The sequence below is a fragment of the Chitinophaga pinensis genome (assembly GCF_007896845.1).
GTDB classification, from domain to species: Bacteria; Bacteroidota; Bacteroidia; order Chitinophagales; family Chitinophagaceae; genus Chitinophaga; species Chitinophaga pinensis_C.
In genome coordinates this window covers 1-57671 of the sequence record NZ_VOHS01000018.1, presented here as the reverse complement: position 1 = coordinate 57671, position 57671 = coordinate 1, and the positions used below count along the sequence as shown (strand labels likewise).

Here is a 57671-nt window from a genome sequence, read left to right as displayed (position 1 = left end):
TTTACAAATGAGATCAAGGCTGGCATTGGTTAGTCCTAATATTCTGGCGAAGGGACAGATCCTGGCTGATTAAACAGCCCCGTCAGCGACAGGGCTGTGCTGTTACATTCAAATATACAAAGTATCGTTAAATATCCTCTGCATCATATACAATCACTTTCTTCCAGACAGAAGAACATTCCTCTATGAATTTCAGATGTGCCGGGTCTGTCTGGTAAATGTCCTGTTCTGCTTTGTTCTTAAAGAACAGCAGCCACGACACCTGATAGGAACGGTCAATCACGTCCCTGTTGGTACTGGAAGGCGTACCAATATGATGTTGCAGGATGGTTTTCGCGCCTTTTGCCAGTTTTTGCAAGCCGGCAATCAGTTTTGCCTTGTCCTCCTGACTATCCGGATTGTTCAGCCAGAAATAAACATGATGGACGAATACCTTCTGTGCGGGCGCCTCAGCTGCCATAGCAGCCCCGCCTGTCATGGTCGCGATACCGGTTACCGCGGCAGTCTTACCGGCAGCAGAGAGGAATTGTCTTCTGGTTTGTTTTGACATAGGGTCAGTTTTTATATAGGAAAATAATAAAAATATTAGAATCTGTGCCAATTCTGACTGGTTCGCTTTTTGCAATTCTATATTCTGATTCCACTTATCAGACACAATTCAGACCCCGGACGACCTGTTTATTCCCTCCGCCCTTGTTAGTTCGAATCTATTTACTGCGTTAAAACCTTAGGTATGGATACATTTGACATGAAGCCGGAGATACTCTATGTGAGTACTTATTCCCCCCGTAAATGTGGAATCGCCACTTTTACAGCGGATCTTACCAATGAACTCATGTACTTGCTCAAACATGAGTTTGAAATCAGCGTATGCGCTTTGGATAAACGGGCCAACACAGATAATTATGCCTCTCCGGTTACCATGGTTATGGACGGTTGCAGACTAAACTCCTGTATTGCAGGCGCGGAAGCTATTAATCAGAATCCCGCTATAAAAATGGTATGTATAGAGCATGAATTCGGTCTTTTTGGCGGGAATATGGGCGAGTATGTACTGGCCTTTCTCTCTCTGCTGACCAAACCTTTCATTATACGTTTCCATACTGTATTGCCCGATCCGGATGTAGAGCGGCTGAAGCTGGTCAGAAGTATCTGTCTGCTGGCAGATAAGGTGCTGGTGATGACGCATCATTCCCATCGCTTACTGGTGGAAGATTACAATATTCAGGCAGACAAGCTGGCGATTATACCCCATGGCACACACTTCATTCCGGCGGCCAACAGAGGCGAACTCAGAAGTAAATTACATCTGAATGATAAGAAGATCCTCACCACTTTTGGCCTGCTGAGTCCGAACAAGGGGATTGAGACCGGTATCAAAGCGATGGTGAAAATTGCTGCGGAATTTCCGGAGGCAGTCTACATCATACTGGGGAATACCCACCCCAACCTCGTCGCATCAGAAGGCGAAGCCTACCGTGAAAGTCTTGAACAATTAATCAGGGAAAATAACCTTACTAATAATGTCAAACTGGTAAATGAATTCATCCCCACGCATATTTTGCTGAGTTACCTGTCTCTGACAGATATTTACCTCTTCACCTCCCGTGATCGCAATCAGGCCATGAGCGGTACATTTATGTATGCGATGAGTGCCGGTTGCCCGATCATCTCCAATGCCTTTGTATTAGCAGATGAAATGCTGGACAAAGACACAGGTATCATCATTGAATCAGGCGATGAAGATGCACTCGCCGACAATGCCATCTATCTCCTCCGTAATGAAAACATACGTCAGGAAATGGGTAAGAAAGCATTCATGAAAACAAGAAACACCATGTGGGGAACCGTCGCACGTAAACACGCCATGCTGTTTTATGAGCTGATGAAAAAACAACTCCCTACATACGATAATAACCTCGCAGCACTGTAAACACCGTCGCGTATTATTTCACCAAAAAAAACTACATGCGTTCGCATTTACAGACAGCAGTACCCTTCCCGGAAAAAGCCTTTGTGCCGGATGAACTGGTATTACCACCCTTTAATCCGGCACATCTGCTGAATATGACAGACAGCACAGGCATGATACAACATGCCCTGCGCATTACGCCCAACAGGAAAGAAGGCTATTGCACAGACGACAATGCCCGGGCATTACTCCTGACAGTACTTGCCTGGAAACATGGCCGGTATCCGGAGGCACTCAGACTCCTGTCTATCTACCTCAGTTTTATTCATTATATGCAGATGGATGATGGTTACTTCCACAACTTCCTGCGTTATGATAAACAGATCATCTACGATGGCAGTTCGGAAGATGCCTACGGCCGTACTTTAATGGCACTCGGCTATCTCACGGAATACGGTCCTTCTCCCCTGCTTATCAAAACAGCGGAAGACCTTTTCCTGAAGGCTGCCCCTCATATGGATCATCTCCAATCCCTGCGTGGTATGGCGAATAGTCTTGCGGGCCTCTGCCTGTTCGTCCGCTCACATACCGGCGATCAGGAACAGCTGTCCAGAATAAGTCTGCTGGCAGACCAGCTCGTACATGCATATCATATATACAGTGACGATAAATGGTGCTGGTTTGAAGAAGTACTGACCTACGATAATGCCATCCTTCCATTAGGACTACTGCATGCGTATGAGATCACCCGTCAGGAGAACTATCTGCACACCGCCCTTGAGGCGATGAGTTTTCTTGAATCAAAGGTATTTCATGAGGAGGTCCTTTATCCTGTCGGTAATAATGGCTGGGCAAGTAAAGGTGGCACTACGGCCTTATTCGATCAGCAGCCTCTGGATGCGATGGCCATGGTCTTATGTTATCAACAGGCTTTTCTTGTTACAGGCGATAACATACATCTTCAAAGACTGACACAATCCTGGCAATGGTTCATGGGCGCCAATGCCCTGCAACAACCCTTATATGATGAAATCACCGGTGGTTGTGCAGACGGATTACAGCCCGACCGTGTCAATGAAAATCAGGGCGCAGAAAGTACTATTGCTTTCTGGATCGCTTACTTCACCGTTGCAGAAACACTGAATAAATAGATGAAAATAGCCATTCTTGCGCCCATCAGCTGGCGTACTCCCCCAAAGCAATATGGCCCATGGGAACAGGTAGCGTCTGTACTCACCGAAGGACTCGTACGTCAGGGATTAAATGTGACACTCTTCGCCACCGGCGACTCCATTACCAATGCGAAATTATCTTCCGTCAGAGAACATTCCATGGGTGATGAACCGGGTGATTTTAAAGTCTGGGAATGTCTACATATCTCCTCATTAATGGAACGGGCCGGGGAATTTGATCTCATACACAATCATTTTGATTTTCTGCCACTGACATGGTCACGGGTGATCCGTACTCCCATGGTGACCACTATCCACGGATTTTCTTCTCCTGCAATACTGCCTGTGTACCAGCAATATAACAGTACAACACATTACGTTTCTATCAGCAATAGTGACCGGGATCCGTCACTGACGTATATTGATACGGTATACAACGGACTGAATGAATCATTGTTTTCTTTTACGGCTACGCCGGATGATTACCTGCTGAGTTTTGGAAGGATCCATCCGGAAAAAGGAACACATCTGGCTATTGAGATTGCAAAAGAAGCAGGCATGCGGCTGCTTATCTGCGGACTGATACAGGACGAAAACTACTTCCGCGAAAAGGTATCCCCGCACATCGATAACAAACAGGTGATCTATAAAGGGAATGTAGGTCCGGAAGACCGGAATAACATCCTCGGTAAAGCAAAAGCATTACTACATCCCGTGCTGTTCAACGAACCATTCGGATTAAGCATTGCGGAGGCCATGATGTGCGGTACACCCGTCATTGCCTTCAACAGAGGAGCCATGAAAGAGCTGATTACAGACGCCCGGACGGGCTTTCTGGTAAATAATACAGAAGAGGCGATAAGTGCCGTAGAAAAGGTGGATAATATCCGCAGAAACGATTGCCGCGAACATTCCCTGGCCAGATTCAGCCAGGGAACGATGGTTGCGGGTTATATAGATGTTTACAAGCGTATTCTCGGTACTCACTGAGCCGGTTTCAATAACGCTTTCAGTAATTTATCCAGCGGAATGCTGGCAAAGGAAGAGGCATAATCAGACACTGCATAAGGAATAAATACCTGTCCCTCATGTATCATCGCGCCACAGGAATACACCACATTCGGTACATATCCGTCACGCTCATCTTCTTTCGGCATCAGCAGAGGATATTGTAAACGACCGAGTTCTTTGGTAGGATCTTCCAGATCAAACAAAGCGGCCCCCAGACAATACTTTCTCATCGGTCCGACACCATGTGAAATGATCAGCCATCCCTTTTCTGTTTCAAGCGGAGAACCGGCATTCCCGATCTGTACAAACTCCCATGGAAATTTAGGCTTTTGTAATAACTGTGGTTCTTCCCAGTCATACAGATCATCAGAAAACATGATGTAGTTATTGACGCCATCGATCCGCGACAACATCGCATATTTGCCATTGATCTTTTTGGGGAACAGGGCCAGGTTCTTATTCACCGCTCCCTTACCATACAGCGGGTGTATTTCGAAGTGCTGAAAATCGCAGGTTTTGATCAACTTGGGCAATATAAATGAACCGTCATAAGCGGTGTAGGTAGCGTAATAGGTACAGGATCCTTCTTCCTCTGTAAACTTCACAAAACGGGCATCTTCTATACCATTCTTTTCGGTATAAGTGACCGGGAAAATAACACGTTCTCCCAATGTTGTATGATCAGGGAAATGCAGTTCATAGCTGGCATCTACCAGTTCCAGCACATGTTGCTTCATAGACTGCTGATCGCCCGGATCCTGTACAATACCCCGCAGCGAATTCCGCAGAATGATATCTATTTCCGAATAGGTAAATTCATCTGTCAGCTGATGCAGGATGCCTACATGCAGATCCTCCGGCAGTCGCAGCTGATTGAGCTGACGTGCGAAATGTTCTTTATCATTCCGCTTTTCTCCGGTCAGCTTCCCTTCCGTCAGGAAATGCGCCGGATCATCGAGTGTAATGTTACAGTCTTTGTCAATGATGCCTTCTCTGAACACGATCGACGAGATATGACTTTCACCGGTCGCCCTGAAACTGACAATAACCCGTTTATGTCCCGGTGGAATACCCGACTGGTCAGGTGCTTCCACTACCGACGGATTGAACAATGCAGCGGCTTCCAGTGAATACTCCATCGTAAAATAAGCCCCCAGCAGATGTTGTCTGTCTTTGGTGACAATCACCCCCGGCGGTACAAGGTGAGAGATCCGCGAATAATGATTTTCAAATACTTTATGGATGTCCTTATACCTGCAGGAAAATTCTTTCAGCACACCATTCAGTACGTCACATACCACATTCTCCGGCATATCCACAACCTTATTGATGATCTGCACCGATCTTTCATTTCCGGAGTTAAAGAAGCGGGGAATGACTCTTTTGAAATCAGGGTTAATCCTGATGTTTTTTCTCGTCATGCTTAACATACGCAACAATCTACAGGGTTAATAAAAGATATGTATTTATAAAGATAACTCTTTTAATTGTAAGGCCTTGCAGGCGCTTCACGTGGCAGCGTCACCGTTCGGACCTGTCCATAACAGGAATAAAAATTAACTGTTATGGGCTTTTCAACAAACAATATCTGCGCCAGTAAGTTGCCGGACGATGCTTTTTATACTCCCTTGTCACAAAAGCTGCTTAACACGGTTAATCCAATGTTATTAATGGTTTCCGGCAGACACATCTGCATAAAATTTTGCTACCTTTAACACTGTCAGGGGACATTTATGAAAATTACGAGGTTCTTACTACGCGACTTCATTACAAAAGGTGAGCTTTTTCATCTGTCCAGGGTTAAAATATTCTCTACAGATGATATTTCCCTTCATAATCATGATTATGCCGAAATCTTCTGGATAGAGCACGGCAATGGCATTCATCTCATCAATGGACAAAACACCCCGCTGCATACAGGGGATATTGTCATGATGCGCCCGGATGACCTGCATACCTTCTCTTCCAACCGTCAGGGCATCACCATGATGAACCTTGCTTTTCCGTTTAAAACTGTCCAGTATTTCCGGAAGCGCTATTTTCCTGACTCGGAAGATTTCTTCTGGAAAAAAGGAGACCTGCCTTATCAGGCCACGCTGGACGAAACAGTTTTAAGAAGCATTTCTCATCTGGCAGAAAAAATGTGGAAACATCAGGACTCAGCAATCTACCTCGATAGCTTTCTCCTCTCCCTTTTTAAACTCTTACTCCCAACTGAAAATCAACCTGATAATCAGGATATTCCCGCATGGCTGAACAATGCGATTCAGCAGTTCCCGGCACAGCCTGACCTCTTCCGGCTGGGCGCCAGAGGCTTTGCGTCCATCTGCGGCCGTAACATTGACTATGTCAACCGCACCGTGCGCAAATGTTATGACAAAACGCTCTCTACCCTTGTCACGGAATTACGTATGCAATTTGCAGCCAGACAGTTAGCTATTACCAATGCCCCTATTAAGAGTATCTGCCACGATTGTGGCTTTAATAATCTCGGACATTTCTATAAACAGTTTCAGACCATCTATCAGCAAACACCTTCTCAATACCGGGAACAGCACCAGCGTATGTCGTAGATCGTTATACCGTAAAAAATATATTTGTTAGCGCAATAGTATGAACGGTTTATTACTTTCGCAGATCATAATTTAGCACCCGATGAAAAAATGTATTGTGGCTGCCGCAGCCATGATCGCCTACCTACCTATGAAAGCCCAGCAAGCGGAGTTATCGCTAAGCGTCAAACAGGAATTTGTCAGATCCTGGGATGCTTATAAACGATACGCCTGGGGACATGATGTATTATTGCCGCAAACGAAAACCTACACGGACTGGTACGAACAGCCCATACGTATTTCGCAGATCGATGCATATAGTACCATGAAAGTGATGGGCCTGCAGAAACAGGCCAGAGATATTGAGAAGTTTGTAACGGATAGCTGCAGCTTTGATATAGACGTATACGTAAAGACCTTTGATGTCAATAGTCGCGTACTGGGAGGACTGCTATACATGTACTCCTGTACACACCAGCCTAAAATACTGGAACGCGCAAAAGACTTTGGAGATCGCCTCTTAAAAGCTTTCAAATCACCGACAGGCATTCCCTATTACTGGGTCAATCTGAAAACCGGTAAAGTGAAAGGCGAAAAGGTCAATACCGCAGAAGCAGCCGCTTATACACTTGAAATGGGCATCCTGAGTTACTATACAAAGGATCCTAAATATTATCAGGCAGCGAGGAAGGCAACAGAAGCCGTATATGGCCGACGATCCGCACTCAACCTCACCGGTAACATTATCAATAATGAAACCGGCGACTGGCTCGAAACGATCAGTTGTATCGGCGCAGGAGGCAGTGCTTATTACGAAAGCATGCTGAAAACATGGCTCCTGTTCAAAGATGCGGAACTGAAAGACATGTGGGAGAAAACGATTACAGCTGTTCACCAGTACAATGCAGAAGAAAGTGACACTGCTATATGGTACCGCAGGACAGACATGTATTCAGGAGAAATAAAGAATACCACAGCGACCGGATACGACGCATTTCTGCCGGCACTTTTGTGCATCGATAATGATGCAGAGCAGGCAGCCAGAGTACACCGGACATGGAATAATCTCTGGAAGCAATATGGTATGATACCGATGATCTATGACTTCCGCCGGCAACATATTACGGCGGCAGCATATGACCTGAATCCGGAGATCATCGAATCAGCATGGTATCTGTATGATTATACAAAAGATACCGTGTATCAGCAGATGGGAAGGCAATACTACAATGATATATTACAGTATTGCAGATCGGGCGTCGCTTTTACAGGGGTAATGGATATCAGAAGTAAACAACAGCAGAATAAAATGCCGGTCTATTTCTTTGCCACCACCATGAAGTATCTGTATCTGCTATTTACACCAGACAGTGGCCTGAATACACTTGATTACGTATTCACAGCAGAAGGTAACCCGTTTAGAACAGACGAGTTTAAAGCGGCAGAAACAGCCAGACGTCTGGGCATTAATCAGTAAGTTAACCAGTCTATATACAGGAAGAGGCTATCTCATTTTTGAGATAGCCTCATTATTTATCTGGCAAGTACAACAGTGCCTTTACGTAATACATCTCCACAGACCGTCTTCGCTTTGATCATATAAATATAAGTGCCCGCAGGCTGCGCCATTCCTTTGAAAGTGCCATCCCAGCAATGCCCGGGATAACGCGTATTGAATACCATAAAACCGGTACGGTTAAATACACTGAATTCAAATGTATTCGTCTCACCCCAGAACTTCATTCCAAAACAATCATTCCTGCCATCTCCGTTAGGCGTAAACGCTGTCGGCAACGGATAACGGGTAAAAGCCAGCGCAACATCCACATTCACCGTAATCGCCTCTACCTGCGTACACCCATGTACGTCCATCACAGTTACCTCATAAGTGGCCGATTTAAGCGGCGATACGACCGGATTAGCCACAAGGTTATTAGAGATAGCCACCGCAGGCTGCCAGTTGTAATAAACGCCTCCTTTTGCCTCCAGACTCACTTCAGGATGTGCGCAGTCTATATCACCTGATTTTGACACAGAAGTAACCGGCAGTGCATATACCTTGATCGGCACCATAAACGTATCAGATACTGCACACGTATGATGCTCCATGTAGATCTTAAAAGTAGAATCACAGACAGGCGCAACCGTGATAGACGCATTGGTCGTCAGCAAAGAATCTCTGTCAGAATACCACCTGAACACATCTCCTCCTTTCGCCAGAATATCTACTGTCTGCCCCAGACACACCACCGGCGTATCCGGTATCACTCTGAACTCAGGTGAAGGATTCACGCGCACATTGATGAGCGCCTTGCTGGTACAACCGTACACAGTTGTTGCCGTAGCCGTATAACTGGTGCTGACAGCAGGTGTGGCAACAGGATTGGGAATAATACTATTGCTAAGCGAACTATCAGGCCACCATGAATAAGTCGCCGGTATATCAGAGATAGCGTACAACTGCAGGGAGTTACCGGAACAGATCGCCGTATCACTTCTCTTGTTAAATACAGGAGAAGGATTGACGTGGATGGTGAGACTCGCCTTTCCCGGACAACCATGTGCATCCACACTGTTCACAGTATAAGTAGTCGTCACCATAGGTGTTGCCACCGGATTGGGAATCGTATCTGAAGAAAGACCTGTAGCCGGTGACCACTGATATTTAATACCACCACTTGCATTCAGCTGTGCAGGTTTACCCGCACAGAGCACCATGTTGGAAAGTGTATTGACATTAGCAGCACAAGGCGCTTTGATAGGTACGAGATAATCTTCCACTTCCCCGTCAGGTGCAAAGCCTGTGGGTGTTCTCACCGCCTGTTGATCAGTAGATAAACGAAAACGGAAACCATATTGCGAAACACTGCCTGTAATAAAACCATCAGGTAATCCCGTCCAGTTCAACGTAGCAAATGTAGCTCCGGGAGACACGACGGTAGTCACCAGTTCTGATAATTCAAATACACCATTACGGTTATAATCAAACCATCCGGAGAGATATGCATTTTTACCGCTTGCATTGCTCAGGGGTACATTCACGGTGTAAGCACCACTACCGGTATAATCATGAAATGCACTGATCGCTTCTTCATCCACTCCATGCAGATTATCATCTGTCATCCCTACCGAATCAGCATCTCCCGGCACACTACCCAACTGCAAAGCAGATTGGCGTGTAGTAACCGGATATGGCGCCTGATAATTACAGGCATTTTGTGTACTGTATACCAGCTGGTGAAAAGCACGACCATAACTGCCCGGCAGATCACCTTCATCTACTTTGGCAATGATACCGAAAGCAACTGCACTGCTGCCATGACCAGTTCGTAACAAGCCAACATCTAATCTAAGTGTTGCACCAGCAGCTACATCTGTCGCAAGTATCGGGAGCTGCCCTATGCCGGGCGTACCACCATATGTTTCTGATACACTTACAGTAGCTGTACCACAGCCCACGGCAGGATTATTCACCTGCGTTGAATTACGGAAGAAAGCAATTGATCGCCAATGTCCTGCAGAACTCTTTAACTGCAGTGTTTCCAACGAACTCGAAGATTCCGCATCTGTTGCAACCAGCGTAAAAGCAGCCGGACGACCATAACGTGTAGCACTTGTTGTTATAGTGAAGCTGCTGTTATTGAAGTTGTTAGGTACTGCCAGTGCTGGTCTTACAGCAGTATCAGAAAAATTGTATAGGTTCTTCAGTAAAGCCTGATTCGACATGTTCATCACCACAGGCGATATGGGCGTGCCGGTAACATCGGAGATAGTGAGCGTGATAGAGAGTCCATCTGCTGTTATAATCGTTTTGGTTGCGCCATTTTCAATCTTCATACCTGACCAGTCCATCCACCACACCACTTCCTTCAGATTACCCGTTCCACTGTCCGCATATTGTGCAAATGACTGGGTATGAAATAATAGCAATAACGAGGGTAGCAATAAAAATTTAGGCATTCGGTTTATATTATAGGGATCGTCTTTCAATATATAGATAGGTCTCTTCGGCTAACTGTCTCATTCTCACAGAATAAGCCCAAACGTGCTACTACTAAGGCTTTCAGGGAGGCTCATGTGTAAAATACATAAAATAGTATATAAAAACATAATTTAAAATGGATGTACTTACGGGGAATCACATATTAAAAAATGTATATTTGCAGAATGCTTATAGCAGCTTGTGGGACAAATCATTGAAGACCTGAAGATTAGAAATATCCTGAAGAACCGGAATTCCCTATAACCGTACACTACAACCCTATACATATGAAAAGAAGAATCACGTGGGGCATTCTGCTCCTGCTCACATTCCTGACATTTTATTACTGGATGCCTGCAGATATGTACCTGTATATGCCTGTTTTCCTTGGTATCGTCGGTGGCTTATTATGCTTTGTGTTCCTTGTACAGCTTTTTGCTGATTTTCAGGACATTGATGAAATAAAAGAATGGGACCGTACGCCTAAATACTGGTATCATAACATTGCCTTTCTGTTTATTCCAGGCGCTATCGCACTGATAGTCATCTTCTCAATGCACTACACAAAACTGGAAAACAAAGAACTGAAACAGTTCGGAGAAACAGTACCGGCAACGATCGTAGATGGTTATTACAAAAGCAGTTCTAAAAGCAGCAGCTACAAACTGACCATCTCTTATATCACGAAAAAAGGAAAGCCTGTACGCGTACAGAAAGAAGTAAGCAGTGAACAGTATCATGCCGCCAGCAAAGGGCAGCATGTGGAAGTGATCTACTCCACCAAACATCCTTCACTGGTGAAGATTTTGCTGGGTGAGGAAATGATCAAAGAATTCACAGGTATCAGCAGCAGAAATGTCAATCTGAAAGATATGTCTGACATACTGGACATGTCCGGCGACAGCGTACTAAATACACTGAATAAGATCAGCTATCGCTGGAGCATTGCGGATGATGACAAGAGCAGTTATGTGAATGAACATAAAGACCTTTACATGAGTGTAACACCACACGGAAGCGTAACCTATGTATCACTGGGTGAGAATATGAGAACTATGCTTCAGGAAATCAAAAATTCCGGCTTTAAACAGGACTCTGCAAGTGCCAATGTAAACAAGGAAACTGAAGATGACGGTATGTTCCGCCTTTACACAAAAGGAGACCTGAAACTGGTGGTACGTACCAAGGCTCTGGAAATGGATAACAGCAGCAGCTCCAATGAAACCAGCGTCGCGGCTATGGCAAAGATGTTTAACAAAGAAGTGGGACTGGTCGTGACCATGTTCAGGAACTAATTGATCAGACATACAAAAAAAAGAGCGGCTACTGATAGTGCCGCTCTTTTTTTATGTGCAGACGAGTTGACTACTGTACATTCTTGAAGAAGGTAGGGGAACTGCCATATAAAGCCGTTTTTCCGTCCCATTTTTCGATGAACTGCTGCTGAATGAGCAATGGAGTCAAAGACTGCTGACGCAGCTGATTTGCCTTTGCTTCTGCCTCTGCCTGTATGATCAGTTTCTTTGCATTTGCTTCAGTCACTCTCAGCTCATTTTCTACCTGCATGGCCTGCTGTACCGCCCTGTTCTTCGCATCGATCGCCTGTGTGATCGTTTCAGGATATTCGATACCGCTGGTCAGCTGTTCCAGATCAAACCCTTCCTTTTTCATGGATTCTGACAATTGTGCCTGTACCGCATTTTCAAAACCTTCCCTGCTGCTGATCATGCTATCAGTAGTATACTTATTGAACTGTATACGGAAAGCATCTCTTACATAGTTGTATAAAGTTGTTTTCGTGATCTCATCAATACCCTTACGGTATTTCTTAAAGATCTCAGGGCTTTTACCCGGCAATACACGGAAAGTGATAGTAGGATCTACTGTAAATACAGATCCGTCTTTCGCATTCACCGTGAATGGATTGTAATCAGCTGTCTGTACGAAGATCGGGAATTCATACACGGACTCAGTTAACGGATTGTACCATACCCGTCCTGTTACAAGGGAAATATCCTGTACTCCCTTATCAGTACCATATTGTTTTACTCTGATACCTTCATGACCGGCATCAATTCTGGTGCAACATAAATTACAGAATACAGGGATTACAACCACCACAATGACCAACAGGACAATTGACCGGATTTTTTTCTGGTTCATACTTAAAATTTGAATTTTAATAACTTGTAAAATGCGTAGTGTAGAATAATAATTACGAAAATGCTGACAATACCGCCGAATACGGCGAGATCACTTGGCGCGGTTAGCAAACTTGCAACCCATGTCCAGGCATAAATATCCATCAGGATAATCGCCGGCAGGGATAAGTAAATGATTTTCATGTTCGTATAGGATTAACACGAAGGTAATACATTTTGAAACACAATGAGTTGCTTTTCGTACTTTTGCCCCTTCCTAACCTGTGAAAAATGTCTAAACCGATCATTGCTTTTACCCTGTTGTCAGCATTGTTGTTCAGTTGTCAGCAGCAGGCCGCGCAACCTGAAAAGAAAAAATTTCACCTGCCCTTTGTGTTACAGGATTCTTCTCAGGAGAAAGCTGTGCTAACCGAAGTAAAATCGGTCAATCCAACAAACTTTCCATTTCTGGGTAAATATAAATTCTGCGATACGCTCAGACTGGCAGATGAGTCGAATGAAAAAACCACTGCCGGAGAAAACTATATTATCTACGAAAAAGGCAGCATCGGTACGTGGGATTCTCTCAACACAGACGGCTTTCAGATTTTTGCAGATTATAAAACCACTATTCGTTATCGTACCAATCCTTACGATCAGACGCACCTTTATTTTCCGGTGTATATGGTCAATGAAACAGATACGACAAAGTTCTTCTTTGGAAAAGACCGCCATGCATGGGGTGTACAGGAAGCAAAAGATACGGCTGACTATGCCAGTTGGTACGCTATCGAATGCCCGACATTTGACTTCTGCGGTAATGGCAGTTTTGGGGTTAAGGTTCAGCCGGGAGAGTTTATCGTGCTCCTTGTACCCAGATATAAAGGCAGTCAGACCGGCTCCATGCGGGTAAGATTACAGGTTGATAACACCACTTATGTTTCACTACGTTATGAAGGCGAATACCATCAGGAACAATTCCGTTTCGACATGTCACGTCCAACAAGGTTCCCGGCAAAATTCGCAGACTCCTATATAAACTTTGGGATTTACGGCGCAGCTTTTAAGCGATTCAGATAATCAGCTTTTTCGCCTGTACCATATTCACTTTCCCATGCAATAACTGCTCAATCACATAAGCACTCAGATTAAACCAAATTATCAGCAATACGCCATTACTGTGACTAACTACCCACTATCAGCGATCGTTTTTCAGAAAGAGTGAACTATCTTTGAAGCTGTGAATTAGCTAAGCGGATACATGTACACTAAACAGGAAGTTTCAAAACTCAAACAGGCATTCTGGACAAGCTTCGGTAAATACATGAAGCCTATATTATCAGCGGATGGAGAGATCATCAGCTGGTCCAATTATAAAACCGGCATCTCCGGTATCAGCTTCAAAATGGATGCTGATAACAGAAATGCCAGTATTGCGATCGTTATTGCGCCGGCTGATCCGGCATTACATAAAACATTCTATGACCAGTTTCTCCTGCATAAAAGTATGCTGGCCGCCTCCCTTGGCGAAGATGACTGGCAATGGGAAGCTGATACGACTGATGAATATGGCAGGTCCATCAGTAAGATCAGTAAACAGCTGGACAATATATCCGTATTACGTTCCGAAGACTGGCCCGACATTATTTCTTTTTTCAAACCACGCATTCTCGCATTGGACGAATTCTGGAGTATGGCTAAATATGCATTCGAAGCAGTGATGTAAATTAAGTGCTTAGAAGGCGGTAGCCAGTTCTTTTACAAAATCCTCCAGCTTTACCTTGCCCCATACAGCCGGCTGATGCTTGTCAAAGTCTTCTCGTAAAGCGCCGTTGTGCGTACTCGTTCCCAGATCAATCAGATTACTGATCACATGCGGCGGCAGTCCTGCCTTTTCCATACCGGCTTTTGCCTGTTCTTTGGTAAATAGCAGCCATTGCAGATCGGGTTTTCCGATGGCAGTACCCAGCACCCGCGCGATCTCATTACAAGTACGCTCATCACTCGCAACATAACGTACCTGTACCCCGCTACCGGCACTTGTCAACGCTTCCGCAGCTGCTGCAGCTATATCTGTCGGGTGTACCATCACGATCTTATCTTCTCCCCCATAAATCGCACCCATGATACCCTGATGTCTGATCATATCCACGAAGCTGTAAAGATTGTAAAAGAAGAAGGTAGGTCGCAGGAAAGTGATGGCGACATCGGGGAGTTGACGTAGTATACCTTCCGAATAATGTGACCCCAGAATAAAACCGGTTCCCTCGCTACGATGTGCGCCGTAACTGCTCAGATGTACAACACGTTTAACACCTGCGTTACGGATAGCAGTTACATAGCTCTCTGCAATACGGCTGTAATACGCAATCTGGTCTTCTGCCGCAAAATTGGGCGGCACCATCGCATATACGGCGTCTGCGCCGGTGAATGCAGTCGTCAGAAAGCCGGTATCTTCCAGTGATCCGATAGCAGCCACAGCACCCAATGCCTCAATGTCCTGCTGCCTGTCTGTACTACTGCTGATCACCGTCACCTGATGTCCCTGCTGTATTAATTCCTTTGTCAGTGGCTTGCTGATATTACCCAGCGATCCTGTTACTACAACTTTCATAATTGATTAGTTTTTTTGGATGAAAACTTAACAATGCAAAAGTCCGCATGAAAGGACAGTCCGATGTAGCGGAATCTATTTTTGTTGTAGCCAATTCTCAGCTAGTTGAAAGAATGCCGGAATTCGAGGGGAGAAAGGTTCGTTTTACTCTTAAATAATTTACTGAAGGATTGGGAATGTTCAAATCCCAGTTCATAGGCTATTTCGCTGACCGACAGATCCGTCGTGGATAGTTTCTCTTTTGCTTTCTCTATCAGTTTATCATGGATATGCTGCTGTGTACTTTGTCCTGTCAGAGTCTTCAGCAGCCCACTCAGGTAATTGGGAGAGACATGGAGGTTGTCAGCTACATACTGTACGGAGGGTAGTCCGCCCTGTTGTATCTCCTGACTGCCAAAATAGTCATTCAGCAGACTTTCCAGCCGGTCCAGTATTTTATGATTGCTGATCTTCCGGGTGAGGAATTGCCGGTGATAATAACGTTCTGCATAAACCAGTAGCAGTTCCACCTGTGCAATGATGACATCCTGACTGAATTTATCGATATTGGAGCGGTATTCCTGCTCTATCTGCTGCATGATACCCATTACAGTCCACTCTTCCTTTTCAGACAAATGCAGGGCCTCATTGACGGCATAACCGAAATATTCATATTGCGCAATCTTGTTAGCTAACACCGTCTTCCATAGAAAATCAGGGTGGATCAGTAATAATCTACCGGAATGCCTCAGCTCTTCTTCGTCTTCCCGCTCGATCCTGATAACCTGACCGGGGGCCGTAAAGGTCATCAGCCCTTCATCGAAATCATATTCCTGCTGACCATATTTCATGCGCGCATTGAAATTCTTTTTCAGGGCAATGGAATAAAAATGCAGTAACAGACTGACAGGCTGATCTCCCGGTACATGTTTAATCAGCGTAAAATCAATTACACTGATCAACGGATGATCAGGTTTGGGAATACCCATAAAAGCATGGTATTCGGTAATTGTCTTTATACGATGATGTTTTGCCTGTTTCATACCGTCTGCGCGCTAAACAAGTGAAGTGATGTACGGCACAAAGATAATCTAAAAAGGTTCCTCATCTGCCTTCAGAAAGAGCGCTATAGGTAAGCGAGGGTCGTTTACCTGACAAAAAATATTCATACAGTGCTACTTCTACACCGATGAGCAACAATCCGTACGCGATGTCTTCCAGCGGGATTGTCATCAGCCTCGGACCAGCAATTTCAGCAGCATTATACCATACAACCGGTTCCTGTATCCAGGAACCGGTCAGGAGACCGTTTACTACCAGAAATGGTAATAACATCAATCCATAACAGATATAAAAACGGTCCACCCATTGGTTCTTAAACAGGATGGTTATACCAAAAACGAACAGGGACATCAATAACAAAGTCAGAAAAGTATAGCTTTTGTCACTATACACATATGCGGCACACAAGCCGGCAGCAATGAGTCCCCATGAAATAAGCTTTGTCAGTATATGTGGCAAATGCAATTTCGGCCAGAGTGTAAAAATACTATGATAAGAAAAGAGGCAGGCATAAGGGATACACAGGAAAAACAATATCTCTTCCAATGGCAGATTGACCAGATATACACCTGATACATATTTTGGATTAAATCCCCACACACCTTTGGCAGTAAAGAAACAATCCCAGCAGATAAAAAACAATCCGGGAATAAAAAGAGCCGGCCATAAAGCGCCCCAATGCCTGTAAAATCTCAGCTTAGGATGAAATGAGAAGATAAAAGGCACGGCAATGGAAGCCAGATCTATTGTGAGGTAAGTATACCACATCTCAGGAATAACTTTTTTCTTTACTGAAGGCATCTTTCAGAAAACGTACCGGAAAAAACAACATACCGAAACACTCTCCTTTTTCTTTACCGATATGTTTATGATGCATTTTATGCGCCCGTCTCAGCGCACGCAGATAAACATTATCCGAATTTCTCAGCCAGCGAAAACGCTGATGTACAAAAACGTCATGTACCAGAAAATAGGTAGCGCCATACAAAGTAATGCCTGTGGCAATAGCTATCAGGTAAGGCAGATGCTGCAATGTACCTAACAGAAACAACAACATTCCGGGCAAAGCGAATATCACAAAGAAGAAGTCATTCTTTTCAAAGAAATGTCCTTCATCTTTTCGATGGTGGTCCTTATGCAAGGACCATAAAAATCCGTGCATAATATATTTATGCGTGAACCATGCGACCATTTCCATAAAAACAAACGCGCCAAGACCCACCAGTATATAAGATAGTAATATCATCCTGTTTCAATATAGTGTATTAACAATGATCCTTATCTGACCTGCAACAGCATCGTCTGTAACATAATACCGATCTTATGACTGTTGGCAACACGAATCCTTTCCGTCATAATTTTCTGCGGTGGAAGGTTTCTGATCTTATTAAACAAGACCCGGTAATAAGCATATGCCAGATATACCCCCTTTCTGGAAGACATAGGTAATGCCTTTATACCTTCAAGCGCTTCATTGAAATCACAGGCAATTTCCGCTTCAATAGCCGCTTTATCCTGACAGGAGAAATTATTGAGGTTAATCTGCGGGAAATAATGCCTGCCCAGTTCCTGACTATCCGTTCTCACATCCCGCAGAAAATTAACCTTCTGGAAAGCAGCCCCCAGCTTCATAGCAGGGTACTTTAGTTGTTCGTACATTGCATGGTTTCCGTCTGTAAAAACCTTCAGACACATCAATCCAACTACTTCAGCCGAGCCAAGTATATACTTTTCATAAATACTTCTTGTATAAAAGTGCTGTTGAAGATCCATTTCCATACTATCCAGAAAGGTATCTATCAACTCCTGCTCTATATGATAGGTATGGACTACCTGTTGAAAACTGTTTAAGATAGGATTGAGACTGATCTTGTCCCTGATCGCTCTGTAAGTCTGTTCTCTGAAATCATGCAGCAACTCCGCTTTAGGATATTCGTGGAAAGAATCTACAATCTCGTCAGCGAAACGGACGAAACCATAAATGCCATATATAGGCGCATGAAATTTACCGGCAAGCAATCGTATCCCAAGAGAAAAGGAGGTACTGTAAGCTTTGGTTGTAAGCTTACTGCAAGCGGCACTAACCCTGTCAAATAACGCTTTCATAACGAGATACTTTTTGTTTTGAGATATATTCTGCGACTACCTGTCCGGAAATAATGGCCGGTGGTACACCGGGCCCCGGAACTGTCAGCTGACCAGTAAAAAATAAATTGGTAACAGACTTATGTCTGATGGATGGTTTTAGAAAAGCAGTCTGTCCCAATGTATTGGCCAGCCCATAAGCATTCCCTTTAAATGCGCTGTAATCAGCTATAAAATCTGTACAGGCATAACTGCGGGAGTATACAATCTGCTCCCCTATTTTCTCTCCACAGAATTCTTCTGTTTTCCTAAGCACAAATTGCAGATAATGATTTCTGATGTCAGGCGTATCCAGCAGTCCGGGTGCTGTAGGAATGAGAAAAAACAGGTTCTCCATACCCGGCGGTGCAACCGTATCATCTGTTTTTGAAGGACAGCACAGATAGAAAAGCGGTTGCTGCGGCCATTCGGGTGAGTTGTAAATAGCTTCCGCATGTTGCCGGAAATCGTCTTCAAAGAAAAGATTATGATGCTGCAGGCGGGCAATCTTTTTACTTACACCGATGTAATAAATAAGACAGGAAGGAGCCATCACCCGTTTCTCCCAATAATGAGCGCTATAATTCGCTTTCCCTGATGGCAACAATTCATGATCTGTATGATGATAATCCGCTCCCGATACGATGACATTGGCAGTCAGCACCCCTTTATTGGTACGTACTCTCTTTACACGATTCCGTTCCACATCCATGCCTTCTACAGTCGTGTTCAACATTATCTCTACACCCGATTCAATGGCCAGTCTGGTAAAAGCGTTGACCAACATATGCATTCCTCCTTCCGGATACCATGTACCAAGTTTCATATCAGCATAGTTCATCATGCTGTACATCGCAGGGATCCGCTCAGGTGTGGCGCCAAGGAACAGCACAGGGAACTCAATAATTTTCAGCAGCCGTTCATCTTTGAAAAACTTACGGGCATGATGACTAAAAGATTGCAGCATATCCATCCGCAGAAATGAACGCATCACTTCTCCATTACATAATTCATGCACATGCAATCCGGGCTTCCTGACATAGGCAGACATCGCTGTTTTATACTTATACTCTGCTTCCTCCATAAATCTGGCAAGACGACTGCCCGCACCTGTTTCAATCCCCTCAAATACCGCCTGTAATGCCGCAAATGAGGATGGCAGACTTACCTGCTCTCCTTTCCCGAAAATAACCTGATAAGAAGGGTCCAGCCGCTTCAGGGTCATATAGTCATCAATCGAACGTCCATGCTGTTGGAAGAAATCCGCTGCCACTTCCGGCATCCAATACCAGCTGGGCCCCATATCAAACCTGAATCCCCCAGCCTCAAATACCCTTGCCCGGCCACCTGTCTGATCATGCCGCTCTACCAATGTCACCGCATACCCCTCCTTCGCCAGACTAATGGCCGCCGAAAGCCCTGATAAACCCGCGCCTATGACAATAGCAGAACTGGCCATATTTTGTTTAACCATTTAATTAAAATCTTAAACAAATGTATTGTTTAACTTTTGAATTAAAAAATTAAACAAAATAGGACCAAAGGTGTTTCTATTTAGACTAATTGCAGAACCTGGAACCTTTTTACACAGCAATAGAGGGGATTTTCTGTTTGAAAACCGGTGAAATGGGTACCAGTAACAAGCATATAGCTGCTGAAGATTCCGGAGAAAATGAGTGCATTTTGTTTAAGCCCACAACATATTATTACTACATTGCGCTCTGAAAATAGGTGATTATGGCATCTGAGAACTACTCCATAAAGGATCTGGAAAGACTGTCCGGTATCAAAGCGCACACGCTGAGGATATGGGAAAACGCTATGGTATCATCAAACCGGGCAGAACGGATACTAATATCCGTTACTACGGTAACGACGAACTTAAAAAGATCCTGAATATCAGTCTGCTGAATCAGCATGGGTATAAAATATCCACGATCAGCGAAATGAATGATGAAGAGATAGCAGAAAAAGCCTCTTCCGTCGGATTATTCAGTCAGAACGGCTCCACGGATGAAAACCTGTTGCTTAGTCTCATAGACATGGACGAACAACTATTTAACAGTACATTTTCAGGCCTGATGATGAAAAGAGGGTTTGAAGACACCATCATTTCCTGTATTTTCCCTTTCTTCCACCGTATTGGTATTATGTGGCAGGCGGGTACTATCAATCCGGCACAGGAGCACTTCTTCTCAAATCTTATCAGAAGTAAGATCATTATGGCCACAGAAGCACTCAATAAACATCCTGAAACCAGTGCGAATGTGGCACTCCTGTTCCTCCCTGAAGGAGAATTACATGAAATCGGATTATTGTTTTATAACTACGCACTTCGTGCAAGAGGCTACCGTACTATTTATCTGGGGCAGTCCGTTCCTCATGACAGCCTTTACAGGGTCATTACAATATGTAAACCTGACCTGATCATCACCGGCATGACCAATCCTATCACCTCCAACGATTTTATGTCCTTCTCTCAGCAACTTTGTGAGTTTGCACCCGGTCTTAATATCTATTTCACAGGGCCTATCCCTGCCGGCGTCCGGGAAATGCTCCCTCCCAATGCACGCACAGTCAACGATCTGCTTTCTTTGATGCACATCACACAAAAAGCCTGAGCGCTTTCCCACAGTTCCAGAGCCATAAGACAGTGCTTGCCGCAACAAGCCTGCAGTAAATGGTCCTTTTATGGAAAAGTTCCGGTATGGATACATCGTATATACGCCGTGTATACTTCATATTTGCAGGCCTTCTTCCACAGCCGGATTATATCCTATAACATTCGGGCTTCGGTTTAGTTATAAGGCTGACAAAGTAACCACTATCATCCTACCTGTAAAAAGGAGACCGCATGCAATAATTCAACCGTAAGGTTTTGCTGTACCAAGACAATTTACACCTGTAATGCGCCCGCTGAATAAACTTTAATATGTAGGGTTAATCCTGCATGCAATACGTCAACTGTAAGGCTTTGCTGTATCAGGACAATTTACACCTGTAACATGCCCGTTGAAAATGGACTCTAACAGTAAAGTTAATCCTGCATGTAATAAATCAACTGTAAGGCTTTGCTATATCAGGACAATTTACACCTGTAACACGCCCGCTGAAATAAACTCCAACATATAAAATTAATTCTGCTTGCAATACATCAACCTCATATTAATACAAGGTCCTGACGTCGTTCCATAAAACAATATAAACCATACGATTGCCCTAGATAACCCGTATATAAGCCGTATATAATCCGTATCTATATAGAATGGCTTATATACGGCTTATATACGGGTTATCTACGGAATATCTGCCAATTATCTTCCTGATAAAGACACGACTCAGCAGACCAGTCGCTAACCCAATTTTTTCCTTGTATCAGCACCGGCAACTTTTGTTAAATAATGTTTTTTGTAATTTTTTGTAGCTCAGGAAGCTGTTAAAATGAGCTTTCCGATATGCTCACTGCTTTCCATTACACGATGGCAGCAGCGGCTTCTTCGAATGGAAAAAGGGTGTAAATAACCGGCTTGAATTTTCCGGCCTTCAGCAAGGGCCATACCTGTTGAAGAATATCCTCTGTGAGGGCTTTTTTGTAAGCGTACTCCCTGCCTCTCAAAGTACTACCGGTGATTGTCAGCCGTTTACGCATAACGAGGCTCAGGTCCAGTTCCGTGCGGTTACCTCCCATTGTGTTGATATAAACCAGACGCCCTTCCTCACGCAGTATACGGAGGTTTTTAGGCAGATACTCCCCTCCGACCATGTCGAGGATCACGTCTATCTTTTCATTGGCTAATTCCTGCTCAAAATCGCTGTTTTTATAATTGACAAAACGGTCAGCGCCCAATTCCATACAGGCCACTCCCTTTGCCTCTGAGCCCACTGTTACAATCACCCGGTTTCCCAACGCATGCGCCAGCTGAATAGCCGTTACACCGATACCACTGGAACCACCATGTATCAGAAAGGTTTCCCCTGTCTGAAGACGTGCTCTCTGAAAGACATTAGACCACACCGTATAATAGCTTCCGGCAGGGAAGCCGCTTCCGCAAAGCTATACCCCTCCGGTACCGGCAGGCATTGCCCCTCAGCAACCGCTACTTTTTCGGCATAACCACCTCCCGCCAGCAAAGCACAGACACGGTCACCTTCTTTCCATTGGGTAACGCCCTCTCCACAGCGGATAACAATACCTGCCACTTCCAGTCCCGGAATATCAACTGTCACACCCGGCGGAGGCGGATATTTACCTTGCCGTTGCGCCACATCTGCGCGGTTATACCAGCCGCTTTTACTTCGATCAATACTTCCTCTCTTCCGGTGTCGGATCTGCATACTCCTTCCATTGCAGAACTTCTGGTGCACCTGCCTGTGTAATGACTGCTGCTTTCATATCGTTAGTAGTGGGTTTATATGATGCTTAATGGGTTATTCTACATATCCAGCCAGTTTTTCCAGCGAGGATGCTGTACCGGCTTCATTATCTTCCGGACGGATACCGGAAGGAATATCACTGAAGAAAAAACTGACCTTCGTTGCCGTTCCCTGTTCTTCCAATGTGATATCCATGATCATCTCACCTTCAAACGCAGGATTATCCGTGTCAAAACGAACCGCCTGTATAATGCGATGCGGTGGCTCAAGCTTTACAAAGCGTGCACTGAAACGATCTTCTTTTCCCTGCGTTTTCCCTTCGGAGACACTATCCGTTTCCGCATAGAAAAGTGACATGGTGTAACCACCTCCTTCCCTGCCATCAAAGTCGTGTACTTCCGCAGTCATATCTCCCGGCGCCTGCCAGCTGGCCAGTGCCTTTGGATCAGTCAGTGCATGATAGATCTTTTCTGCAGAAGCCATGATGACCCTGCTGTTATAAGAAGTGTTTTTCATCGCTTTTTATTTAAAAGCCCCTTCCTTGTCTTTAAAGGACCATTCCGCCATCGCATGAATAACCGGTAGTAATCCCTCTCCTGCTTTCGTCAGCCGATACGTCACAAAAGGTGGTACAACTGGTCTTGATTCCCTGATCAGCAGATTGTCTGCCTCCAGTTGTTTCAGGTGCTGGATCAGCATCTTTTCCGTAATCGCCGGTATCGCGCGTTTCAGTTCACTGTACCGTTTATCGCCGCTGGAAAGTTGCCAGAGAATAATCGGTTTCCAGTAACTGCCGATCTTTTCCATCAGGTGCGTCACCGGACATTGATCCAATGCAAACTGCTTATTCTCCTGAATGGTAGAAGATGTTTTAAATATTCCCATGATACATACTTTGGAGTAAGTACTTGCCAAAAAGTAAGTACAAAAATACCTTTGTTTCAGCAAAAACAAAAGCAAACATGAAAATTACAATTTCAGGTTCCCTCGGGAACATCGGCAGATATCTGACAGAGAAACTGGTAGCAGGCGGACATGACGTAACCGTTATCAGCAGCAGTACAGACAGGCAAGCAGCCATCGAAGCAACAGGTGCAAAAGCCGCCATTGGTTCAGTAGCCGATATTGCATTTCTGAAAACAGTCCTGACAGGCGCCGACGCACTCTTCGCCATGACACCTCCAAAAATGGGCGGTAGCAATGTCATCCAAAATACGATCGATGCCGGTAAAGCTTTCGCCGAAGCTATCAGCGCAACACATGTGCCACGTGTTGTCATGCTCAGCAGCATAGGGGCAGATCACGCTACCGGCAACGGCCCGATCGCCAGTCTGCACCATATTGAAGACCTGTACAGACAACTGGAAGGCACTTCTGTTACATTCCTGCGTGCAGGTCTCTTCTATACCAATTTTTACAATGATGTACCACTGATCAAAGGCATGGGCATTATCGGCGGTAACTATCCTGATACACTGGGTCTGCCACTGGTACACCCTGCTGATATCGCAGCAGCGGCCGCAGAAGAACTGGTCCACAGTCCTGCCGGCAAAAATATACGCTATGTTATCAGTGATATCCGCACACCGGCAGATTTCTCCAAAGTACTGGGTGCTGCGATCGGCAAACCGGAACTGCCATGGGTAGAATTTACCGATGAACAATCTCTTCAGGGAATGTCACAGGCAGGTATACCGGAAGAAATCGCGCACCTGTTTGCTGAGATGGGCGCTGGTTTCCGTAGCGGTAAACTCTTTGCAGACTATATAAAAACAGGATCACCGGTAACAGGCAGCATCAAACTCGAAAGCTTCGCAAAAGAATTTGCAGCCAACTTCTGATCACATTGCTATAAAACAGGGATTCATGAAAAGTGCTTACTTTTGAGAGAAGTTATTTAAGCACTTTTCTTCTCTTCCATGGACAGCATACCTATCAGACATATTCATACGGTGTTGAAGCAACAGGAAGCCTCCTATCGCTTCAGCATCCGTAATGTACAGGACTTACTGACCGGAGAAGATATGCAAGAACCATTACACCGGCATGACTTCTTTTACATACTTATCCTGAAAACAGGCACAGGTCAACATCATATTGACTTCCAGCCGTACCCTATTACCAATCACTCCGCTTTTCTGGTACGTCCGGGACAGGTACACGAACTGACATTACACACCGGCAGCAGCGGTTACCTGATACAATTCAGTGAAGGTTTCTATACCGCCCATGATCAACAGGCCCGGCGCCTTCTGCGGAAAGCGGGCAACATCAATTACTATACTTTTGACGCCCGCAGATTTCAGAAATTAGCCGGTATCCTGCAATATATCTCCGACGAATACACGCATCAGGAAGAACGTTATCAGGAGGCCATCAGGTCCCAGCTCTCTGTTTTCTTTATCGAACTGCTGAGAGATCAGAGACACATCGCTGCTACGCAGGAACCTCACTATTTTCAGGAAAGACTGGACACCTTTACAGAACTGGTAGAAACACATTACGCGGAATACAAACAAGTGTCGCAATACGCCGCCATGATGCACCTGACCACCTATCAGCTAAACGCCATCACCAAACAAACACTGGATAAAACCTGCTCTGAAGTCATCAACGATATATCATACTCGAAGCCAGAAGACAACTCCGCGCCACTACGGAACAGATTAACAACATCGCCTTCCGGCTGGGCTATGAAGACGTCTCCTATTTTATCCGTTTCTTCAAAAAACATACAGGTTATACCCCTGACGCCTTCCGGCAGAACTGCAGATAAATCCTATTGAACTACATTTTTGTCCTACACCTGATAGCCGCTACCGGTCTACTTTTGCATTGTAACAAGTAATCACGCAGCTATGACGACAAAAAACAGACTGATCGCTTCCCTGAAAATATGGATAGTCATCTATCCCTCCATCACACTATTCCTCTATTTCTTCGGACAACCTATCTCTTCATTACCGCTGTACCTGAGAACATTCCTGCTCACGATCATCCTCGTGCCATGGATGGTATTCGCAGGATTACCATTGGTAGAACGTCTCATCAACATAAAGCGCGCGAAGAAAGCAAACAACTTATAAAAACAATACACCATGATCAATGAAAAATATATGGACGTCATCATTATCGGTGGCAGCTACGCAGGGCTTGCAGCCGGTATGGCTTTAGGCAGGGCCTTGAAAAAAGTCCTGATCATTGACAGCGGTCTGCCTTGCAACAGGCAAACGCCTTACGCTCACAATTTCCTGACACAGGACGGACAAACACCGGCCAATATCAGCGCTATTGCCCGGCAACAGGTGGCACAATATCTACCGTACAATTCCTCAGCGACCTTGCCACCGATGCTGTCCGGACGGCAACAGGATTCAGCATCAGCGTTGCTTCAGGAGATAGCTTCCATGCCCGTAAACTGATCTTTGCAACAGGCATCCGCGACCTGTTACCTGATATTACCGGTTTGTCTGAATGCTGGGGGATCTCCGTATTACATTGCCCCTTCTGTCATGGTTATGAGGTCAGGAATGCCAGCACCGGTATACTGGGTAATGGCGACTATGGTTTCGACTTCTCCCTCCTTATCCGTAACTGGACTGCTGATCTAACGTTGTTTACCAATGGAAGTGCTAAATTGACGCCCGGACAGTATGCCATCCTGCAGGAACAGCATATTCCCATTGTTGAAAAACAGTCAGTCAACTGGTACAGGAGAATGGCTATATCAGCCATATTGTTTTCGCCGACGGAACAACTGCTGCCGTCACGGCGTTATATACACATGCGCCTTTTGAACAACATTGTTCTTTACCGAAAAAGCTGGGTTGCGTATGCACAACAGAGGGGTATCTCATAACAGATAACACACAACAGACAACTATTCCCGGTGTTTTTGCCTGTGGAGATAATACGACTCGCCTACGCACAGTAGCGAACGCAGTCGCCATGGGTACAGCAACCGGTATAGCGGTTACTAAGTCTTTTTATACAATTCAATCATAAAAGCTAAAAAAGAATAATAATGAAAATCGTCCTTATAGGAGCATCCGGTACAATCGGTAAACACATCGCCGGCTCACTGGAAAAAGAGCACGAAATCATCAGAGTAGGATCAAAGAGTGGCGTACTACAGGCAGATATCAATTCACCGGCATCAATAGAAAACCTGTTCAAACAGACAGGGCCTTTTGACGCACTGGTAAGTACGGCAGGCGACGCGCATTTCGGCCCCCTGAAAACTATGAGCGATAAAGAATTCCGGATAGGTGTCAACAGCAAATTAATGGGGCAGATCAACCTCGTATTGATCGGACAACATTACATCAAACCAAAGGGATCTTTTACACTGATTTCAGGTGTCCTTTCACAAGACCCGGTGTTAAGTGCTGCTAATCCTGCAGCCGTGAACGGCGCCATCGAATCATTTGTACGTGCCGCAGCCATCGAACTCGAAAATGGCGTAAGGATCAATGCCGTGAGTCCGACTGTTGTGGAAGAGTCTCCGGAGTATTTCCCCTACTTCCCCGGACACATACCCGTGACCATGAAAGAGGTGATAGCCGCCTATCATAAGAGTATATTAGGCGCTGGCACCGGACAGGTGATCAAAGCATATTAAACACAAAAGAGGCTGACTCACAGAGCAGCCTCTTTTTGTCCGGATAGATGATGGAATCAGTTCGCCATATCTCTTTTCTGTTTTAATCTTTAAAAGTAAGTACCGGTCTCCAGATCGGCTACCAGCCCTACATGTTCCGGTTTCCAGCCCAGCCATTCTGCTGTTTGTTTTGCAGAAGCCGGAATGTTCAGTGATACAAACATGCCCAGCCAGCCGAAATGATTAACTGCTTCGTCTTTCGTTACCGATTGCAGTGGTAAGTTCAGCTTGTGGCTGATCACGCCTGCCAGCTCTTTTACAGCTATCCCTTCGTCTCCTACCGCATGAAAAACAGGTCGTCCGTCTCCTTTTTCCAGAGCCAGTCTGAATACCTTTGCAGCATCCAGTCTGTGTACAGCAGGCCAGCGGTTGGCACCATCCTCCACATAAGCAGACACTCCTTTTTCACGCGCGATAGCGATCAGACCGGGAATAAACCCACGATCACCATCTCCATGTACAGATGGCGGCAGACGCACGATAGAAGCCTTTACGCCTTTTGCTACCGCAGCTGCAGCAGCTTCTTCAGAAGCCACCCTTGGAATAGCTGCAGATCCGACAGCTGACAGATCGGTTTCTGTTACCAGCCGGCCGGGCGCTATAACACCCGTTCCGGAAGTAATGATCAATGGACGATCAGTCCCTTCCAGCCCTTCACTTAATGCGGCAATGGCAAGTCTGTCGGTTTCACAGTTTTCTTTATATTTCGAAAAATCATGGATAAATGCCAGATGGATGACGCCATCTGAAGCGGCCGCACCCTGTTTTAAACTATCAAGGTCTTCCAGTGAGCCGTAGTGTGCAGCAGCACCCGCTGCCTCTAATGCCTTTGCAGATGCCTCCGAACGGGCCAGCCCCGTTACCTGATGACCTGCTGCGATTAACTCCTGAACAACAGCCGAGCCGATAAATCCTGATGCGCCGGTTACAAAAACTTTCATAGTTGTTTGCTGATTTGATGAATGCCTTAATTTTCATCACAAAATTCCGCCGGAACCCCTCCCGGAAACAAGGACATTTGACACAAATTTTCGAGGTCATTTGACCTAACTTCGCTAATTTCAGGTAAAGGAATCAGAAAGGGCATCTATCAATGTTTGACACATTCGAAGCATATATCACCGCTAAGGGGCAATTTAGCAAAGAGGAACTGCAGCTCATGCGCTCGCTGGCCATCGTAAAAAAATACCGCAAAAGACAGCTGCTGCTCAAGGAAGGTGAGATCTGCCAGTACAAAATGTTTATCACCAAAGGCTTGTTAAAAACCTATTGTCTGAAGAATGACGGTACTGAGCATATCATGCGCTTCGCACCAGAAAACACGTGGACAACAGATCATGAAAGCTTCTCCAGACAAGTCCCTTCCAAATGTAATATCGAAGCTCTGGAACCCACGGAAGTATTGCTCTGGACACAGGACAGTCTGAATAGGATCATGCAGGCAGTACCTGCCTTCAAAACTTATCTTGACGCATTGATCTCTAATACCCTGAATTCAAGTTATGAGAGGATCCTCATGAATATCAGCTATACATCCGAAGAAAAGTACCACGACTTTGTCAGCACCTTTCCGGACATTTTCAGAAGAGTACCCTTGCATATGGTAGCCTCTTATCTGGGCGTTTCCAGAGAGACCCTGAGCCGGATAAGACATGCACAATTGAAACAACAGAAACTCGAACCCTAGTAACTTCGTCATACCATCGCTCCTATTCGCCAATAAATGGCCTTTTATCTGCCGTTTATACCTCCTTCAACCATGTTTTTCCATAAAAAGTTAGGATTTTTCTGCTCTGGTGCCTATTTTGGTGCCACAGGTCCATTTTAATTGAAATTTCCACAAACATCCTATCATGAGAAAAAGAACAGGTTTTCTTTTACTGACACTCCTATTGGCCCGAACGAACGGCTGGAGCCAATCGGCACCACCTGTTTATACTAAGTACGTCAATACATTCATTGGTACAGCCCCCCTGACAGACCCGAAGATCCTTGGTTATAAGCTGCCTGACGGCTGGAGATCATGGGCAGGTCTGACATTTCCCGGCAGCTCATTGCCAAATGCAATGGTACAGTTAAGTCCGATGACAGCATATGGCTCCGGTGCAGGGTATGAATACGAAGACAATATCATTTACAGCTTTACGCATACCAACAAAGGCCACTGGAACCTATGTAATATTCCGGTATTGCCGATGTCTCATCCGACAGCACCCTTCAAATCGAAGTTCTCTCATCAGAAAGAAAGTGCTGCACCCGGCTATTATCAGGTATATCTGGAAGATTATGACGTCAATGTCAGCCTGACTTCTACCCTGCGCTGCGGGTTTCATAAATATGAATATAAAAATGAAACCGACAGACAAATCCTCTTCGATCTCGCTAAGTCCAATAACAGGATCTCCGAATGGCACATCGATCAGGCAGGTGATTTCGCTATACAGGGATACCAGCGCGCAGGTGGTAATATATATTTCTATGCAGTGCTGAACAACAAGATCAGTCAGCTGGAAAAGAAAGCAGAAAGTACGCATGACGGCTACGCCATCGTTCACCTTGCAGATGGTAACAAAGGTCCTGTAGAAATGAAAATAGGCCTGTCCTTCGTCAGCACCGAAAACGCCAGACAAAACCTCGAACAGGAAATAGGCAATCATTCCTTTGACGATATCCGGCATGCGGCTACCGACAAATGGGAGCAGTTACTGTCTTCAGTAGCAGTAAAAGGTGGTACTGAAAAACAACGTACCATGTTCTACTCCTGCTTATACAGGTCATTCCTCTGGCCCGCTTTGCGTAGTGACGTGAATGGTGAGTTCAGCGACGCCAAAGGCAAAGTAACAAAAGCAGATTTTAACTATTACACAGAGCCCTCTCTTTGGGATACCTATCGCAATAAAGACGTGCTGCTGGGATTGATCTCTCCGCAGGTAACACTGGATGTGATCAAATCCATGAAAGATGTAGGTGATAAAACCGGCTTTATTCCGACCTTCTTCCATGGTGACCATGGCACCTCTTCTATCGCAGGTGCTTATCTGAGAGGGATTGATAATTTTGACGTAAAAGGCACTTATGCGGTACTGCTGAGGAACGCGAATGTGGCTAACGGCGCCAGACCTTTCGTTACAGAGTACATCGAAAAAGGATACATCTCTGATCCGGATATTGCTAATCCGCATGTGGAAACAAAAGCTAAAGCAGGTGTGTCCAAGACGCTGGAATATTCTTATGATGACTATTCACTGGCACAGATTGCCAAAAAGCTCGGTGACACGGCGAACTACCGTATCCTGATGGCACGCTCAAAGAACTACAAAAACATGTTTGATCCTTCCACCCGTTTTATGAGAGGCAGACTGGAAAATGGTGAGTGGATCAAAAATTTCAATCCGCAGTACCCTTATTATGAATATATGTACAGGGAAGCCAATGCATGGCAGGTATCTTTCTTTGCACCACATGATATGCCGGGACTGATTAAACTGTATGGTGGTCCGAAACCTTTCGAATCTAAACTGGATTCTCTGTTTACTGTGCCATGGAATCCAAATTACATCGCCAGAAACGTTGAGACCATGATTGGTCAGTATTGTCATGGTAATCAGCCGGACCATGAAGCGCCTTTTGCGTATTACTTCATCAACAAACCGGAGAAGTCTCAGAAAATCATTGATACTATTCTGAATAGTCTGTATGGTGTGGGAGACGATGGTATTGCACTCTGCGGAATGGATGATGCGGGAGAAATGTCGGCATGGTATGTATTCTCCGCTGCCGGTCTGTATACCTTCTCTGCCACTGATCCGGAATATCTGGTAACGGTGCCACTCTTTGATGAAGTGAAATGGAGAACCAGCACCAACAAGATACTGACCATCACCCATCAGGGCAAAGGCAGAAAACTGACTGCGATAAAAGTAAATGGTAAACCTATTAAGGGTTACTTCGTACCACATGACCTGTTTAAAAACGGCGGGAAGATTGAGGTTGTAACAAAATAAATAATGACTGTAAATAAAAAACCATCTGATGATATCGTCAGATGGTTTTTTTTATATGCTAAAACAACTTGCCTGTTGGAGTGATACGCCAGCTGCCCTCATCAATCTCTTCATCCAGTTCTTTATAATCCCAGCCACAATACCCAATAAAGATCTTGATATCTTTTTCGGTCAGAGTATGCTCATTGATATGTTTCACAGCGGCCTGAAAATCGCCACCCAGAAAGATATTCTCTCCTACCTGCTCACCTCCGCTGATCAGGTCAGGACGCTGGTGTATGAAGAAAAGGTGCTCCTTATCTACCGGACCGCCCTCCCATAAAGGGAAATCCCTCCCATGACAGAACTCTTCCAGTTCATTCAGTTTGCGCGGGAAAGGGTTGTTGACAATGAAACCCATTGCTCCATTTTCGTTATACTCGGTAATGTAGATCACCGTACTTTCGAAAACGGATTTCTCCAACAGAGAGGTGCTGTTTATAAAGATGCCTGCCTTCATAGACTGAAGGTAACATAAAGTTGTTGTTACTTTGTCGCAGTCATCAATAATCTTTCACCCAAAAAGCAGTGCAATGAAAATCGACAGACTGGAGAGATCATCGCTGTCTACTTCCGGAATCCCGACCCGAATCTCATTGAGGTAAGTAATTACATGTAGATAAAAATATTCATTTCTATTTAGCGTAGCTTAGCAGCCGGAACCACCAAACCATTTTGTACACTAAAAAAGCTGCTAAGACTATGGCGCTTCCCTGACGGCCGGCAAAAGCCGCCGTATTAAATCTATTGATCTATTGCGTGGCATTATCATGATAATCATGTCACTCGATCATGTACGCGATTATTTTCACGCATTTTCCTATTTACACGATCCGACTGATCTGCCACATACCAGCGCACCTATTTTCCTGACCCGCTGGATCACACATTATTGTGCACCGACCTTTATGCTGCTGGCAGGTATATCTGCCTGTCTGTATGGTGGGAAAAACGGGAAGAAAGCACTTTCTTATTTCTGCTGACAAGAGGCATCTGGCTCGTGGTCGTGGAGTTATTCATCATTACCCTTGCGTGGACGTTCAATCCGCACTACCCGGCCTTTATATTACAGGTGATCTGGGCGTTTGGTATCAGTATGATCACCTTATCCCTGCTGATCCACCTGCCGCGGAAAATACTGCTGCCTGTGGGCATACTATTGGTTGCAGCACACAATCTGCTTGACAATGTGCATGTTACCGGCAATACGCTGCCGGCATTCCTCTGGGCTGTACTGCATGAGCCTAACTTTGGCGGCCTGCACTTCGGTCCGTTCAGTCCGATCATTGGTTACCCGGTAATGCCATGGTTAGGCATCATTACCCTCGGCTACTGCATCGGCAGCCTCTATACCCCGGATGTGGCACCTGAAAAACGGCAGCAATCCCTCCGCAACCTCGGTATTGGCAGCATCATACTATTTATCGTACTCCGCTGGACCAACTTCTATGGCGATCATTCTCCATGGTCTGTACAGGAGAACTGGATGCTGACGATCTTCTCGTTTGTCAATGTGACCAAATATCCGCCATCACTCCTGTTTATTCTGATGACCATGGGGCCCTCACTCCTGTTCCTCGCATATGCAGAACGTCCTTTGAATAAAGTAACGGCTGCACTGACCGTATTCGGCAGAGTACCGATGTTCTTCTATCTCCTGCATATTCCACTCATACATGGAATGGCGGTTGTAGCAGCTGTACTCACCGGACACCCGGCATCAGATATGGTGAACCTGACGACCTGGGTGACCTCCAACGAAAAACTACAGGGCTATGGATTTTCACTACCGGTTGTGTATCTGGTATGGATAGTAGTGATTGCCTTACTGTATCCGCTTTGTCTGCGCTTCAGTAAATACAAACAGGCCAATCAGGCTACAAAGAAGTGGCTGAGCTATTTTAATTCTTAATTATTCTTTATCCTCTAACAGTTAATTGCATATTGCCTTCTATAGGCGCTCGGGCTCATGCCCTTTATCTTTTTAAAAGTCCGGTTCAGGTGACTTTCATCTGTAAAATTCAACTCGTGGGCAATTTCCGTGATCCGCATATCACTATGCAGGAGCCTTGTCTCTTTACAGGAAAAGACGCCATCTCTTTCACCTCGATCTCGAAAGGCTTGTACAGGGTCTCTTTCATGATCGTAAGTTACCAAATTAGCATCGGATTCAACGGATACGCCTGAAAATGGAAACAGGCACTTCTCCATTAGGACGAGGTGGTAATTGCCAGCTAAGCTGGTCATCTTTCAGGGTAAAAGTATGCTCGCGGGTAGTACCATCCGAATTGGGAAAACTGGCCTTATCAATATGAAAGCGGATCGTCCCTTTTGCAGGATTCACTTCATAGGTTCCAAAATGACAGCTCATGCTCAACACCGCATCTTTATATTCTTCCGGCGTTCCTTTTTCCCTGTCTTTTGCAGCAAACGGCATACGTTGTTCACGGAAGATTTCTACGGCATAATGTCCATCCGCAGTGAATATTGCGATACCATGGGGATGAGGGCCATAATCTCTCTCCTGCTTACCATCCGGCATGATCTTATCGGCAGCTGTCAGTTGCCAGGTGCCTGTCAATTGTTGCGCTGTCGCCGGTAAGGCAATATAAGCACCCAATGTCGTCAGCAAAAAAGGAAGTATGTTTTTCATATTTCATCTGATCGTGCAGGTAAATGGCTGCACTGATCTTACAAAACTAGGCTGGTCCAGCTGCCGGTACCTGTACGATTTTACTAAAAATCTGTACATTCCGGTAAGAATATCCGATATCCCCATGCATATGCCGATATGCCATACTGTTGAGTGGTGTTACACAACTGGTGTTAACCAAACCCGATGTATTACAAGGGATGGACCAGATAGAGAACAACTGATTGGTGTATAAAGAACACGTTATTCTCAGCGCCTGCATTAACCAGTGCTTAACAACCACTTATACGATTATGTCTTTACTTTTGCACTGTCCCTCGTGAGGTTGCTAAAGAATGACGTATGAAATTAATTATTGCCTTTGCCATCTTTTCGCTTCAGTGTGCCGTAGCGTATGCACAGCCCACTGATACAGCGTCCCGTAATGCGGGGAGTACGCTTACACCTGTTATCATCAGATTAAATTTACAGCCGCAGCAAAAGTATCAATGTTCATTTCCTGTAAGGGATGTAGAAGTAATGATCGCTAACGGAGATACCAGTCGTCTTGGTTTTGTGCAGACCGGCATGAACAACAAACTAAGAGAAGCACGGCCGGACAGGCCAATCCGGCAATACATTCATGACTACATTCAGGATACTTACAAAGAACAATACAAAAGCGAAGCACCGTACCTGTTACTTGTCATTAAATATTTTCGCATCGGCGAGCGCACAGGTATTGGCAGAGAAAAAGCCTTTGTACGTTTGAAAGCAGACGCTTCAGATCAGATGATAACCTGTCTTACCAGCTTGCCTGCACGTTCGATACCGTACTGGAAAGAAAGGGTGTTGATGTTACAAAAAGGTTTAGTCAATATATAGGTGAAACCATAGATCTTTTAATGGCGGCGGCTGATAAACAATCTGCTGCTTCCCGCAAATATTCCAGAGAGGAAATCGTTAAGCGGGAACTACGGCTCTATGAGGCGCCTGCATATAACATGGAAAATTATACAGACGGTGTGTATCTGACATATAATGAATTTATCAACAACACACCTTCGGTAAAATCATTCAAACCACTTTTTGAAGCGAATTGGGCGAAGATATATGCTGTCAATCAGGATAGCAGCAAAACGCTTATTCCTGCGCCCTGGGGCATGTGTTATAACGGACAGTTATATCTCTACGCACAACGCAACCTGATACCGTTTTCGCGTGATGGCCGGGCCTTTCTCTTCCGTCAATATCTGCATACAGAAGACCGGAATAAATCTGTAGCAATAGCCTCTGCTGCAAAAGCGGGTCTGATCGGACTGGCAGCTCCCAATCCGATGTACAGTCAGGATATCATGAGTGTTACTGACATTCCACATATTGAAGGGATACTACCTGAAGCGACGACGATAGACCCGTTTAGTGGAAAGCTGATGTTTTAAAAGAATTGCAAATCAGGAATTAACGCGGAGACCTGTGCGAAAGAGGCATAGATTTGAATAATTAATTGGTAATATAAATGAAAAGGGCGTCCAACATTTATGGACGCCCTTTTCATTTATATCATTTAATAAATCAGCTGATAATGTCCGGCGTTGAAGGCCTGCATCACAGCAATTCCAGATTCCTGACTGACTATTGCGGATTCACTGGCAAGCCATTCGCCTCCCGCATCAGCTGAAATATATATGCTTACTACCTGATAATTCGTATTCAGTGAATTGGCAACATTCTTAAAGCTGGTTGGTGTTACATTCGTCCAGGGCTGTGCCTGTATAATGATAAACCTTGGTGAAGTACCATTCCAGCCGGCAGCTGCGGTAGCAATATGGTCTTTCATCGCCTGCTCATTGGTACAGTAGTTACAGGAAAGCGCCATACCCGGCAGACTGTTATTATAGATCGTCATACCACCACCGGTATTTTGTGCGGTCAGTCCCAATGTATAAGGGGCGTTGGCAGCAAATGATTGTCCCACGTTCTGATTAATACCTCCGGTGATCGTATTCCAGATGGTAATTACCCGGAATCCTGCACGGCGGTTATAGTTTTCCGTTTTGGCAACAAACTGGTTTAAAGCAGTCTGATTCGGCCAGTTATTAGGATAAGTATACCCATAACCAGAAGGACCTGAGATCAGATTATCATTATTCGTTGCACTCTGGTAATATAGTTCAGTGCTCCCGGCATTGCATCCAGCATTGCGGGGACAATGTCCATCCTATCGGAACAGCACCCCGGTCAGGGTTATTCCAGAGCTTACGCATCAGGTGTTCAACATACTGTAAGTTATCACCGTCACTGAGGATGAAAGCCACGTACAGTTATTCTGCAATGCAGGTTTTGCCGGCATCGGTTTTACATTCACTGTTCTGGATGTACCACTATGTACGTGAGGTTCGTCGCCCAGTCACTGGCAATCGTTGCGATACCATATTGTGAAGCCCTTTGTACACCCGGCGCCTCTTCCGGCCACCAGAAGCCCTTTGTACACCCGGCGCCTCTTCGGCCACCAGCCCATATAGTTGGAGCCTGCAGGCATGGTACTCAGAAAATTGTTGAGCAGAGTACTTTCTGCGGCCACGTCCGGATCCAGCCAGATAGTCCCAGTCCGGTTGCTACGGCATACTCGCGTAAAGCCGCTTTGTGTGCATCGGGGTTCAGCCCGATTAATACGCGATGATCCAGATTAGGCCAGTAAGTATTGTACAGTGCCTGATATACCGCCAGTTTGCTGCTGTACTGTCCACGTAAGTCCAGCAGGATCGGCAGGTTATAGGTGCAGCCTGCAGTCTTGACAGGAGCAGTGGAGAAGCGATCAGCGCTTTCTTGTCTTTAGCCAGCACGGTTGCCAGATTCACGTATGGATCTGTGCCGGATCATACACGATCAGACCGGAAATTTCATTACGATACTTCGTGATAAGGTCCCACTTATTACTGACCTCATTCCAGTTTAAACCCAGTGATTGCAGCCAGGTATATTGTCCTTCTGCAAGGCGTCTCCTTCATAGTGAGAGACGTGGCTGTGTTCTGTTAACAATCCCTTCAGGGAGGCAAACAGATACATCTCCGCGGAAAACCGTTTTGCTGTACACCCACCCAGTCTACTTTCGTATAGGAGGTACCCCCCAGTATACGCGTAATTCAATCGACTGGTTGTTGGTCGGCATGGTAAAAGGGAGGTAATACTCGTGTAGTCTCCTGCTATTATCGACTTTCATTCTGAATTCGGCTACGTTAGGACCGGCAGGAATACTCATGTCATAAGGGCCATAGATCATATGCTCATCGGCAGCATCGATGCCCGTCTGACAAAGCCAGCCGTCCGACTCTAATCTCCCTGTCTTATGACTGAGACTGGAGCCTTCTCCCTCCCAGCGGGTGGAAGATTCACGTAAAATAAATAAGTCCTGCGTTTGCGCTGTTGAGGGAAACGAAGGCAGCAGTTGTCCCTGTGGCCATGATATCTGGGCCACTACCGGCGTGATGAACAACTGAAACAAAAAGACGAGCGCTGTTGCCATGCGAACAGACGGTTCAAAGGTTTGATCATAGGTTAACGCTTAGCAGTTAATGAATAGACTTGTAAGGAGAAAGTTCGGATAAGTATATGCACGTGGAAGCAACATACTTGTACTTTGGACACAATGGTTAACAAAATGAATACCGGGAATAAATATACAAAAAAACAGCAGCGGATCAAGTTAAATATAAGCTGATCCGCCACCGGTATCACCAACACCTTGCATATCAGCCAGCTCTGAACCAACGATATCCGTAAGCTTCCAATGTGATGGTATGTCTGCCTTTGTCATCTTCTATACTTTCAATATTGTTCATCAGGTCTACCAGTCTGCGGGTGCCGGCTTCCTCGGCTTCCTTCGCCATAAATACAAGTTCCTGTGGCTTTTCGCTGAAGTTATGCCAGATAAAAAGCTGCCTGTCTTTCCACTGGTAGTACATCCCTAATATATGCTCATAGCCTGTATTCATTATTTCCCAGGAGCCATTACCTATTTCGGGGCACTCCCTTCGCAGTCGTATCATTGATGTCATCCAGTTCAGCATGGAATCCTGCTCCCGGCGCTGTGTCTCTACATTCACGTGCACATAGAATAGTAGCCATCATCAATCACCGGGTGCACCAGTTTTTGGCCTTAGAGAAACCAGCCTGATACTCTCCTGACCATTGCATTGGTGTTCTTACACTGTTCCGGTCATCCAGACTGAGATTATCTCCCATTCCTATTTCGTCGCCATAACTGTTCTTACACTGTTCCGGTCATCCAGACTGAGATTATCTCCCATTCCTATTTCGTCGCCATAACGAAGCACCGGGTACCCGCAGGGAAACATCACACTATAAGCCAGTTCATTCTGCTGTCTGCTCCCTAACATCGGCCCCAGTCTGCGGCGGATACCTCTGAATATAACTGCATATTCTCATCCGGCAAAACGCCGGAAAACCTCCGCTCTTTCTTTTTCGGTTAATCGCCCCAGATCCGTTCATCATGATTACGGAGAAAATGGGCCCACTGAGGAGCAGATGAGCTTAATCTTGTCCTGCTCGAGTGCCTTGATCAGCGGAGCCGTTTTACAGGTAGCCAAAGCGTAGAACAGGTACTGATTTACGAAAAAGTTGAACATCAGATGAATACCATCACTATTTCATCACCAAAATATTTCATGCTGTCTTTCGGTAGCACATTCGCCTCTCCCAGCAGTACCGCGTCCCCCTTTCGCCATTGAGAAAACGGCGCATCTCCTTCAGGTAATCAAATTCATTTGGCTTTCTTCTTACGGGTGCAGGCGATTCCAGTATAAAGGAACAGCATCTACGCGAAAACCCGCTACACCTAGTTTAACCAGTAGCCCATAATACGTGTAATCTCCTCTCTTACAGCAGGGTTTCTGTGTTAGATCCGGCTCGAATTCATGGAACCTGTGAAAATAATAGGTCGCTTTTCTTATCCAGCGTCCAGGTAGCTTTCTGTACACCGGGAAAAACATCCCCTCATCCCAATTCCGAGGGCTTCTTCGGACCATACATACCAGTCACGTTTAGGACTATCCTTCGCTGACCGCGCCATCTGAAACCAGGATGCTTATCCGATGTATGATTGACAACCAGATCAATGATTACCTTTATACCCAACTTATCAGCCCTGTGCATAAATCCACAAAATCTCCACTTGAGCCATGCCGGGATCTACACCATAGTAATCCTGTATATCATAACCGTTATCTTTATTAGGGTTGGTTGAAAGGAGCCAACCATACAGTATCAACTCCCATCGCATGGAGATATCGAGACGATCACAAAGACCGGCAAAGTCTCCGGACCATCGTTATTACCATCCATAAATGTTTCAAGATCAGACTGTAAATGACGCAATGCCTGAGCGACAACGTATTTTATTTTGCCAGTCCGAGGGGGAGAAAAATAAACAAAGCCACCATCGCCAGTAACAGCAGCGCAGTATAGATATGTCTTTGCTTCCATGGTTGCAGATCTACCACATTATTCCATTGCTGTACAAAGGGTTCTTTACGGGGAGCAATAGCCGCTACTCCTAACATCAGTAATACGGTTACCACAAACAGAATAGCCAGTACGTGCAGGAAATGCAGCCCTGTATCCACCACAAACTGTGCAATTGAATAAGTAAAGATAAAGAAGGTCAATCCGATCTTCGCCGCAATAGCCGGCATTCGTTTATGGACTAATCCTAAGAACAGGATAGTAAAAATAGGTACGCTGAAAAGACCGCTGACCATCTGGATATAGGTATATAAACCCTGCTGCGCAAAGACGATAAATGGCGCAATGATCATCGCCAGCAGGCAAACCAGCAGTTCAAAACGCCTGCTGATACGTACCAGCTGACGTTCGCTTACGGCCTCCTGCCGCCATGCTTTAAAGGGCATATAAAGGTTCAGTACAAACAGGGTACTGGTACTGTTCAGACCTGCGTTAAAAGTGGTCAGGGCAGCCCCGAAAGTGATGGCTGCAATAAAGCCGGTCAACATAGGGGAACAGACGTCACTCACAATCTTCGGAAAGACTTCCGCCGTATTTGTCATATGCGGATAGAGCAATACGGCTATCAGACCGGGTATATTCAGCAGCAGCGGGGAAATGATCTTTCCCAGACTGGCAACGGCAATCCCTTTCTGGCTTTCCGCCAGACTACGGGAGGCCAGCGCCTGCTGAACGATGTATTGTTCTGTGCCCCAGTAATAGAGATTCACCAGAAACATACCGGTGAAGATGGTGGGAAAAGGTACAGCATCATGTGGCCCGCCAATGGCATTAAAATGGTCCCTGCGCGCGGCTAATAAGATATCCAGCCCTGTGCCTGCCGAACCATGTCCGAGGTATTTCAGGGCGGCATAAGGCAGCAAAATACCCCCTGCAAACATCCCTACCCCCAGCACCGTATCAGAGATGGCCACGGCTTTCAGTCCGCCGAGAATCGTATACAGACAACCAATAAACCCGATCAGCCATACCAGTATCCAGATCGTGACCCAGTAATCAATGTGCAGGGTTTCTGATACCCGGAACAGGCCGTTAAAGGAAATGGCGCCACTGTATAGTACAGATGGCAGCATATTGACAATATAGCTGACAAGGAAGATCACCGACACAAATCGCTTTGTGCCGGTGTCATATCTTTCTTCGAGAAAATCGGGTGTTGTAGAGATACCGCTGCGCAGGTAAACCGGCATGATGAATTCAGAGACCAGTAGCATGGCAAATACGGAGGACAATCCCCACGCCATCACGCTCATATTATTGGTGTAGACGAGTTCATTCTCACCGATAAACTGTACCGCGCTGATATTTGTAAAGAAAAGGGCGCCACCGACTACCAGAAAACCGAGGTTACGGTTGGCGAAGAAGAGGCCCGCGGCGGTCTGCAGGTTTTCTCTCCGGGTCTTATACCAGGAAATCAAAGCCACAAGGATGGTTACCAGCAGAAAACTCAGTAAAGCCCCAACATTCATATTATCATAGAGAGTTACGTCGGATCAGGTTGGTGGGCAGCACCTGGTGCACCGGTTCCCGGCTCAGGACTGCGCAGGCAGCCCTTTTACCCATCTCGCTGAAACTGACCGAATAGGTCGTAATACCATTGCCGACAAGCTCTTTTACAGGCTCGTCATTATGGGAAAGGATACCAATATCCTTGCCCGGTTCTATTTTTTTTGCATTGCAATCCCTTAACAGATTCCACAACTCAGCATTCTCATTCACATAATAAACCACTCCTTTTTCTACTGAGCCGGGCTCATATTCGCGCAGTACTTCTCCTTTGATACCGTGCTGCTGCGTGAAGTTCCTGAAAGATCTGACAATTTCCGGAGGAAACAATGAATCCGGATTATGAAAGAAGACCATCCGGTCAAATTTCCTGATCACGTCTGCCAGTTCTTCAAAAATATGATAGGAAGATTGTTCAAATTCCTGTACCACATAATTGAAATCCCCTTCCAGCGGCTCATAACGGTCAAACATCAGCAGCTTCTGACGCGGGATGGTATTCAGTAGCTCCCTTGTACGGGGATGATGAATAGGAGAAATGACGTACATACCGTAATGCCTGTTCTTCACCAGCGAGAACATGGTCTCAAACACCTCAATGTTCCCGTGGTGAAAAAACACGTCCAGATGAACGTCAGCACCGAGTTCGTTGCGGAAGCTACGGTAGAACTGTTCCTGGAAAGTATCGATCGTATACATCAGCAGGGCTACCTTCAGCGACTGCTTTGTATTATCGTCAGCAACGAAGTAGCCAAGGCGGTTCTTGGCCTCGATCAGACCACGGTTCTGTAGTTCGCGGTAACCTTTGATCACCGTTTCCCTCGCAAATCCCAGTCCTGAGATCATTGAATTCACCGAAGGCAGTGCATCTCCCACACAGATAATCCTGTCATTGATCGCATTGACAATGCCCTCGACAAAGCGCTCATGCTTGGAATAAGAAGGTACCTCATCCAGCTCCTGTATCTTTTCAAAAATTGTCTTCATCACTTCATAGTTGTTTATGCATTTAGCACGTCTCGCCATTATTCTACAACTTCCAGTTCCAGTATGCGGCTATGCAATTTAGTCGAAGTAAATAAATCCAGTCCGATTTTCATAAGGTAATCTCCGGAATACACCTTGCTGTTGAAAGCATCAGCAGGGTTATTACCCGGCATGAGGTTGATTTCCTTTACACGGTATTTCGCGGCAGGATTCAGTCCCTTGCACAATACCGGCTGCAGGATTTCAGAATAACGCGGGAAGATATCATACGCATATACCAGCGCCTGTTTTTGAGACTGGCTCACATACATGATGGCTGAATGATTACCCTCATATGGAGATACCAGTCTGTACTGGTCGCCATCGTAGTTTATATTCTTCAGTCTTTCGTAGTTTGCCACGGCTTCTTTACAGAAAGTCTGCTCTTCGGCACGCAGTTCTTTAATATTGATATCAAAACCCAGTTTGCATTGCATCGCCACGTCTACACGGAATTTGATGCCGGCATCATGGTTCCAGCTGGTTACGTGTGCGGCCATGGCTTTTGCCGGGAAGAACTGCGAATAACCCCACTGAATATATAAGCGTTCTACCGGGTCGGTATTATCGCTTGGCCAGAATTCGGTGAAATAACGCAGTCCTTCGTAGTCTGTACGGCCTCCACCACCGGAACAGAGCATCATCGGCAGATTAGGATATTTATCTTTGATACGGTCCAGTACTTTATAAAGACCGCGTACATATTCTATATAAAGGTTACCCTGCTTTTCCTTCAGATAAGGAGAATAGATATTGGTAATAGGACTGTTACAATCCCACTTCATGTAAGCCAGATCAGGATTCTCCGTCATCAGGTGATCTACCACATTGAATACATGCTCCTGTACTGCCGGATTGCTCAGATCCAGTACCAGCTGATTACGGAAATAGTAGCGCTCCCGGTTAGGCAGCATGATCACCCAGTCAGGATGTTTTTCAAAGAGTTCGCTCTTTGGATTCACCATTTCAGGCTCGATCCAGATACCGAATTTCACACCGGTAGTGTTAGCAGCTTTTACCAGAGCAGGTATACCGTTTGGCAGTTTATTAGCGGTAGGCGCCCAGTCACCCAGCCCCTGTGTGTCACTGTGACGGGGATATTTATTGGCAAACCAGCCATCATCCAGTAGGAACATGTCCACGCCCAGATATTTGGTTTCTTCGATCAGGCCTTTCAGCTTCTCTTCGTTAAAATCAAAACCAGTTGATTCCCAGTTATTCAGCAGGGTCATACGGTCGCCATTACCATCTTTCAGACGATAGCTACGCGCCCAACGCTGCAGGTCGCGGCTACCTTTACCTGTACCCTGATTGCTCAGTGTAAAGATGAAAGAAGGGGTGGTAAACACCTTCCCCGGATCCAGAGTATACTCGGAAGCGAATGGATTGATACCTGAGATCACGCGCAGGTTGTTCTCATTATCTACTTCGAAAGTAAAGCGGAAGTTACCGGTCCATGCGAGGGTACCCATCAGCACCTGACCATCATTTTCACGGGGTTTATCGCCCAGACCTACAGTAAAGAATGGAGATACAAACAGGTCTGCTCTGGAGCCCAGTTTGGAATCCACCATCTTTTTACCAAAAGCCAGCGGTGTAGTGGTCATATTTGCTTCTTTTGCCCAGTCGCCGCTGAATTCAGTCAGGAAGTACTGACTGCGTTTCCAGTATAACATGGAAGAAGCATAATTATTGATGCTGACTGCTTTCTTTTCGTTGTGGCTGATCTCTGTCCAGGATTCAATGATATTATCCTTTGCAAATGTGCGGTAGAAGAGTTTTACCTGTACCGGGTACAGATCGTCTTTCAGTATAATAACCGTTTCGGTCACATCGTCAGAAACTTTCTTTTCTGTATGAGAAACGTACTTCAGCACCGTTGCCTGATTACCATCATTGTGACGGATACCAAAAGCAGGTTCGAAATAAGTTTCCGTGCCGGATACAGGGTAGGCTTCCCATGCCTGTCCGTCGCTCTTACCCTTCATATTGGCGGTCAGGTGATTATAATCATCTGCTACAGCCAGACGGGGGCCGAGGTACAGTTGAAACAGCCGTCCGTTTTGTGCGGTCTGTAATACCAGTTCTGTCTCTTTAGTGGCAATGTGGATCGTCTCCGCACTCGCGGAAAGGGTTATAACAACCAGGAAAAACAAAATGGATAATATCTTTCTGCTCATGGATACAAGTTATTAATCTGCTTTATTTGCTATTGATTTTCAAAAAAAGAACGTCTTTGGCCGGAATCGTCATGGTGCTGTTGGCATCGACATCAGCGTGTGACCAGAGGTTGCGTACCCCGTACTGTTTAGCAGGATTCAATCCCAGTCTTTCCAGTGGCAGTTGTATACTACGTGGCTCTTCTGTATAGTTGAAAACGGCATAGTAAGTATTTCCTTTTGCGTCAGTCAGCACAAACTGGTTTTCAGAACGCTCGCCTGTTCCTTCTACCGGACGGAAGCTGTGGCCCATGGCGGCAGCATTTACTTCAGCATTGGTTAAAAATTGCTTCGCTTTTGTTTTTCCTTCCTCACTACCATCTTTACTGAAATCATCGCCGGCAATAAATAAACCGGTAATTACGGCAGAGGTCACGCGGGCACGGTTCTCTCCTTCTGATGCCTGCTGGAGCACAACGTGGTCAGCATCATTGAACTGATAGATCTTATTGATCCACCATCCGTAAGAAACCGCATTCAGGGTGTATTCTGTGTCCTTTATTTTATTCCAGGCATCACAGGCAATACGACGGGACTGTGCATACTGCGCAGGGAAGATCGGTGCAATGGACAGGTTGATATACATATCACCAAAGTATTTGTCCAGCAGCTGCATACCATAATTGTAAGCGGCAATACCGGATTTCACCTGTGGATTGTACCACTTATCCGCATTGATCGCACCATGCGCCATAAAGTCAACCTTCACATACTGGAAACCACAACGATGGAACAGGTCAGCCACCTTTTTCATACGCTGCTCAATGGCAGGATGAGTAGGGTCTATGGCATAGGCGCCGTCAAGATCTTGCGGCTGACCATTCGCATAAAGATAAACATCTTTGAATTTATATTCAGGTGCTTCTTTGATCGTTCTGTCCGGGCTTTTACCCCAGTCTGTGAACGGTGTCCAGTAAATACCTGCGATCTGGCCATTAGCCTTGCAGTGGTTTACAAAATCCTTTAGTTGTTCTTCGCTGAAACGATCCCAGCCCGAATCCAGACCAATCACTATTTCGTTGTCTTTATTGACAAAGTGTTGCGGCTGAAGATTTTGATGGAAGAAATCAGATACTTCCAATGCTTTCTCGTAGCTGATGTTAAACTGTAATACCCCCCAGCTGTTCCAACCCATCGGCATTGCTTTTTTCCACGCTCTTGGCGGAGCAATGACTGCATTTGCAGCACCATAAGCATCCATACCATTGCGCCAGTCGGTGAATACACCCAGCATTACCTTCGGAGAACGGATCAGACGACCTTCTTTTGCACCGTGTGGTATAAGGTCGCGGGTGGTAGAATCAGCAGCGCCACCGTAGCAGGTCAGTGTGTAGGCAGACCCGTTTTCGGCTTTGTTCATGATAACAGCTGATTTCCAGAAATCGTGTTCTACAGAACCGACTACAAGTCCCTGACGGGAATTGCCATTAAAAACGGCGGTAGCCTCGTAGCTGGTTAAAGAAGTAAAGTCCAGTGGATGGGACTGAAAGCGGATCCATTTGTCATTGTCAAACGGAATAAAAAGTGCACGTTTGTCACCTGTACCCAATATCCGGGTCATGTCTTCCAGATTTACCGGCGCCATATAATTAGACGCTATGCTGCCGGAACGCGCTTGTAAAGTAAAGTCAGTCAACAGGTAATCTTTGCCTGCGTACTGATAAAAAGATTGTACCAGTGTTGGTAATTTCTCAGCATAATAAGTGACCTGTAACAGTGAGCCTTTCCCGAAAGCGTCATTCAGTGGCTTCACTACGATTGTGTTGCGCGTGTAGTCTTTGGTGGTGATCAGCTGGCCGTTCCATTTAAAGGACGCATACTGCAGGAGATCCACATTACCGGCTGCTCTTTTGAGACGCAGCGTTTTACTGGTTTTTTCATATACTATTTTCCAGTCGGTGGGAGTGCCTGCCTGTAAGGCCCCCGAGATTAGCATGATCACCGCAAACAGTAACAGCGGCGTAATCCGTGATATATTTCTCATAATAATGTTAAAAGCAGGCCAGCTGCTACCTGCAACGGCCTGCTTCTTTAAAAATAATGATTAACGATAACCTGGATTCTGATCTGCCGGAGTAATATCTCCGTTCAGTTTCATTTCCGTATCCGGAATCGGGAATAAAGTGTTGAATGCCTGTATGGTACCTGATTGTTTGGTCCATTTGTTACGGGCTTTCACTAACTCTACGTATTTGCCTGTACGGATCAGGTCTATACGGCGCCAGTCTTCTGCGAACAGCTCACGCATACGCTCGTCCAGAATTGCTGTACGGAACGCATCCTGCGACATGGCTTTCCATTTCCTTTCTTCTGGCAATACGCCACCCCATGCACGTGCTCTTACTTCATTGACAACAATGATAGCTTCTGCCCCACGGTTCATTTCATTCAGACACTCTGCATAACTTAACTTAGCATCAGCCAGCCGAAGCACCGGAATGTTTTTACCGGAGTTCCACATGTTATTGATCTTGTTTTCAGTATGCTTATCGGTACGGAAATCTTCATATTTTTTTACGTGTGGCAACAGCTCATCATAGTCGTTACCCAGATCTTCCCATTTCAGCGGATCCAGATTCGGCACTTCACCATAATAAGTGAAATCGTAACGGATCGCTTCAAAACGGCGCTGATCGCCAGGCTCCCATACACCACCGCTATCTACAGAAGAATAAGCGTACTGTGTAGGTACCAGTTTATCATAACCAGAATAGTAGCAACCATCACCAAAAAATGCCTGTACAGCACGGGAACCTATCTGGAACTGTATTTTATTATTATTTGGATAGATCGGACTAAACTGGAATTCCAGTACTGCCTCAGCGGTGTTGGGTGTGGCATAATCAAACAGATTCTTGTAAGGTACCAAAGAATAATCACCCATCATCTTTTCAAAGCAGGCAGCTGCTTTGGTAAAGTCGCGCAGACCAGTGCTTACCGGTGCTGACATATACGCCTTACCCAGCATCATCCACGCTGCACCTGAAGTAGCACGTCCCGGATCGTTTGTCTTCGGACAGTTGTCGGCTGCACGCTGCAGATCTGCAATGATAAACGCCCACACATCTTTTAAAGGCTGACGGCGGAAACCCAGTTCAGCTTCACGGTCTGCATCACGGATAGGAATTTCACCCCAGTACATCGCCAGTTGAAAATCAAGGAAGCCACGTACGAAAGATGCTTCACCTAATAATTTCGCTTCACGGGAACCCGGTTCTATCGGATTGACGCTAAGACCTTTTACAATTTTAGCTGCCTCATTTACCATCGGCCAGCGGATATTCCACTGATTGGTGATATGGCCCTGTGAAGAGTTCAGGTTACCGTCAAAACGGTCCAGTCCACCTTTACTCGCATCACTTTTCATCTGTAAAGCGCCCTGCTGGGTTTCATCAGTACCCATCATCGGGATGAGCCCCTGCTCATCTGTACGGATACCCTTCCAGTTAGCGTAAATACCTTTGAGACTTGTTTCCACGAGATTTACGTCAGAGTACACCTGGCTTTCATCCAGTCTGGTCAGACTCTTTTCGTCGAGGAAGTTGCTGCAGGAAGCTGAGAACATTGCAATACCTGCAACCAGCGTCCATTTTATAGTGCTTTTCATAATAATCTAGCAGTTGAAGTTTAGAAACCTACATTCAATCCTAATACATACATTTTCACCGGAGGGTAACCGTAGTCGCCGGTTTCCGGGTCCATACCCTTGTACTTCGTGATACAGAACAGGTTAGAACCTGTTGCATACAGACGCAGGTTGTTCATTTTCCAGCTGCTCAGCATTTTCTCAGGCAGTGTATAAGACAGCGTGAGTGCGGAGAGGCGCAGGAATGAAGCGTTCTGGATAGCGTAGTCCAGATCGGATGGATTAAAACGGTTGTAGCTGGTATTACCGATCACACGTGGAACAGTTGTATTGGTATGTTCTGGTGTCCAGCGATTCAGCAGGTCTACAGATGCCATACTTTCACCTATGCTGTTAGCCAGACCTTCATAGTAGCTGCTGATCTTTTTAGCACCATAAGAGTAAGTAAACATTGCGTTCACGGAGAAAGCTTTGTAGCCAAGGTTGGTAGAGAAACCACCATAGAATTTAGGATCTGTTTTCGCTACGACAGTTCTGTCATAGGTCTGATCCACTACGCCATCAGGTACACCATTAGGACCTGAGATATCCTTTGCAAACAGGTCGCCCGGATTAACGGTCTTACCGTTATAGTTGATATTTTCCCAGTCACGACGGTTAGACTCCTGTGCGATACCACCAGATCTCAGTGTATAGATGCTATGGATAGATTGACCGAGGAAGATATTGCCTTCACGCTGGATGGAGTTTTCGTAGAGATTATAGATCTCTGTAGCATTACCATACAGACGGGTCACTTTGTTCTTATCGAAGGAGATGTTAGCTGATACGTTCCAGTTGAAGTTTTTCGTCTGGATCACTTCACCGTTTACAGCGAACTCCATACCCTTGTTATTTACACGACCTACGTTCGCCCACTGTTTATTATAACCGGAAGTAAGTGCCAGAGAACGGTCGAGTAACAGGTTATCATTATTGATGTAGAAGAAGTCCGCAGTTACTGTCAGTCTTGATTTCAGGAAGCCCATATCCAGACCGAGGTTGGTCTGTTTTTGTTTTTCCCAGGTGATATCCGGATTACCACGACGGCCATCATTTGCGATCAATGCATTACCGTTGTCAACCTTGGAGCCATACAGTGTCTGGAATGCGTAGTTACCAATGTCCTGGTTACCTACAACACCATAACCTGCACGCAGTTTCAACTGTGTGAATACGGGTACATCTTTCATGAAATCTTCCTTGATGACATCCCATGCAGCAGACATAGACGGGAAAATACCCCAACGGTTGCCTGCAGCAAAACGGGATGAACCATCATAACGTGCGGTAGCAGTCAGGTGATATTTATCTTTATAGCTGTAGTTCACACGACCGATAAAAGACATCAGACTGTAAGCGTAGAAATCAGAACCGAGTACTGCTTTTTCCAATGCGGCAGCGCCACCCAGATCATAATAACCCAGATCATCACTTGCAAAACGATCGCCCTGTGCTTTGGAATAGTTGGAAGAACGTTTACTTGAGCTGGTACCTACCAACGCCGTCAGTTTGTGATCAGTTCCTAACATTGTGTTATAAGTCAGGGTGTTGTCCCACTGCCAGTAAGTATCGCTCCATCTTTCATGTTTAGCACGCGCATCGCCATTGTAGTGACGGATCGCTTCCTGAATGTTGTGCGGTGTGAATTCGAACCAATCCTGTGCACCATAGTCCAGTGAATAGCTGGAACGGAAGTTCAGACCTTTTATAGGAGAAATGTCTACGTAGTTAGCAGTAGTTACACGACTACGGGCACGATCACGCTGCATCAGCAGTGAGTTGAACGGGTTGAAATCGTTGTTGTTCTGCTCACCATGTGAACGGTAATAAAGTGTCAGGTAGTCGTAAGTAAAACGGGTAGCCGGATCGCGGTAAGGCGCATAGTCCAGCAGCGGGTTACCATTCAGGGCTTTACCATAAACATCATCAGATGGCATGCCATCATTGAGACGGGTGAAGCCGGTGTTAGTACCCACCTTTAACCATTTTTTGATATTGTATTCGGCATTGAAACGGCCGGTATATTTTTTCTGGTCGGTGTTTTCTACCACACCTTTAACACCTGCGTATCCAAGGCTGAGATAGAAGATACCACGGTCAGATCCACCGGAGAAGCTCAAAGCATGGTTCTGCTGGAAGCCGGTACGGGTTACCTGATCGAGCCAGTTAAAGCTCTGGTTTCTGTTGTGCGTATCGAACTCCTGATTAGAGAAGGCAATGTTTGTCTTCATCAGGGTGTTATCGATATAATCCTGACGGTTTGCGTTCGGATTGTCTTTCATGTAACCATTCGCATAAGCGTCTATACGCAGATCGAACAGCTGCTGTGCGTTCATCGTTTTAGGAATGCGGGTAAAATCAGACACACCAGCCCATGCATCGTAGGTCACAAGACCATCTCCGCCTCTGCGCTGACCTTTTTTGGTCGTGATCACCACAACGCCATTCGCACCACGGGAACCGTATAACGCTGTAGCAGAAGCGTCTTTCAGTACCTGTACGGAAGCAACGTCGTTTACGTTAACGGAGTTAAAGCCACCCTGGTTATTTTCCATGATGACACCATCCACCACATAAATAGGAGAAGAACCAGCGTTAATGGTATTGATACCACGTATTCTGATGGTCGCATCGTCACTCGGACGGGTACCATTACTTACGAATACACCGGCAGCATTACCCTGTAAAGCCTGATTGATGTTGGTAGCAGGACGTTCCAGCAGTTTCTTTGAATCTACTGTAGCAACCGCACCGGTCAGGTCAGATTTTTTCATGCTGGCACCTACCACCACCACTTCGTCCACATTGGCCGTAGCCTGTTGCAGTTTAACGGTGAGCGGCTGTGAGCCGGAAAAAACGACTGTTTGTGTTTCAAATCCGAGGAAACTGAATTCCAGTGTACCTTTTCCTTCTGCATTCAGAGAGAATGCACCTTTCAGATCAGTGACAGTACCGGTTTTGGTGCCGGTCAGCTTCACCGATACGCCGGGAAGTGCTTGTCCTTGAATGTCCGTGACGGTCCCGGAGATTTTGCCACTCTGGGCGAAGGCAGGCATGACGCCGGTCAGCATAGCTATGAAGGACAGGAGCATCCATAGCCTCTTAGAAGCATTTTTTACATGCATAACGTGAAGCATAAAGTGTTTGTAAAGATTCTTTTTAATGACAGGTATAAAAGCTAATTGGCATTCCCCTATTAACGTGAAATTTGCGATTCCGAACTTGTCCCCCCGACTATAAGGCGCCACCTCTCAGACATAAATGACTGATTACCAGCAATAACCTATAGACTCTAGTTGGTTTGTTCTATTCTGGTCTACTCAACAAATATAGGGTTAGTTTGGAATATTCAAACTTTATTTTTTAAAATAGTAAAGTGCCGGCAGGCTCAAACGGTGTCAGTGCCGCAAGGGCAGGGAAAAAGCCCTCTTTTTGTATCTTCACCGGACAGATATCTTGTGGCGATCTGAGACCCTGTCAAGCTATCTTGTACTCATAACAGACCAGCTAAATAGCAGACTTGTGAAACGTAAAAACCCGGCACCGCCAACAACAAGCAATATCCATGCGCCTCTATTGACAGCCATCAGAACACTCATCCCGCTCAGTGAAGCGGAAGAAGAGATCGTATGTCAGCTCTTTAAAGAGAAACACTATAAGAAAGGATCATTTTTTCTTGCTGAGAATGAGATCTGCCGGCAAGCCGCATTTGTGATCAGCGGCTTTATGCGTTATTACATCAATGACGATGGGGAAGAAAAAACATATGGCTTCGCCAAGCCCTTCAATTTCGCTTGTAACTATGAAAGTTTTGTGCCACAAAACCCCTCTTCACAGATCATACAGGCGCTTGAAGATTGTGTGCTGCTGACGATCTCCTATGATGATCTGCTGCGCTTTTATGAACAGGTGCGTTATGGCGACCGTTTTGGCAGACTGGTCATAGAACAGGTATTCATTCAGACACTGAAAGACAGGAATTCATTTTATACAGATTCTCCGGAAGGCAGATACGAACAGTTTATCAGAGAGCATAAAGATCTCTTACAACAGATCTCACAATATCATATTGCCTCCTTTGTAGGTATCAAACCGCAGTCACTCAGCCGGATCAGAAAACGTCTTGCCCGTAATTAATTAACCCAGGTGCACGAAATCGTCTTTTAATCGCCGGAGCTTTGTGTTATAAAATTCAAACACAATGCAAACAACGATTAAACACATCGCAGGCTGGCTGGCAGCGCTCACCGGTATCGGTATTATCTTTATCGGTGCACGCTTTTTCTTCATGCCAGAGACAGCAGAACACGCCTTCGGCATACACGTAACGGCAGATAATCACGCTTTCCACTATATCAAAGGCATCAGAGATATTTTCTCAGGCATCATTGTACTACTGCTGCTGCTGACGAAAGAATACCGTGCATTAGGTCTGATGATGCTGGCAGTCATGATCATACCGGCTACTGATTTCCTGATCGTCTGGCAGCAACCGGACTACGAAGTAGCCAGACTGATTCCTCACCTTATTGCGGTGATCATTGCTATAGTACTTGGCGTATACTATTTCTTTAACGCTCCTAAACGCAACCGCCATGTTATTTAATATTGTGCTCCTCCTTCACTTCGTGGCGTTCCTCGTTTTCGCCGGACAACTATTATTACTCTATCCGCAGCCGGAAAAACGGACCAATCATCTCACAAGAGTACTCGGCATCGCGTTAATTGTCACCGGTTGTTTATTAGTAGCATTCAAATACCCTGCGGTGAACTATTTCAAGGTAGTACCCAAGCTCGGCATCTTTATACTTTGCTCAGTATTGATAGGTATCTACAGCGGACGAACAATGCCGGAGAAAGTCTATAAAATCGTCTTTGGTCTTGTGATATTAGCGGGGCTGATTGCAGTCGTAAAAGTCTGAGATGACAACTGAATCATCCTGCAAAAAAAGAAGCTGTACATCACTGTACAGCTTCACATCAACACATCTTATCCTTTACCGGACCTTTGAGGGATGAAAGCAGATCAGATCTGATTGGACCATGCTTTTGTCTGATGCTCCTTCAGCATATCTTCCACGAATTGCGGTAATACATTCCTGAACTTTCCGGTATCAGATGGTACGATCTGTACCATTGCTTCGATCATTTCTGCAGGATCAAGTCTGCCTTGTGGCGTACCCAGTAAACTATCAAACACCGCTTTCATATCAGCACGTTTGGTGACGTTCTTACTGTCATCCAGCCAGCGGAAAGGATTCTCCGCCATCGTTTCATTATAACCAGTAAGATAAGCACCCGGATTGATCGTCTGTACCTGAATATTATATGGACGCAGCTCATCCTGTAATGCTTCGGCAATAGCTTCCAGCGCATGTTTGGTAGATACATAGATACCGTAACCAGCCGGGGTAAACAAACCTCCCATGGATGAAGTAAAGACAACCTTACCGGGTCTTTTCTGGTCAATTAACTTGCGTACAAAACGTTGTGTCAGGTGAAGCGGGGCAAATACATTTGTTTCATAATTCTTTCTGACGAGGTCAACAGGAATTTCAAAAACAGGGCCTGCTTCTCCCATACCTGCATTGTTGAACAGGATGTCAAAATCCCATGTAAGTGCATATTCCACATCATAAGGATCCAGCAGGTCGAGTCTTTCTACCCGGAGATTGTCCTGTAAACCTAATGCTTCTGCCTTTTTACGCAGTGGCGTTACCTGCGGAGATATCTGTACGCCTGCAATTACTTTGTGGCCCAGTCTCGCCAGGCCAATAGCCGCGCCTTCGCCAAAGCCTGAGCCGGCGCCGGTGATCAGAATTCTTTTTCTGTTTTCCATGGTCTTTTAATTTGTGAGGTGATGAGATAAATTATAACTGAGCCCCTTCTGAAGCAATCGCGAAATCCTGCGGTACCGCGCCTCCTGAAACTCCGATAAATCCGATAATAGCTTTGTCCTTCCTGATGGGTAGTCCGCCGGCAAATCCAACCAGCCCACCATTTGTACCAATAATACCATAAGCGCCTGCTTCCGGTTTCATATACTCCCCTACCAGCTCGCTGTTAATACCAAACAGCATAGAGGTTTTCGCCTTTCCTATAGCAATATCCAATGAACCAATAGGCGCTCCATCCATGCGTTCAAGCGCTTTGAGGTGGCCACCGGTATCAAGAACAGCGATATTGACCGGCACCGCTATTTCAGTTGCCTTAATACGGGCTAATTCGATGGCTTGTCTGGCCTGTTGTAAACTGATACTCATAACGGATACTTTACTGTTTACCTGTTTGTTTTTTGTCTGCAACAAAGTTGGATCAAACAAAGAGGAGAACTGCTTCACTTTCCACAGGAAATACTGGATATTTCACAGGCCTGTTTTTAGTCTGTTATAACGCCCTGTTGTGATATTTCATCATTCTATTATCATCTCTTGAAATATCATTGTACACAAAGCAGTAAACACCTCATAACAAATACATAATCAATACTTACAATCTGGTACAATATTGTAGTAAAGACATCAGATAAGTTCACCATCCATCCCCGTCAATTACCATTTATGAAGCAACACAGCATACCGGTATTCAGGAACATGAAAGACTTATATGCCTCCATCGGCGCTGTTCCTGATGCCACTCTGATGACAGATGATTTCTCCTTCTGTAACCTCGGAGATCTTGCCATTCCCGGTGCCTTTATTTCTCCTGCTGTTTACCGGACTGGCTTCTATTCCTTTCTCTTTGTAAAAGACGCCGCCGGCAAATACCTTCTGAATCAGTATGATGCGGACGTTGTACCGGGATGCATCTGTCTCGGCAACCCCGGAGATATTATACAATTTTGTTTCAACGAGGTGAAAGAGCTGTATCTGCTGACGGTAAGTGAATCGTTTCTGAAAGAAAATACACACGTTTGTATCATGCAGGAATATCCCTTCCTGCAGGCAGAAGCAATGCCTCCTATGTTGCCGGGAGCGGATGCCTTTGCGGAGTTTGAATCATTCTACAGACAAATAGAGCAGGCAGGTAATTCAGCCTCTCCTCTACGCAAAAAACAAATTGCCTATCTCCTGCTGCTGATCCTGCTGAAGATCAAAGAAAGATGTTGTCATGATTACAGGCCCGCAGCTACCAGAGGACGGCAAACTGATATTGTATGCAACTTCAGAAGAATGCTGCAGTTACATTATCAGGACCTCTACAACGGAGATGCAGAAAGGGTATTTACCGTAAAAGAATATGCAGATGCGCTGGGCTTACATCCTAATTATCTGAATGATATTATCAGAAAAAAGACAGGCAGGTCAATCAGTAAATGGATCATTGATAAAACAATTGCGGAATCAAAATATCTGCTGGATCATTCCAGTTTATCTGTCAAAGAGGTTGCTTACCGCCTCGGCTTTGCAGAAGCCAGTTATTTCTGCAGATATTTTAAACGGTATACGCAGACAACTGCCGCAGTATACAGATCACACTCCCATCATGCGCAGCTATTGCCGGGTATATTACATCCTGTCATCAGTACACAAAGTATGACTGCATGAAAGGAAAGCTGATCACCGTCGGACTGCTGTTCTTTCTCTGCATATAGTCCATACAATCTGCTCAGAAACAGAAGACCCGGTAGCGGCATGGTTGCTACCGGGTGCATTCCGGAAAGTATCAGAAAAGATAGTCTGTTCGGTGAATTGGGATATAACCGCTATTACAGAGCCGGACTTGCCTATATGCAGGCATATATTACCATACACAAAAACGTCGTGCTGAACCCCGGGTACCTGTATTTTATTTACAAACGTCCGGGGCAACCTTACGGACAGGAACATTTTGTAATGCCTGCCGTGATCTTTCAGATTCCGGTCAGAAAAATACTGATCGAAGACCGGAATATGCTCTGGAACCGCATACGCACGATTATGCGCCTCTTTATTATTACAGAAACAGGTTAAGGGCCACATGGCCATTTCAACTATGGGCAGCTGACGCTAAACTGTACGGATACGATGAAGGTTTCTACTCATTTAGTAACGGAGAGTGGTCACGCAAACAGACTCGCGATAGGATCAGCTACGATATATGCGGCATGTGAATATAGACATCACCTATATCCGCAATGGGACCGTACAGCAGGCAGGCTGCATCTGTTCTTTATCATGGGTACATGGAAATTCCCTAGTATGCCTTTTTACCTGTAACATGCGCTGCTGACATATACCCATCAGGCACTGAACTTTCTGCGGATGCCCAGCTTTTTCATCTTGACAACAAGTAGAGGCATTAATATTCAGTAGTGTAGCCGCACCTCCCGGACCATGGATCTTATCATTACAGATCGACAAGGCCTTCAGAATATGATCTATTCATTTTGGGTGATGGTCTTCAGTGCGGAGGATTCACTTTGCCTGTCATTCTCCTGTACCGTGCTACAAACAGGATAACCATAAACTCATCGTCTGTGCTGAGCAGCACACTACGGGCAATAATGTTTTCAAGTTCGCGGATATTACCCGGCCAGTGATATCCCGTAAGCATATTCAGATAAGCAGCAGGAATATGTTTAATTGTCTTCTTTTCCTTAAACAATAGCGGTGCGAAAATGAGTCGCCAGTGCAGCAATGTCTTCCCGTCTTTCACGCAGAGCGGGTACTGTAATCGAAAAACATTCAGCCGTTAAAAGAGGTCTGAACGGAATCTGCCGGCGAGCATATCATGCTCCAGATTACGGTTAGTAGCAGCAATGATACGCACATCTGCCCGGATGTTTGTCCTCCCACCGATGCGCCAAATTCCTTCTCCTGTAGTACGCGTAATAATTTCACCTGCAACTCCAATGGCATTTCTCCTATTTCATCCAGAAACAGAGTACTCCCCTGCGCCATTTCAAACTTGCCGATACGCCGTTCAATAGCACCGGTAAACTTCCCTTTTCGTGGCCAAACAATTCACTTTCGATCAGGTTGACCGGCAATGCGCCACAATTTACTTTGATCATGGGTCTGTCGCCACGTGGCGACTGTTGATGAATGGCACGCGCAATCAGCTCTTTCCCTGTTCCTGTTTCACGAGAATGAGCACAGAACTGTCAGACGATGCGACTTTGTCCACTAATCTCATACAGTTGAGTATTCCGTTACTATCTCCTACTATTTCAGATACATACGGCGGACTGGTATTCCGTCTTCCATTGATCCGCTTCAAATTGGCATGCATGGTTCTGTTAAAAGGTAATCATGTTGAGTGTCAGCATTACTGCATGGTGATCTTGTTTTAATGTGTATGCTGATGAATCCTATTAATGTGCCAAAAACAATGTATATACCTGACAATTCTCTTATGCCTTGTGCTGGCGGTTTTCCGGAAGACGCACCCTTACCGGCAACAGGTCTCCCTCTGAAAAAATCGGAGTCTTACAAAAGTAAAGCTCCGAAAAAACCGGAGTTTACGCTTCCGCATTTCTGTCTTTGAGAATATGCATTTTTTTGATCCC

The 57671-nt window shown here is 45.5% G+C and carries 61 protein-coding genes and 3 pseudogenes; 27 read left to right on the top strand and 37 right to left on the bottom strand.

All coding sequences use genetic code 11. The features are described 5' to 3' along the window. Window positions 1–127 precede the first annotated feature (127 nt). Window positions 128–550 carry a Dabb family protein gene (locus FEF09_RS17925; protein ID WP_146306388.1) on the bottom strand — a complete coding sequence of 141 codons (423 nt, stop codon included), beginning with the start codon at window positions 548–550 and terminating at the stop codon, window positions 128–130. 183 nt (window positions 551–733) lie between these two features. Between FEF09_RS17925 and FEF09_RS17920 the strand changes: the two genes are divergently transcribed. Genes FEF09_RS17920 through FEF09_RS17910 form a run of 3 tightly spaced genes read left to right on the top strand, consistent with a single transcriptional unit; the run spans window position 734 to window position 4074 of the window. Then, entirely contained in the window at window positions 734–1933 is a 1200-nt protein-coding gene (locus FEF09_RS17920; RefSeq protein WP_146306387.1) for a glycosyltransferase, read from the top strand. 35 nt (window positions 1934–1968) lie between these two features. Continuing rightward, complete coding sequence (locus tag FEF09_RS17915) at window positions 1969–3063, top strand: glycosyltransferase (protein ID WP_146306386.1); 1095 nt, start codon at window positions 1969–1971, stop codon at window positions 3061–3063. Then, a complete protein-coding gene (locus FEF09_RS17910; protein WP_146306385.1) occupies window positions 3064–4074 on the top strand; it encodes a glycosyltransferase family 4 protein in 1011 nt (336 codons plus the stop codon). Here the strand turns inward: FEF09_RS17910 and FEF09_RS17905 are convergent. Then, window positions 4068–5516: a glycoside hydrolase family 130 protein gene (locus FEF09_RS17905; protein ID WP_146306384.1), complete on the bottom strand. Its 1449-nt coding sequence runs from the start codon at window positions 5514–5516 to the stop codon at window positions 4068–4070. The genes FEF09_RS17910 and FEF09_RS17905 overlap by 7 nt on opposite strands. Before the next feature lie 312 nt (window positions 5517–5828). On the opposite strand from FEF09_RS17905, the gene FEF09_RS17900 reads away from it, so the two are divergent. Together FEF09_RS17900 and FEF09_RS17895 are read left to right on the top strand one after the other, a co-directional pair. Further along, complete coding sequence (locus FEF09_RS17900; protein ID WP_146306383.1) at window positions 5829–6668, top strand: AraC family transcriptional regulator; 840 nt, start codon at window positions 5829–5831, stop codon at window positions 6666–6668. An 82-nt stretch (window positions 6669–6750) separates the two neighbouring features. Further along, entirely contained in the window at window positions 6751–8124 is a 1374-nt protein-coding gene (locus tag FEF09_RS17895; RefSeq protein WP_146306382.1) for a glycoside hydrolase family 47 protein, read from the top strand. Between the two features lie 56 nt (window positions 8125–8180). Here the strand turns inward: FEF09_RS17895 and FEF09_RS17890 are convergent, their stop codons facing one another. Continuing rightward, window positions 8181–10607, bottom strand: a complete 2427-nt coding sequence (locus FEF09_RS17890; RefSeq protein WP_146306381.1) for a CshA/CshB family fibrillar adhesin-related protein — start codon at window positions 10605–10607, stop codon at window positions 8181–8183. A gap of 309 nt (window positions 10608–10916) precedes the next feature. Here FEF09_RS17890 and FEF09_RS17885 point away from each other — a divergent pair, with 309 nt between their 5' ends. Beyond that, entirely contained in the window at window positions 10917–11924 is a 1008-nt protein-coding gene (locus FEF09_RS17885) for a DUF3592 domain-containing protein (protein ID WP_146306380.1), read from the top strand. 70 nt (window positions 11925–11994) lie between these two features. On the opposite strand, the gene FEF09_RS17880 is transcribed toward FEF09_RS17885, so the two are convergent. Then, complete coding sequence (locus FEF09_RS17880; RefSeq protein ID WP_146306379.1) at window positions 11995–12792, bottom strand: prohibitin family protein; 798 nt, start codon at window positions 12790–12792, stop codon at window positions 11995–11997. 2 nt (window positions 12793–12794) lie between these two features. Further along, the gene (locus tag FEF09_RS17875) at window positions 12795–12974 is read right to left on the bottom strand and encodes a hypothetical protein (RefSeq protein ID WP_146306378.1); all 180 of its coding nucleotides are present in this window, start codon (window positions 12972–12974) and stop codon (window positions 12795–12797) included. 87 nt (window positions 12975–13061) lie between these two features. Between FEF09_RS17875 and FEF09_RS17870 the strand changes: the two genes are divergently transcribed. Further along, window positions 13062–13850, top strand: coding sequence for a hypothetical protein (locus tag FEF09_RS17870; protein WP_146306377.1), 789 nt, complete (start codon window positions 13062–13064; stop codon window positions 13848–13850). 181 nt (window positions 13851–14031) lie between these two features. After that, the gene (locus FEF09_RS17860; protein WP_146306376.1) at window positions 14032–14496 is read left to right on the top strand and encodes a DUF4268 domain-containing protein; all 465 of its coding nucleotides are present in this window, start codon (window positions 14032–14034) and stop codon (window positions 14494–14496) included. Between the two features lie 9 nt (window positions 14497–14505). Here FEF09_RS17860 and FEF09_RS17855 read toward each other — a convergent pair whose 3' ends face one another. The 6 genes from FEF09_RS17855 to FEF09_RS17830 all read right to left on the bottom strand — a co-directional run bounded on the left by FEF09_RS17855 (window position 14506) and on the right by FEF09_RS17830 (window position 20023). Beyond that, the gene (locus FEF09_RS17855) at window positions 14506–15384 is read right to left on the bottom strand and encodes an NmrA family NAD(P)-binding protein (RefSeq protein ID WP_146306375.1); all 879 of its coding nucleotides are present in this window, start codon (window positions 15382–15384) and stop codon (window positions 14506–14508) included. Between the two features lie 101 nt (window positions 15385–15485). Beyond that, entirely contained in the window at window positions 15486–16406 is a 921-nt protein-coding gene (locus FEF09_RS17850) for a helix-turn-helix domain-containing protein (protein ID WP_146306374.1), read from the bottom strand. A gap of 61 nt (window positions 16407–16467) precedes the next feature. Beyond that, window positions 16468–17193, bottom strand: coding sequence for a lycopene cyclase domain-containing protein (locus tag FEF09_RS17845; RefSeq protein WP_186774394.1), 726 nt, complete (start codon window positions 17191–17193; stop codon window positions 16468–16470). A gap of 1 nt (window position 17194) precedes the next feature. Continuing rightward, window positions 17195–17671 carry a sterol desaturase family protein gene (locus tag FEF09_RS17840; protein WP_146306372.1) on the bottom strand — a complete coding sequence of 159 codons (477 nt, stop codon included), beginning with the start codon at window positions 17669–17671 and terminating at the stop codon, window positions 17195–17197. Between the two features lie 32 nt (window positions 17672–17703). After that, the gene (locus FEF09_RS17835) at window positions 17704–18531 is read right to left on the bottom strand and encodes a phytoene/squalene synthase family protein (RefSeq protein WP_146306371.1); all 828 of its coding nucleotides are present in this window, start codon (window positions 18529–18531) and stop codon (window positions 17704–17706) included. Further along, window positions 18515–20023, bottom strand: a complete 1509-nt coding sequence (locus FEF09_RS17830; RefSeq protein WP_261387574.1) for a phytoene desaturase family protein — start codon at window positions 20021–20023, stop codon at window positions 18515–18517. Before FEF09_RS17830 ends, FEF09_RS17835 begins: the two co-directional genes overlap by 17 nt. 263 nt (window positions 20024–20286) lie before the next feature. On the opposite strand from FEF09_RS17830, the pseudogene FEF09_RS34830 reads away from it, so the two are divergent. Beyond that, window positions 20287–20340: pseudogene (locus FEF09_RS34830) on the top strand (hypothetical protein); the annotation flags it as partial. Window positions 20341–20357: 17 nt separating this feature from the next. Further along, window positions 20358–21170 carry a MerR family transcriptional regulator gene (locus FEF09_RS17820; RefSeq protein ID WP_146306369.1) on the top strand — a complete coding sequence of 271 codons (813 nt, stop codon included), beginning with the start codon at window positions 20358–20360 and terminating at the stop codon, window positions 21168–21170. Window positions 21171–22021: 851 nt separating this feature from the next. Here FEF09_RS17820 and FEF09_RS33210 read toward each other — a convergent pair. From FEF09_RS33210 to FEF09_RS17805, 4 genes are all read right to left on the bottom strand, one after another. Continuing rightward, entirely contained in the window at window positions 22022–22564 is a 543-nt protein-coding gene (locus FEF09_RS33210) for a zinc-binding dehydrogenase (protein WP_261387573.1), read from the bottom strand. After that, entirely contained in the window at window positions 22510–22815 is a 306-nt protein-coding gene (locus FEF09_RS33205; RefSeq protein ID WP_261387572.1) for an alcohol dehydrogenase catalytic domain-containing protein, read from the bottom strand. Before FEF09_RS33205 ends, FEF09_RS33210 begins: the two co-directional genes overlap by 55 nt. 162 nt (window positions 22816–22977) lie before the next feature. Further along, window positions 22978–23439, bottom strand: coding sequence for an SRPBCC domain-containing protein (locus FEF09_RS17810; protein ID WP_146306368.1), 462 nt, complete (start codon window positions 23437–23439; stop codon window positions 22978–22980). A 6-nt stretch (window positions 23440–23445) separates the two neighbouring features. Further along, window positions 23446–23808 (bottom strand): winged helix-turn-helix transcriptional regulator, encoded by a 363-nt coding sequence (locus FEF09_RS17805; protein WP_146306367.1) that lies wholly within the window; start codon window positions 23806–23808, stop codon window positions 23446–23448. Between the two features lie 77 nt (window positions 23809–23885). On the opposite strand from FEF09_RS17805, the gene FEF09_RS17800 reads away from it, so the two are divergent. From FEF09_RS17800 to FEF09_RS17780, 6 genes and pseudogenes are all read left to right on the top strand, one after another. Continuing rightward, complete coding sequence (locus tag FEF09_RS17800; RefSeq protein ID WP_146306366.1) at window positions 23886–24764, top strand: NAD(P)H-binding protein; 879 nt, start codon at window positions 23886–23888, stop codon at window positions 24762–24764. 78 nt (window positions 24765–24842) lie between these two features. Continuing rightward, window positions 24843–25127, top strand: a pseudogene (locus tag FEF09_RS34825) (AraC family ligand binding domain-containing protein); the annotation flags it as partial. A 416-nt stretch (window positions 25128–25543) separates the two neighbouring features. Further along, window positions 25544–25699 carry a helix-turn-helix domain-containing protein gene (locus FEF09_RS34820; RefSeq protein ID WP_409994868.1) on the top strand — a complete coding sequence of 52 codons (156 nt, stop codon included), beginning with the start codon at window positions 25544–25546 and terminating at the stop codon, window positions 25697–25699. An 82-nt stretch (window positions 25700–25781) separates the two neighbouring features. Next, complete coding sequence (locus FEF09_RS17790; protein WP_146306364.1) at window positions 25782–26009, top strand: hypothetical protein; 228 nt, start codon at window positions 25782–25784, stop codon at window positions 26007–26009. Window positions 26010–26628: 619 nt separating this feature from the next. Next, window positions 26629–26928, top strand: a complete 300-nt coding sequence (locus tag FEF09_RS33200) for an FAD-dependent oxidoreductase (RefSeq protein ID WP_315898170.1) — start codon at window positions 26629–26631, stop codon at window positions 26926–26928. Window positions 26929–26947: 19 nt separating this feature from the next. Beyond that, window positions 26948–27544: a short chain dehydrogenase gene (locus tag FEF09_RS17780; RefSeq protein ID WP_146306363.1), complete on the top strand. Its 597-nt coding sequence runs from the start codon at window positions 26948–26950 to the stop codon at window positions 27542–27544. Between the two features lie 89 nt (window positions 27545–27633). Here the strand turns inward: FEF09_RS17780 and FEF09_RS17775 are convergent, their stop codons facing one another. Then, window positions 27634–28524 carry an SDR family oxidoreductase gene (locus FEF09_RS17775; RefSeq protein ID WP_146306362.1) on the bottom strand — a complete coding sequence of 297 codons (891 nt, stop codon included), beginning with the start codon at window positions 28522–28524 and terminating at the stop codon, window positions 27634–27636. A 152-nt stretch (window positions 28525–28676) separates the two neighbouring features. On the opposite strand from FEF09_RS17775, the gene FEF09_RS17770 reads away from it, so the two are divergent. Beyond that, window positions 28677–29270 (top strand): Crp/Fnr family transcriptional regulator, encoded by a 594-nt coding sequence (locus tag FEF09_RS17770; protein WP_146306361.1) that lies wholly within the window; start codon window positions 28677–28679, stop codon window positions 29268–29270. A gap of 166 nt (window positions 29271–29436) precedes the next feature. Then, on the top strand, window positions 29437–31587 hold the full coding sequence (locus FEF09_RS17765) for a GH92 family glycosyl hydrolase (RefSeq protein ID WP_146306360.1): 2151 nt from the start codon (window positions 29437–29439) through the stop codon (window positions 31585–31587). 58 nt (window positions 31588–31645) lie between these two features. On the opposite strand, the gene FEF09_RS17760 is transcribed toward FEF09_RS17765, so the two are convergent. Then, window positions 31646–32086, bottom strand: coding sequence for a YqgE/AlgH family protein (locus tag FEF09_RS17760; RefSeq protein ID WP_146306359.1), 441 nt, complete (start codon window positions 32084–32086; stop codon window positions 31646–31648). A gap of 319 nt (window positions 32087–32405) precedes the next feature. Between FEF09_RS17760 and FEF09_RS33195 the strand changes: the two genes are divergently transcribed. Together FEF09_RS33195 and FEF09_RS17755 are read left to right on the top strand one after the other, a co-directional pair. Continuing rightward, window positions 32406–32609, top strand: coding sequence for a hypothetical protein (locus FEF09_RS33195; protein ID WP_261387571.1), 204 nt, complete (start codon window positions 32406–32408; stop codon window positions 32607–32609). Window positions 32610–32632: 23 nt separating this feature from the next. Further along, complete coding sequence (locus FEF09_RS17755) at window positions 32633–33538, top strand: DUF1624 domain-containing protein (protein WP_261387570.1); 906 nt, start codon at window positions 32633–32635, stop codon at window positions 33536–33538. Between the two features lie 14 nt (window positions 33539–33552). Here FEF09_RS17755 and FEF09_RS33190 read toward each other — a convergent pair whose 3' ends face one another. Both FEF09_RS33190 and FEF09_RS17745 read right to left on the bottom strand, forming a co-directional pair. After that, a complete protein-coding gene (locus FEF09_RS33190; RefSeq protein ID WP_261387569.1) occupies window positions 33553–33837 on the bottom strand; it encodes a helix-turn-helix domain-containing protein in 285 nt (94 codons plus the stop codon). Continuing rightward, window positions 33797–34279: a lipocalin-like domain-containing protein gene (locus FEF09_RS17745; RefSeq protein WP_146306358.1), complete on the bottom strand. Its 483-nt coding sequence runs from the start codon at window positions 34277–34279 to the stop codon at window positions 33797–33799. Before FEF09_RS17745 ends, FEF09_RS33190 begins: the two co-directional genes overlap by 41 nt. Before the next feature lie 342 nt (window positions 34280–34621). On the opposite strand from FEF09_RS17745, the gene FEF09_RS17740 reads away from it, so the two are divergent. Further along, a complete protein-coding gene (locus FEF09_RS17740; RefSeq protein WP_146306357.1) occupies window positions 34622–35143 on the top strand; it encodes a hypothetical protein in 522 nt (173 codons plus the stop codon). 20 nt (window positions 35144–35163) lie between these two features. Then, window positions 35164–35700: a hypothetical protein gene (locus FEF09_RS17735; RefSeq protein ID WP_146306356.1), complete on the top strand. Its 537-nt coding sequence runs from the start codon at window positions 35164–35166 to the stop codon at window positions 35698–35700. Between the two features lie 125 nt (window positions 35701–35825). On the opposite strand, the gene FEF09_RS31570 is transcribed toward FEF09_RS17735, so the two are convergent. The 14 genes from FEF09_RS31570 to FEF09_RS17690 form a co-directional block, all read right to left on the bottom strand. Then, a complete protein-coding gene (locus FEF09_RS31570; protein WP_261387587.1) occupies window positions 35826–36395 on the bottom strand; it encodes a hypothetical protein in 570 nt (189 codons plus the stop codon). 37 nt (window positions 36396–36432) lie between these two features. Continuing rightward, window positions 36433–36525: a hypothetical protein gene (locus tag FEF09_RS33185; protein ID WP_261387586.1), complete on the bottom strand. Its 93-nt coding sequence runs from the start codon at window positions 36523–36525 to the stop codon at window positions 36433–36435. A 97-nt stretch (window positions 36526–36622) separates the two neighbouring features. After that, window positions 36623–36781, bottom strand: coding sequence for a hypothetical protein (locus FEF09_RS34815; RefSeq protein WP_409994867.1), 159 nt, complete (start codon window positions 36779–36781; stop codon window positions 36623–36625). Window positions 36782–37364: 583 nt separating this feature from the next. After that, window positions 37365–37784: a hypothetical protein gene (locus tag FEF09_RS17725; RefSeq protein WP_146306355.1), complete on the bottom strand. Its 420-nt coding sequence runs from the start codon at window positions 37782–37784 to the stop codon at window positions 37365–37367. Window positions 37785–38010: 226 nt separating this feature from the next. Continuing rightward, window positions 38011–38364 carry a hypothetical protein gene (locus FEF09_RS31550; RefSeq protein ID WP_222597013.1) on the bottom strand — a complete coding sequence of 118 codons (354 nt, stop codon included), beginning with the start codon at window positions 38362–38364 and terminating at the stop codon, window positions 38011–38013. Window positions 38365–38505: 141 nt separating this feature from the next. Further along, window positions 38506–38658 (bottom strand): hypothetical protein, encoded by a 153-nt coding sequence (locus FEF09_RS31545; protein ID WP_222597012.1) that lies wholly within the window; start codon window positions 38656–38658, stop codon window positions 38506–38508. A gap of 399 nt (window positions 38659–39057) precedes the next feature. Then, window positions 39058–39270, bottom strand: a complete 213-nt coding sequence (locus FEF09_RS34810; protein WP_409994866.1) for an alpha-amylase family glycosyl hydrolase — start codon at window positions 39268–39270, stop codon at window positions 39058–39060. Window positions 39271–39274: 4 nt separating this feature from the next. Then, on the bottom strand, window positions 39275–39433 hold the full coding sequence (locus tag FEF09_RS31540; protein ID WP_222597011.1) for an alpha-amylase family glycosyl hydrolase: 159 nt from the start codon (window positions 39431–39433) through the stop codon (window positions 39275–39277). 242 nt (window positions 39434–39675) lie between these two features. Further along, window positions 39676–41271 (bottom strand): solute:sodium symporter family transporter, encoded by a 1596-nt coding sequence (locus tag FEF09_RS17715; RefSeq protein ID WP_146306354.1) that lies wholly within the window; start codon window positions 41269–41271, stop codon window positions 39676–39678. Window positions 41272–41275: 4 nt separating this feature from the next. Next, window positions 41276–42295 (bottom strand): GntR family transcriptional regulator, encoded by a 1020-nt coding sequence (locus tag FEF09_RS17710; RefSeq protein ID WP_146306447.1) that lies wholly within the window; start codon window positions 42293–42295, stop codon window positions 41276–41278. A gap of 38 nt (window positions 42296–42333) precedes the next feature. Then, window positions 42334–44514: an alpha-galactosidase gene (locus FEF09_RS17705; RefSeq protein WP_146306353.1), complete on the bottom strand. Its 2181-nt coding sequence runs from the start codon at window positions 44512–44514 to the stop codon at window positions 42334–42336. Window positions 44515–44536: 22 nt separating this feature from the next. After that, window positions 44537–46537 (bottom strand): alpha-galactosidase, encoded by a 2001-nt coding sequence (locus FEF09_RS17700; RefSeq protein ID WP_146306352.1) that lies wholly within the window; start codon window positions 46535–46537, stop codon window positions 44537–44539. 60 nt (window positions 46538–46597) lie between these two features. Further along, entirely contained in the window at window positions 46598–48160 is a 1563-nt protein-coding gene (locus FEF09_RS17695) for a RagB/SusD family nutrient uptake outer membrane protein (RefSeq protein ID WP_146306351.1), read from the bottom strand. Between the two features lie 20 nt (window positions 48161–48180). Then, window positions 48181–51273, bottom strand: a complete 3093-nt coding sequence (locus tag FEF09_RS17690; protein ID WP_186774392.1) for a SusC/RagA family TonB-linked outer membrane protein — start codon at window positions 51271–51273, stop codon at window positions 48181–48183. A 430-nt stretch (window positions 51274–51703) separates the two neighbouring features. Here FEF09_RS17690 and FEF09_RS17685 point away from each other — a divergent pair, with 430 nt between their 5' ends. The 3 genes from FEF09_RS17685 to FEF09_RS17675 all read left to right on the top strand — a co-directional run bounded on the left by FEF09_RS17685 (window position 51704) and on the right by FEF09_RS17675 (window position 53103). Further along, window positions 51704–52318 carry a Crp/Fnr family transcriptional regulator gene (locus FEF09_RS17685; RefSeq protein ID WP_146306349.1) on the top strand — a complete coding sequence of 205 codons (615 nt, stop codon included), beginning with the start codon at window positions 51704–51706 and terminating at the stop codon, window positions 52316–52318. 64 nt (window positions 52319–52382) lie between these two features. Then, the gene (locus tag FEF09_RS17680; protein ID WP_146306348.1) at window positions 52383–52787 is read left to right on the top strand and encodes a DUF4267 domain-containing protein; all 405 of its coding nucleotides are present in this window, start codon (window positions 52383–52385) and stop codon (window positions 52785–52787) included. Beyond that, window positions 52777–53103, top strand: a complete 327-nt coding sequence (locus FEF09_RS17675) for a hypothetical protein (RefSeq protein ID WP_146306347.1) — start codon at window positions 52777–52779, stop codon at window positions 53101–53103. The genes FEF09_RS17680 and FEF09_RS17675 overlap by 11 nt, the downstream gene beginning before the upstream one ends. Before the next feature lie 104 nt (window positions 53104–53207). Here FEF09_RS17675 and FEF09_RS17670 read toward each other — a convergent pair whose 3' ends face one another. Together FEF09_RS17670 and FEF09_RS17665 are read right to left on the bottom strand one after the other, a co-directional pair. Beyond that, the gene (locus FEF09_RS17670; protein WP_146306346.1) at window positions 53208–54020 is read right to left on the bottom strand and encodes an SDR family oxidoreductase; all 813 of its coding nucleotides are present in this window, start codon (window positions 54018–54020) and stop codon (window positions 53208–53210) included. 31 nt (window positions 54021–54051) lie between these two features. Continuing rightward, the gene (locus FEF09_RS17665; RefSeq protein WP_146306345.1) at window positions 54052–54444 is read right to left on the bottom strand and encodes a GlcG/HbpS family heme-binding protein; all 393 of its coding nucleotides are present in this window, start codon (window positions 54442–54444) and stop codon (window positions 54052–54054) included. A gap of 297 nt (window positions 54445–54741) precedes the next feature. Here FEF09_RS17665 and FEF09_RS17660 point away from each other — a divergent pair, with 297 nt between their 5' ends. Continuing rightward, window positions 54742–55728, top strand: coding sequence for a helix-turn-helix domain-containing protein (locus FEF09_RS17660; protein ID WP_146306344.1), 987 nt, complete (start codon window positions 54742–54744; stop codon window positions 55726–55728). Window positions 55729–55815: 87 nt separating this feature from the next. Further along, window positions 55816–56133 (top strand): hypothetical protein, encoded by a 318-nt coding sequence (locus tag FEF09_RS17655; RefSeq protein ID WP_146306343.1) that lies wholly within the window; start codon window positions 55816–55818, stop codon window positions 56131–56133. A 430-nt stretch (window positions 56134–56563) separates the two neighbouring features. Here the strand turns inward: FEF09_RS17655 and FEF09_RS31535 are convergent, their stop codons facing one another. Both FEF09_RS31535 and FEF09_RS34805 read right to left on the bottom strand, forming a co-directional pair. Further along, window positions 56564–56818, bottom strand: a complete 255-nt coding sequence (locus tag FEF09_RS31535) for a hypothetical protein (protein WP_222597010.1) — start codon at window positions 56816–56818, stop codon at window positions 56564–56566. Between the two features lie 36 nt (window positions 56819–56854). Further along, a pseudogene (locus FEF09_RS34805) lies at window positions 56855–57209 on the bottom strand (sigma-54 factor interaction domain-containing protein). Between the last annotated feature and the right edge of the window lie 462 nt (window positions 57210–57671).

Coding starts and splice junctions, on each gene's coding strand:
- FEF09_RS33195 (WP_261387571.1), top strand. CDS start 32,406: ATGTCACTCGATCATGTACGCGATTATTTTCACGCATTTTCCTATTTA.
- FEF09_RS31540 (WP_222597011.1), bottom strand. CDS start 39,433: ATGCACAGGGCTGATAAGTTGGGTATAAAGGTAATCATTGATCTGGTT.
- FEF09_RS17870 (WP_146306377.1), top strand. CDS start 13,062: ATGTCTAAACCGATCATTGCTTTTACCCTGTTGTCAGCATTGTTGTTC.
- FEF09_RS17910 (WP_146306385.1), top strand. CDS start 3,064: ATGAAAATAGCCATTCTTGCGCCCATCAGCTGGCGTACTCCCCCAAAG.
- FEF09_RS17840 (WP_146306372.1), bottom strand. CDS start 17,671: ATGATATTACTATCTTATATACTGGTGGGTCTTGGCGCGTTTGTTTTT.
- FEF09_RS17735 (WP_146306356.1), top strand. CDS start 35,164: ATGGCGGCGGCTGATAAACAATCTGCTGCTTCCCGCAAATATTCCAGA.
- FEF09_RS17765 (WP_146306360.1), top strand. CDS start 29,437: ATGAGAAAAAGAACAGGTTTTCTTTTACTGACACTCCTATTGGCCCGA.
- FEF09_RS17680 (WP_146306348.1), top strand. CDS start 52,383: ATGCAAACAACGATTAAACACATCGCAGGCTGGCTGGCAGCGCTCACC.
- FEF09_RS17905 (WP_146306384.1), bottom strand. CDS start 5,516: ATGACGAGAAAAAACATCAGGATTAACCCTGATTTCAAAAGAGTCATT.
- FEF09_RS17855 (WP_146306375.1), bottom strand. CDS start 15,384: ATGAAAGTTGTAGTAACAGGATCGCTGGGTAATATCAGCAAGCCACTG.
- FEF09_RS17830 (WP_261387574.1), bottom strand. CDS start 20,023: ATGGTTAAACAAAATATGGCCAGTTCTGCTATTGTCATAGGCGCGGGT.
- FEF09_RS17700 (WP_146306352.1), bottom strand. CDS start 46,537: ATGAGAAATATATCACGGATTACGCCGCTGTTACTGTTTGCGGTGATC.
- FEF09_RS17660 (WP_146306344.1), top strand. CDS start 54,742: ATGAAGCAACACAGCATACCGGTATTCAGGAACATGAAAGACTTATAT.
- FEF09_RS17800 (WP_146306366.1), top strand. CDS start 23,886: ATGAAAATTACAATTTCAGGTTCCCTCGGGAACATCGGCAGATATCTG.
- FEF09_RS17675 (WP_146306347.1), top strand. CDS start 52,777: ATGTTATTTAATATTGTGCTCCTCCTTCACTTCGTGGCGTTCCTCGTT.
- FEF09_RS17900 (WP_146306383.1), top strand. CDS start 5,829: ATGAAAATTACGAGGTTCTTACTACGCGACTTCATTACAAAAGGTGAG.
- FEF09_RS17890 (WP_146306381.1), bottom strand. CDS start 10,607: ATGCCTAAATTTTTATTGCTACCCTCGTTATTGCTATTATTTCATACC.
- FEF09_RS17925 (WP_146306388.1), bottom strand. CDS start 550: ATGTCAAAACAAACCAGAAGACAATTCCTCTCTGCTGCCGGTAAGACT.
- FEF09_RS17790 (WP_146306364.1), top strand. CDS start 25,782: ATGACGACAAAAAACAGACTGATCGCTTCCCTGAAAATATGGATAGTC.
- FEF09_RS17895 (WP_146306382.1), top strand. CDS start 6,751: ATGAAAAAATGTATTGTGGCTGCCGCAGCCATGATCGCCTACCTACCT.
- FEF09_RS17725 (WP_146306355.1), bottom strand. CDS start 37,784: ATGGCAACAGCGCTCGTCTTTTTGTTTCAGTTGTTCATCACGCCGGTA.
- FEF09_RS17845 (WP_186774394.1), bottom strand. CDS start 17,193: ATGTGGTATACTTACCTCACAATAGATCTGGCTTCCATTGCCGTGCCT.
- FEF09_RS17820 (WP_146306369.1), top strand. CDS start 20,358: ATGGGAAAACGCTATGGTATCATCAAACCGGGCAGAACGGATACTAAT.
- FEF09_RS17850 (WP_146306374.1), bottom strand. CDS start 16,406: ATGAAACAGGCAAAACATCATCGTATAAAGACAATTACCGAATACCAT.
- FEF09_RS17780 (WP_146306363.1), top strand. CDS start 26,948: ATGAAAATCGTCCTTATAGGAGCATCCGGTACAATCGGTAAACACATC.
- FEF09_RS17705 (WP_146306353.1), bottom strand. CDS start 44,514: ATGAGCAGAAAGATATTATCCATTTTGTTTTTCCTGGTTGTTATAACC.
- FEF09_RS17655 (WP_146306343.1), top strand. CDS start 55,816: ATGGTTGCTACCGGGTGCATTCCGGAAAGTATCAGAAAAGATAGTCTG.
- FEF09_RS17805 (WP_146306367.1), bottom strand. CDS start 23,808: ATGGGAATATTTAAAACATCTTCTACCATTCAGGAGAATAAGCAGTTT.
- FEF09_RS34810 (WP_409994866.1), bottom strand. CDS start 39,270: ATGTTTTTCCCGGTGTACAGAAAGCTACCTGGACGCTGGATAAGAAAA.
- FEF09_RS17860 (WP_146306376.1), top strand. CDS start 14,032: ATGTACACTAAACAGGAAGTTTCAAAACTCAAACAGGCATTCTGGACA.
- FEF09_RS17920 (WP_146306387.1), top strand. CDS start 734: ATGGATACATTTGACATGAAGCCGGAGATACTCTATGTGAGTACTTAT.
- FEF09_RS17835 (WP_146306371.1), bottom strand. CDS start 18,531: ATGAAAGCGTTATTTGACAGGGTTAGTGCCGCTTGCAGTAAGCTTACA.
- FEF09_RS17880 (WP_146306379.1), bottom strand. CDS start 12,792: ATGAACCAGAAAAAAATCCGGTCAATTGTCCTGTTGGTCATTGTGGTG.
- FEF09_RS17810 (WP_146306368.1), bottom strand. CDS start 23,439: ATGAAAAACACTTCTTATAACAGCAGGGTCATCATGGCTTCTGCAGAA.
- FEF09_RS33190 (WP_261387569.1), bottom strand. CDS start 33,837: ATGGAGAAGTGCCTGTTTCCATTTTCAGGCGTATCCGTTGAATCCGAT.
- FEF09_RS31545 (WP_222597012.1), bottom strand. CDS start 38,658: ATGTTAGGGAGCAGACAGCAGAATGAACTGGCTTATAGTGTGATGTTT.
- FEF09_RS17875 (WP_146306378.1), bottom strand. CDS start 12,974: ATGAAAATCATTTACTTATCCCTGCCGGCGATTATCCTGATGGATATT.
- FEF09_RS17760 (WP_146306359.1), bottom strand. CDS start 32,086: ATGAAGGCAGGCATCTTTATAAACAGCACCTCTCTGTTGGAGAAATCC.
- FEF09_RS17695 (WP_146306351.1), bottom strand. CDS start 48,160: ATGAAAAGCACTATAAAATGGACGCTGGTTGCAGGTATTGCAATGTTC.
- FEF09_RS17915 (WP_146306386.1), top strand. CDS start 1,969: ATGCGTTCGCATTTACAGACAGCAGTACCCTTCCCGGAAAAAGCCTTT.
- FEF09_RS17775 (WP_146306362.1), bottom strand. CDS start 28,524: ATGAAAGTTTTTGTAACCGGCGCATCAGGATTTATCGGCTCGGCTGTT.
- FEF09_RS17715 (WP_146306354.1), bottom strand. CDS start 41,271: ATGAATGTTGGGGCTTTACTGAGTTTTCTGCTGGTAACCATCCTTGTG.
- FEF09_RS17745 (WP_146306358.1), bottom strand. CDS start 34,279: ATGAAAAACATACTTCCTTTTTTGCTGACGACATTGGGTGCTTATATT.
- FEF09_RS17670 (WP_146306346.1), bottom strand. CDS start 54,020: ATGGAAAACAGAAAAAGAATTCTGATCACCGGCGCCGGCTCAGGCTTT.
- FEF09_RS17690 (WP_186774392.1), bottom strand. CDS start 51,273: ATGCTCCTGTCCTTCATAGCTATGCTGACCGGCGTCATGCCTGCCTTC.
- FEF09_RS17740 (WP_146306357.1), top strand. CDS start 34,622: ATGAAATTAATTATTGCCTTTGCCATCTTTTCGCTTCAGTGTGCCGTA.
- FEF09_RS17885 (WP_146306380.1), top strand. CDS start 10,917: ATGAAAAGAAGAATCACGTGGGGCATTCTGCTCCTGCTCACATTCCTG.
- FEF09_RS33185 (WP_261387586.1), bottom strand. CDS start 36,525: ATGCGTAAGCTCTGGAATAACCCTGACCGGGGTGCTGTTCCGATAGGA.
- FEF09_RS17710 (WP_146306447.1), bottom strand. CDS start 42,295: ATGAAGACAATTTTTGAAAAGATACAGGAGCTGGATGAGGTACCTTCT.
- FEF09_RS17770 (WP_146306361.1), top strand. CDS start 28,677: ATGTTTGACACATTCGAAGCATATATCACCGCTAAGGGGCAATTTAGC.
- FEF09_RS17665 (WP_146306345.1), bottom strand. CDS start 54,444: ATGAGTATCAGTTTACAACAGGCCAGACAAGCCATCGAATTAGCCCGT.